This window comes from Olsenella absiana (genome assembly GCF_036408855.1).
Taxonomy (GTDB): domain Bacteria; phylum Actinomycetota; class Coriobacteriia; order Coriobacteriales; family Atopobiaceae; genus Olsenella_K; species Olsenella_K absiana.
In genome coordinates this window covers 1-55881 of the sequence record NZ_JAZGJQ010000014.1, presented here as the reverse complement: position 1 = coordinate 55881, position 55881 = coordinate 1, and the positions used below count along the sequence as shown (strand labels likewise).

Below are 55881 nucleotides of genomic sequence, written 5' to 3'. Positions count from 1 at the left end.
TACTGCGGGGATAGCCCGTGGGAGAGCAGGGCGTCGCCGGCCGGCGGCGGGCGTTTGGTCCTGGAGGGGGTCCCGGAGCCTGGAGTCAGGCGCCGGGGCCCCCTTCCCTATGCCGCGCCTCCCTATATCGGTCTTTATTCCAGCTTCAATGGCAACCTTAAAGTATGGGTCGATGGTTATAGACGACTTTTAAAGACGTTTCGTCTGTTGGCGCTTCCATTGATATCAGTCCTTATGGCAAGCCCCAAGGCGGGTCAGGCCTCGGATCTCATGACATGAGACCCTCCGCATATCACCCCTTCTGCAGCGGAAGCATATTTACCCTGGTCACCGGGTGTGTAGCCAGGTTACATTTGCACTTTACGATAACTGTGTGGCATGCATGCTCCTTAAGCGGCCGCGCGGCCGGGTGGCGACGCGATTGCAAGTGACCGAACTCTGTGCCCAGTCCGGGCCTGCCGAGTAGCGGTGGATGCCCGCCAGGGTGAGGACGCCCTGCTTGTTGCACTTCCTCTGCTCCCACCTCACGCAGGAGAGCTCCTGTGGAGGGAGTGCCTGCAAGGCCGTCCTGTCACCCTCGAAGAGCGAGAGCTCCTCCTCTCCCAGTCTCCAGTGGGGCTTTCCCTGGATAGCTCCAGACACGACTGCATTAGCCTTCGGCTGTAGCCCCTCACGTCTGAGAGGGCAGGCATCGGCACGAAGGGGTTGTGACGGGCTTAGCCGACCTTGGCCTCGACGTCCCCCTTCTCGTTACCAAGATAGGGGTTCGTGAGCGAGTAGGCGAAGCCGTAGTGGTCGCTGAAGAGCCTGAGGAGCTCGCTCGTGCGGATGACCGTGCCGAAGCGCCTGACCACCTCGGTGGCTTTGTCGAAGGCAGCCTCCGGGGCACGCCCCCATGGACGCGAAAACGTCCTTCAGGCCCTCGCAGACGCACTCCGAGGTCTCGCCCCAGAAGACCTGCGAGATTCCCACGTTGGAATGCGGGAAGCTCACCGCGGGGTACTTTCCGCGGGTGACGGCGCCCCTCACCCTGAAGTCGGCCTCCCCGAAGCCCGCCTGGCACTCGCCGGTCGTCCACTAGAGCTCGAAGGTCCTCATATCCTCCGTTGACAGACCAGCTCTCCCGGGACCCTCTGGCTACCCTCGACCGGCGTCGCGATTGACCCGGGACTGGCCCCTGCGTGCTTGTCGCCTCGGCAACTCGAATCATGCCGTGATGGGTCGCGCCTTCATTGCCGCCGTCGCAAATGGAGTGCGCCCCTGGCCGAGAGGGAGTTCGCTCACGAGCACGGATCCCTCGGAAGCTGAAGAAGGCAAGGGCCCTCTACGAACGTGAGGAATTCTCGCTCTCGGAGGGACGTTCGAACCGCGGAGGGATTGAAGCGAAGATGGGCTGACGGCCGAACCGTGGCTTGAATTTTCAGAGCAAGTGCAACGCCTGCTGGTGGTAGGCCTCCCACGGGCACTTCCAGCCCAGGCGCTTGCGTGGCCTGTGGTTCAGGTCATCATACGCCGCCGCGACGTCCGCGTCGCTGACGGCGGCCAGGTCCGTGCCCTTCGGGAAGTACTCCCTGAGCAGCCCGTTGGTGTTCTCGTTGGTGCCCCTCTGCCAGGGGTGGTGCGGCAGGCAGAAGTAGACGGGGGCGCCGATCGCCTCCTGCAGCGCCGAGGCCGCCGCGAACTCCGAGCCCCGGTCCAGCGTGACCGTCCTCACGACCTCGCCCGAGAGCGCGCGCTCCGTTGCCTCGTTGACCGCGGCGCTGCTCCTGGCGGCGGCCCTGCCGCCCACCAGGTAGCCCGTCTTCCGGTCGACCTGCGTGACCAGGCAGGGGCCGCCGGCCCTGCCGACGACCGTGTCGCCCTCCCAGTCGCCCACGCGCGAGCGGTCGGACGCCTCGGGAGGGCGCTCGCAGAGCTCGTGGGTGGCCCTGATCTTGCCCCTGGAGTCGCCGGTCCCCTTCGGGTGGCGGCGCTTCCCGCGGTGCCTGAGCCTCCTGCGCACCCTCTGCCTGCCAGGCAGCTCGCAGTCCAGGTCCCCGTCGTTGACGGCGCGGTAGATGGTGCTGGCGCTAACGGCGTCGGCGGGGCGCTCCACGCGCAGCCTGCCCGCCACCTGCTCCGGCGACCAGTGCCTGCCGAGGATGAGCGAGGCCACCAGCGAGCGCTCGGCCGGCCGCCTGAGGGCCCTGGGGCGCCTGCAGGCGAGCCTGCGCTCGTCCGCCCTCGCCTGGGCGGTCGACGCCCTGTAGCGCACCCTGCAGCCGGCGCGCTGCACCCAGCCGTTCCTCGCGATCTCCCTCGACACCGTCGACTTGTCGCGCCCGATCTCCCGGGCTATCTGGCTCACGCCCTCGCGCGCGAGCCAGCGGACCATGATGTCCTCGCGCTCCCCGATGCTAAGATGGCTGTAGCGGCCCATGCCGGTCCCCTCCAATGAACGTCGTCGCAAGCGCCATTGTAGGTCCCCATGGGCCGCTACCTCGTGTTTTGCCGTTGCACTAGCAATGGGAATTCAAGGGCCCATTCGAGGAGAACGGGCGAATCTGCCGCGCGCCAGACGATCCGTTGCCGCGTGGGCTCCCTTGAAGAGAAAAGTAAGAATTAATTAACAAAAAAGTTATAAGAAGTAAACTTATATTAAAGCTGGCAGAATCCCAATACTGAAGAAAATATACGAAAACGTGAGAAATATTAGTTGAAAAAACAAGTTGACGGAATCTTTATGAGACTGTGAAAATGCATAATGTACTAGAGACAAAATATACAATATCGATTAAATAGTGACGATATACTAGCCAATAACTGCAAAAAATGAAGAAAAATAATCAACAATCAATCCAGAAACTCTTGAAGGAAGTGCTAAGTTATTGAATGTGGAAAGCGGAGGTAGCTTTCACTAATATCCATCGCAAGGAAGAGGAAGAACAATGGGCAGGATGAGCGAGGAGTACTTGGAGGCGTTGGCGAACGCGGGCAATCGGGGCCGTCGTGGTACCTATCCTGGAGCGACGGTTCAATACGTGCCGAACGACGTCGCTGCGACGATAATGAACGCCTTCAACGCCCAGGCTGGGGAGGCGCCCGACACGTTCCTCGTCTGCGCCGAGCCGGGCATGGATGCAGACGAGACGCTCGACTACATAGCGAGCGTCACGCGTTCGTCATCGGTCAGGGTCTGTAGCCTCGACCTTCGTGGCTGCTCTGACGGTGATGCAGTCCACAAGTTCGTGAACTTTGCGCGAGTCGCCGTCAAGGGTTCTGGCACGAAGAGGGTAATGGCGGTGTGCAAGGGGCTTCCTCCCGCTGACGAGAGCGAACTGCAGAGGGAGCTGTCTGCGATTCGGCGAATGCGGGAGGCCGGCTGCTTCATCGTGCTCGGCATGCGTCCAGAGGCCTTGCAGCTGTCGGAGGAGCTTCCCGATGCGCCCTGCTATGGCACCCGCGACCTGATGATGGGACTTCCGAAGAGGCTTAGGAGGACGAGCGGGCTCGCGCGTGACATGATGGCTGCGACGCACGGCATACCGCTCCTCGTGAGGACGGTCTCGAAGATTAAGAGCCGTAACCTCGGACGTGTTATGTCCGACCCGGGATATTGCGAGAACCTCGGGTTGATCGTCTCCGAGACGCTCCGCGAGACCCTGATGAACGAGGAGAGGGAGGCGAGGTGCGCAACCCTCCTCCTTGGGGACGGCACGATCGAAGACCTGAGGAGGGTTCTCAGGCGTTGCGATGACGACATTCTTGCCTCAATATCGTCCAACTGCCCGGTGTGTGGCCTGAGGTTGGCGGAGGGCGAGTTCCGCTGCGTCGGCACCGACACCTACGAGGGGCTGAGCATGGTCTACGGGAGCCTTTCGCCCGTTGCCTCGGAGTTCCCCGATACCGTGGCTGCGGTGGCCGAGGTGCTGGCGGAAAGGGGGGAGTGGAACCGCGCCGCAATCGTGTGCAACATGGCGCCGGACGGCCTGCGGCAGACGACCCTCGCAATCATGAACGCCCTGGACTTCATCGACGTGGGTGAGGCTCCCCTGGTGGCCGATGCCGTGGAGAGGGCCTCGCGGTTCGGACTGGGGATTGCGACGCAGACGAGGGAGGCGAGAAGGGCCCTGTGCCTCATGCGACAGGACTGCGGGGACGTCGGGTGCCCGGCCGAAGGGGTCGTCGAGCGTGGGGTCGCGACTGGTCTGAGCTGGCCAGACTATATCGAAGAGATCCGCGCGCTCTGCCGGGGTATCGGAGTCGCGACGCCAATACCCCCCCTTGCAGGGCCGACGTGGCGCCGAGGCCGCCCTCTCTCACATGGCGGAGTCGCTTCGTCTCCTTCTCTGCGGTAGCTTTTCGGACTCCTTCGGGGAGGCGCTCAAGGCGCGGGGCCTCTTGGCGGACAGGGACGGCTCGCTCCTCTCGGCGCTCCTTTCCGACGTCTACTTCCTGTCGACGGGCCTTTCTGGTGCGATGCCCACCCAGGAGGAATGCGCCTGGCACGAGGCCTCCGCTCGGACTCTCGACGCGGGCAAACCGCCCCTGCACTCGGGCATCCACAAGGCCGTCCCGACGGCGGTCGGCATCATGATGGGGAGGGACGTCGACAACGGCGACGTCGAGGCTCTGACACGTCTCCTGGACCGCAGCGGGGACACCATGTTGAAGGCTGTCGCCGAGGTCGTGCTGACCGTCTCAGACCTCAGGAGGGGTGCTGCGGTGCGTGCTGGAGTCAGACTCAATCGGGCCCGGGAGCTCCTCGTCGAGCTTGGCAACCCCTCCCCCTACCTCTGGGAGTCGTGCAGGATCCTCTCTGCCCTCATCGACGCAGGGGAGGGCGGGCCTATGGGGGTGGACCTCAAGGAATGCGAGGGCGGGTCTCGCGAGCTCGACCAGATTTGCGAGATTCTGATAGACGCCGTCGGCGCGCGCTCGGTGAACCGAACCCCTGCTGAGGCGATCCCGCCGCGCGTTCCGAGCGGTGCCGCTTGGCTTGTAAACCTGCTCCTGAACGACTTCGGAAGGCTGTCGGAGCGCTTCTCGGAAGCCGTTCCTCCCGCCTGGAGCCGTGAGCTCGCACAGATGGGAGCGGTTGCGACCGTCGTGAGCGACCAGTCGGAGAGGGGCGTCGACGAGGCCATGGAGGGCCTACTCGACCAGCTCGACGACGCGTGCGAGGTGGACGAGGAGCACGTGCTGAGGATCTCGGTCCTGGGTGGCCTGTCCGTCTCCGTTGCGGGCGAGCGCGTCCCCGCGTCGTCGTTTGAGAGGAGGAGGGCGAAGGAGCTCCTGGCGCTTCTCGCCGCCGCTCCCCGGCACCAGGTGAAGCGGTACAAGATCATGGAGTCGGTGTGGCCCGACGCGGACTACGTAGCGGGCCAGCAGCGCGTCTACGAGGCGACGAGCGTGTTGAGGCACGTGATGGGCGGCAGGGTCGGGACGCGAGGGGACGGGGCGTTGCTCTCGAACCGCACTGAGAGAACCCTCTCCCTGAACCCCAAGTGCGTTGTCGTGGACGTCGACGGCTTCGAACGGGTCGCCCGCAAGGCGCTCGACGGAGAGGGGGACAACAGGCTGGTGCTGGTCGCGGCGCGCCGGGCTGAGACGATTTATCGAGGGGACCTCTTCGTGCCGGCCAACGACGGCATCGGCCTGGTCGAGCAGAGGAGACGGGACCTGAGACGCCTGTACGCCGACGTCATGGTCGCGGGCACCCTCGCGGCGCTGAGGGTCGGCCGTACGCTCACGGCCGCGAGGTTCGCCCGGAACGCCTACGAGGCGGACGGGATGAGGGAGGACGCGATCAAGCTGCTCGTGGCCACCCTCGTGGCGACCGGGCGAGCTTCGGAGGCGGAGAAGGAGTACAAGGTGTTCTGCAACCGCGTCGTGGAGCGCACGCGCAGGCCGCCCTCGCGAGATCTCCGCGACTCGGTGTCGAAGCTCCTGAAGGGAGGCAGGGCGAGCATCCTGGGGATCGTGGAGCCGGAGACGGAGGTCCCGGACGGTGCGGGGGACGAGAAGGCGCCTGCCGGCGCCGCCGAGCCCGAGGCGACGGCAGAGGGGCCCGAGGCGACGGCCGAAGAACCCGAGGCCATGCCAGAAGGAGTCGATGCCGAGGCGCGTGGAGACGCGGGCGGCCCCGAGACGGCTGATGGGGTGGGTGGCGTGCCGGGCGAAGGGGCCGAGGGCTAGATTGGGCATTCGATGTGGGCGCACGGCGCATGCCGAAACCCAGGTCGATGGTGGTACAATCATAAGTTGCACTGTTGTAGCCTCCGTGCGAACCAGCACACTGTATAAGGATAGAAGCTAATGCCAAAACTCTTTTCGAGGCTGCTCTCGCTGGGCTCCGACAAGCCCGTGAAGGAGTTCGAGCGGATAGCCTCCCACATCGACGACCTCGAGCCTGACTACCAGAAGATGGGAGACGCGGAGCTCAAGGGACAGACCGCCCTCTTTAGGGAGCGCTACGCGAACGGCGAGAGCCTCGACGACATGCTTCCCGAGGCGTTCGCGGTCGTGAGGGAGGCGTCCAAGCGCACGACTGGCCTGCGTCACTTCGACGTGCAGCTCATCGGCGGCATAGCCCTGCATCGTGGCACCATCGCCGAGATGAAGACGGGCGAGGGCAAGACGCTCGTCTCGACCCTCGCGGGCTACCTCAACGCCATTCCAGGCGAGGGCGTCCACGTGGTCACCGTCAACGACTACCTCGCCAAACGAGACAGCGAATGGATGGGCCAGATATACCGCTTCCTCGGCATGGATGTCGGCATCCTGCAGAACGGCATGGGGCTCGGGGCCAAGAAGCCGGCCTACCGCGCAGACGTCACCTACGGCACGAACTCCGAGTTCGGCTTCGACTACCTGCGCGACAACATGGTCACGCGCGCCGAGCAGCGCGTGCAGCGCGGCCATCACTACGCGATCGTGGACGAGGTCGACTCGATCCTCATCGACGAGGCCCGCACGCCGCTGATCATCTCCGGTGCTGGCACCAAGTCCCAGAGCACCTACAAGGACTTCGCGCGTGCGGTCCGTGGGCTCGTCGCAGATGTCGACTACGAGATGGACGAGGCCAAGCATACGATCGCCGCGACGGAGGCGGGGCTCGAGAAGATCGAGCGGGCCCTCGGCATCGAGGACATCTACGCCGACATGTCCGGCCAGCTCGTCAACCACCTCCAACAGGCGCTGAAGGCCGAGTACATGTTCCATCGCGACCAGCAGTACGTCGTCCTGGACGGCGAGGTGAAGATCGTCGACGAGTTCACCGGCCGCATCATGGAGGGCAGGCGCTACTCCGAGGGCCTCCACCAGGCCATCGAGGCCAAGGAGGGCGTGCTCATCCGCGAGGAGAACCAGACGCTCGCCACGATCACGCTGCAGAACTACTTCAGGCTCTACGACAAGCTCTCGGGCATGACCGGCACGGCCATGACCGAGGACGCGGAGTTCCGCGAGATCTACAACCTGCCCGTCACGGTCATCCCGCCCAACAAGCCCGTCATCCGCAAGGACCATGACGACCTCGTCTACCGTGACATCAGGAGCAAGTTCAACGCCGTGGTCGACGACATCGAGGCGCGCCACGCCAAGGGGCAGCCCTGCCTGGTGGGCACCGTCTCGATCGAGAACTCCGAGCGCCTCTCGCGGCTCCTCTCCAAGAGGGGCATCAAGCACAGCGTCCTCAACGCCAAGTACCATGAGCGCGAGGCGCAGATCGTGGCCCAGGCGGGTCGCGAGGGAGCGGTCACCATCGCGACGAACATGGCCGGCCGAGGAACGGACATCCTGCTTGGCGGCAACCCTGACTTCATGGCCGACGACATGCTGAGGGAGCAGAACATCGAGCCTGCGGAGGCCCCCGCGGAGGTGCGGGCGGCCGCGCTCGAGAGGGCGAGGCGGATCTGCTCGGAGGAGCGCGAGCGCGTGAGGGCCGCCGGCGGCCTCGCCGTGATCGGCACCGAGCGCCACGAGAGCCGGCGCATCGACAACCAGCTGCGCGGCCGCTCCGGCCGCCAGGGAGACCCCGGCGAGACCCAGTTCTACCTCTCGCTCGAGGATGACCTCATGAGGCTGTTCGCGGGGGACAGGATGGACCGCATCGCGGCCATGATGGAGCGCTACGACATGCCCGATGACATGCCGATCCAGGCGAAGATGGTGACGAAGGCCGTGGAGGGCGCCCAGCGCAAGGTCGAGGAGATCAACTTCTCCATGCGCAAGAACGTCCTCGACTACGATGACGTCATGAACAAGCAGCGCCAGGTCATCTACGAGGAACGGAACAAGATCCTGGACGGCAAGGACCTTACCGAGCACGTGAGCGAGGTCACCCGGGAGACCGTCCAGCGCGAGGTCGAGACCTACTGCCCGGCCGAGGGCGACCCGGAGGCGTGGGACGTCAAGGGGCTCCTCAAGTGGCTCGGCGGCCTCACGGGCAAGCCGGCCGACCTCGTGGAGGTAGACCGCGACGACGACCCGGAGGACGTCGTGGACAAGGTCGACGAGTTCGTCGAGGAGTGCTACGCGGAGAAGACCGGGCGCCTCGGTGACAAGCTCATGCACGAGCTCTCGACCCAGGTCATGCTACGCGTGATCGACACCAGGTGGATGGCCTACCTGCAGGAGATGGACTACCTCAAGACCGGCATCGGGCTGCGCGGCTTCGGCCAGCGCGACCCGCTCGTGGAGTACAAGAGCGAGGCGTACGCCGCCTTCACCACGCTCGTCGACACGATGTACGAAGACTTCCTGCGCACGATCCTGCGCATCGAGGTCGTGGTCAAGGAGCCGAGGCCGCAGGCGGGCGCAGACGAGGAGTCCGAGGAGCTCAGGGGCGCCCGTTACTCGGGCCCCTCCGAGGTCGACGGCGACCGGGGCGCCGAGCGTGCGGGCAGGCGCGTCCCCGCTGGCGGCAAGGGTGCCGGCCAGGCGGGCGCAGGCAAGCCCATGACCTATCGCAAGGCGGACCACGACCCGTATGCGGGCGTCGGCAGGAACGACCCCTGCCCGTGCGGGAGCGGCAAGAAGTTCAAGAACTGTCACGGCAGGAACCGATAGCATGGCGGATGTCACGACAGAGGCGCTCGGAGCGCTTTCGAACAGGCTCAAGGAGGTGGAGGGCTACCTCCACGCGGACGACCTTCGCTCGGACGTCGAGGCGCTCGAGCGGCAGAGCGCCCTGCCGGGGTTCTGGGACGACGCGGAGAGCGCCAGCAAGACCATGGCGGACATCACGCGCATGAAGGAGGACCTCGCGAGCATCGAGCGTGCCCGCGCACTGCTCGGCGACGCCGAGGCGGCCTTCGAGCTCGGCAGCGAGACGGAGGACGCCGACCTCCTCGGTGAGGCGGACTCCTGCGTGGCAAAGCTCGAGGCGAGCCTGGCTGAGCTTGAGCTGTCGAGCTGGTTCACGGGGGAGTTCGACCACGGCGACGCCATCGTGAACATCACGCCCGGCCAGGGCGGGCTCGAGGCCCAGGACTGGTGCGCGATGCTACTTCACATGTACCTGCGCTACTGCGAGCGGAGGGGCTGGAAGGTAACGGTCAACGACGCCCCCACCGCCGAGATCATCGGAATAGACAGGGCGACCTTCACGGTCTCCGGCAAGAACGCCTACGGCATGCTCCGTGCCGAGCAAGGTGTCCATCGTCTCGTCCGCATCTCGCCGACCGACGAGAAGAAGCGCCGTCAGACCACCTTCGCCGGCGTCGAGGTGCTGCCGGTCCTCCCGGATGACGTCGAGGTGGACGTGGACCCGAAGGACCTGAGGGTCGACGTGTACCATGCGACGGGCCATGGCGGCCAGGGCGTCAACACCACGGACTCCGCGGTGCGCATCACGCACCTTCCCACGGGCATAGTGGTCACCTGCCAGAACGAGCGCAGCCAGCTCCAGAACAAGGAGATTGCGATGGGCATCCTGCGCAGCCGCCTCTACGAGCTGGAGCTCCAGAAGAGGGAGGCGGCCCTCGACGAGCTCAGGGGGCCCAAGCAGGACATAGGCTTCGGCAGCCAAATCAGAAGCTACGTGCTCTATCCCTACCAGATGGTGAAGGACCTGCGCACGGGTGTGGAGACGGGCAACGTGGAGGCGGTGCTCGAGGACGGAGACCTCGACCAGTTCGTGATCGGCTACCACCGCTGGATGGTCAACGCCGACCGCTCCGCCCCCGTCACGGGCTGACGGCGGCGGGGCCGTCGACAGGCCCCGGGAGAGGCTGGTCGGGCTTTGCAGTATATGTAGGGATGCATCTCCGTCGCGACCGGGCGGCGGAGAATTCTACTATGCTTTTCGTCCGTACCGCTCCCGAAAGAGAAAAGGAGCTTTCGTGGCAACCCATTTCCGCAGCAACGAGCAGGCGGGGGAGGATGCGACCCAGGCCGCCGAGGCCGAGGGCGTCGAGGCTCCTACCGCCGCTGGCGAGGGGACGAGCGCGTCCGCCGCGCCTGGCGCCGCCGATGCAGGCGCGGGCGAGGGACCGGATCCCGTGCACGTCGTGACGGCCAAGACCGACATCACGCCCGTGGACGCCCCGAGCGCCAACCCCGCGCCGAGCGTCTACGACCCCCTGCGCGGCGACGACGTGGCGGTGGTGCCGCACACCGGGACTCCCACCATATCGTTCCGCAACGTTACCCTCATCTACCCGGCACAGCCCAACAAGCCGGCCCTCGACGACATCTCCCTGGACATCTATCCGGGCGAGTTCGTCTTCGTCGTCGGACACTCCGGCTCGGGCAAGTCGACCTTCCTGCGCCTCCTTACCCGAGAGATCCGCGCGACCAAGGGCCAGGTCCTCGTCGCTGGCCAGGACCTCACGAAGATGCGCAACTGGAAGGTTCCCTACCTGCGCCGCCAGATCGGCACCGTGTTCCAGGACTTCAAGCTCTTGCCCGACAAGACGGTCTACGGCAACGTGGCCTTCGCGCTCGAGTGCATCGGCAAACCAAAGTCCGTGGTGAAGGCCCAGGTTCCCGAGGTGCTGCGTCTCGTGGGCCTCGCGGAGAAGATGGACAACTACCCCGACCAGCTGTCTGGTGGCGAGCAGCAGCGCGTCTCCGTCGCTAGGGCCATGGTCAATCGTCCGCCGCTTCTGGTGTGCGACGAGCCCACGGGCAACCTCGATCCCGCCATCTCGCTCGGCATCATGAAGCTGCTCGACCGCATCAATCGAACCGGGACCACCGTCGTCATGGCGACGCACGACCGCGAGATGGTCGACTCGATGCGCAGGCGCGTCATAGCGCTCGAGGCAGGTCACGTGGTTCGCGACCAGGAGAGAGGTGGGTACGGCTTCTATGGTTCCCTCTAACTTTGGCTATTCTGTCCGCGAGGCGACCCATCACATCCACAGGAACTGGTCGACGTGCCTTGGCGCCATCGTCACCATCTTTCTCTCGCTGTTTGTGATCGGCGTCTTCGTGCTCGGCAGCGTCCTCATTGGCAACATGGTGGGCGACGTCGAGGATCGCGTCACCATCCAGGCGTTCCTCTCCGACTCCGCCGACCAGGCTGCCGTTGACGCCTTCCAGTCGAAGGTATCTTCCTGGGACAACGTCCAGTCCGTCACCTACAAGAGCAAGGACGAGGCGCTCCAGGAGTACCGCGAGACCATGTCAAACCGCAACGCTGAGGACGCGGTGGCGGCCCTCGACGGCGAGAACCCCGTCCCCGCCTCGCTCGTCATCAAGATGACCGAGCCCGAGCAGGTGGAGTCCGTCGCGAGCAGGATTATCGACGACCCCGACTTCGCGAGCATCGCCGACGACCCCGGCAACACCTCCGCCTCCGTGCAGTACGGGCGAGAGACGGTAGAGCGCCTCTTCAGCGTCACCGCCTGGGTGCGCGTGGCCGCGGTCGTCCTCGTCCTCCTGCTCACGTTCGTCGCCTTCGTCTTCATCAACAACACGATCAGGCTGGCCATCTCCGCCCGCAGGCGCGAGATTGCGATCGAGCGTCTGGTCGGCGCTTCGAACGGCTTCATCAGGGGGCCGTTCATCGCCGAAGGAGCGCTTGAGGCGATCATCGGCTCGGTCCTCGCGATTATCGTGCTGCACCTCGGTGCGAGCTACCTGCTGCCGCAGCTATCGAACAGCCTCCAGTTCCTGAGCTTCGAGCTCTCGCCGTCCGTCATGTTCCAGACCTACGGCATACTGTTCGTGATCGGTGTCGTCATCGGCCTGTTCGGTTCCGCCATCGCCATGAGGCGCTACCTCAAGGTGTAGGCTCGCCGGGGGCGAAACCGTAGTGACTTGGGGCGGCGCGGCCTTGCTGCGTCGCCCCTTCTGCTAAGGAGGGCGCATGGGACGCAAGAGGCCACATCACGGGAGCAGGCGCCACGGTAACCATCCCGCAGCGCGCAAGCCGCGCAAGCTGCTGACGGGCATCCTGCGCGTCACGAGCCCCGGGCGTGCCAGCGTCGAGACGCCCGAGGGTACCTTCGTCGTGGCGCGTTCCGGGATCCGCGAGGGGATGGACGGTGACGAGGTGCAGGTGAGCCTCGTCGCACCGCATGGGGGAGGGCCCGAGAGGCTCGCCTACGTGCAGGCCGTCCTCGAGCGCGCGACCTCCTCGTTCGTGGGGACCTACTCCCGCCTCGACCCGCTCGGGGCCGTCGTGCCCCTCGACGCGCGCATCAAGCGCGACTTCTTCGTGGTCCCCGAGGACGACTCCGCGAATAGGCTCGGCGTCGCGTCCGGGGACGTCGTGGTCGCCCGCATCCTCGAGTACCCCACGAGGAGGAGCGCAGGGGTCGTGACGGTAGATCGCAGGCTGGGCTCGGCAGAGGAGCTCGACCTCGGGGTGGAGTCCGTCATAGCCTCCTTCGGCCTCGAGACCCAGTTCTCGCCCGCCGCGCTCGCGGAGGCGGGAGGGGTCCGGGCGGACGTGGAGGGCGCCCTCGCGGCGGACCCGGACCGGCTCGACCTGCGCCGCTTGCTCTGCTTCACCGTCGACCCCGCCGACGCGCGCGACTTCGACGACGCGGTCGGGGCGCGGCGCCTCGACGGGGGCGGCTTCGAGGTCTGGGTGCACATAGCCGACGTGACCCACTACCTCCCCTGGGGCTCCTCGCTCGACATCGAGGCGCGTCAGAGGACCTGCTCGGCCTACCTCGTCGACCGCGTCGTGCCCATGCTGCCCGAGCAGCTCTCCTGCGACGTCTGCTCGCTTAGGCCGGGGGAGGACCGCCTCTCCATGAGCGTCCGGCTCATCCTCGGCCCCGACGGCGAGGTCGTCGGCGCCGAGGCCTCGAAGGCGGCGATCCGTTCGAGCGCGCGCCTCGACTACCCGACGGTCGACCGGCTTCTCCTAGGGGAGCTGCAGCCCGCGGACCTCGGCGCCGGCGCCATGGGCGAGGGGATCGCCCGTGCCCTGGCCACGCTCGACGAGGTGGCGCGCCTGAGGGAGGGCGTCAGGCGACGGCGCGGCTCCGTCGACTTCGAGACGAGGGAGGCCCGGGTCATCCTCGACGACGAGGGGTGCCCCGTGGGCGTCGACGTCAGGTCGAAGACGAGGGCGACCTCGCTCATCGAGGAGGCGATGCTCATGGCCAACGAGGCGGTGGCGCGCATGCTCTCCGACCGCGACGTCCCGTGCGCCTACCGCGTGCACGAGCGTCCCGCACCGGACGACCTCAGGGCGTGCCTCGTCCCCCTGCGCGAGCTCGGGCTCGTGCGGGGCGACGAGGCCGAGTCCCTCGTGGCCGGCGTCCCCGGAGTCCTCCAGGGCGTCCTCGCGCGCGCGAGGGGCACGAGCGGGGAGTACCTGGCGAACGCCCTGCTCCTGAGGGCGCAGCGCCGTGCCGTCTACTTGCCCCACAACGAGGGCCACTACGCGCTCGGAGCGAGTGCGTACTGCCACTTCACGTCACCCATCAGGCGCTACCCCGACGTGATCGTGCACCGGGCCCTCAAGGCGCTGCTCGCCGGCGACGTCGCCTCCCCGGAGCAGCACAGCGTCGAGAGGCAGCTCCCCCAGCTCTGCCGGGACTGCTCGGAGCGCGAGCGCGTCGCGGACGCAGCGGCTCGCGCGACCCAGCGCCTCAAGATGGCCGAGCTCTTCCGCGGCCGCGTCGGCGAGAGCTTCTCCGGCATCGTCACGGGTTGCGAGCGCTACGGGCTCTTCGTCATGCTCGACGACACCCTGGCCGAGGGGCTTCTGCCCACGCGCGCGCTCGGCGAGGAGTGGTTCTCCTACGACGAGGAGCGCCTGACGCTCACGGGGGAGTCGACCGGTCGCGTCTGGGGGCTCGGGAGGCGGGTGGCCGTCGAGGTCGCGGGGGCGGACCCCTCCCGTGGGAGGATAGACTTCAGGCTCGCCGGCCCGCGCGGGTGCGCCTCGGACGCATCGGCGGGCGGGGATTAGGGTACCTACCAATCTGACGTTCGATTCGCACAGGCGAGAGGCCCGGGGCGTCCGGGCGCACGAAGGAGCACACGTGGAACAGACGATGCTAGAGGAAGAAATCGAGGGGGCCGAGGGGCTCCTCCTGCAGGGGGAGGCGGAGCTCGCTCGCGACCGACTCGCGAGGCTCGCGGACGACGCCGAGGAGTACGTCGACCGGAACTGCCAGACGACCGAGGAGCAGCAGTTCTTCAGCTTCCCCTCGGCCTTCGAGTACCTCGCGTACGTGCGGGTCGAGCAGGACCCCCGCACGCTCTACGACGTCGGGGAGCCGCTCGGCAGGCTCTACGCCGACCTCGCGCACGCCGACGTCGTCCTCGACGACCGCGAGGGCGCGATGGCGTCCCTCAGGCAGGCGGTCCGCTGGAACCCCATGGACTGCGCCTCGAGGCTCAACCTTGCCGAGCTCTACCGCGCCGAGGGCGACGTGAACGAGTTCCTAGCACTCAGCTACAGCGTCTTCGAGCGCGCGAGCGACCCGGCCCACCTCGTGAGGGCCTACCTCAACTTCTCGAGGTGGTTCTCCGCGCAGGGCAAGGGGCGCGCGTCGGCCGCGGCGCTCAAGGCGGCGCAGTCGCTCGGAGCCGCCGACGCGGGGCTTGCAGAGGAGGTCGAGCGCGCCCGCGCGGACGGCCGCGATCCGGACGCGCTCGACGAGCAGGAGGCCACGGACGTCCTCTCGGAGGAGGGCCTGCCCTTCGGGGCGAGCGCCGAGATCGCGATCTGCCTGCTCGAGTGCGGACTCGACGCCGCGCGCGCAGGCGAGGCGCGCGAGGCCACCTCGTTCGTCGTGCGCGCCCGCGACCTCGTGGGGGAGCCCGCGGCGATGACGCTGCTCGAGGCCCTGCGCGAGGCGGACGCGGACGCCACCGACGGGAGGGGGGGCAGTCGGGATGCCTAGGCGCGAGAAGAAGACCATCGCCCGCAACAAGGCCGCCTACCACGCGTACTTCATAGACGAGACCTTCGAGGCCGGCCTCGTCCTGACGGGCACCGAGGTCCGCAGCCTCCGCGAGAGGGGCTGCCAGATAACCGACTCCTTCTGCCAGATCCGTGGTGGCGAGGCCTGGCTGGTGGGCGTGCACGTCCACCCCTACTCGAACGGCAGCATCTGGAACGTCGACCCGGACAGGAGGCGCAAGCTCCTCCTCCACCGGCGCCAGATCCGCTACCTCGAGCAGAAGCTCCAGGCCAAGGGCCTCGCGCTCGTCCCGATCGAGCTCTACTTCGACGAGGCCAGCCGCGTTAAGCTCGCGATCGGCCTCGGCCGCGGCAAGAAGCTCTACGACAAGCGCCAGGACCTGGCGGCGCGTCAGGCGGACCGCGACATCCAGCGCGCCCTCAAGGAGCGCAGCAGGTAGGGCGCAATCGCGCGTCGGCCCGGGCGCCCATGGGGTACCATGGACCGAGAGGGGTCCCTGCCTGGCCCCCCAAACCTCACCAAGGCAGAGGCGCGCCCCAGGGGTGCGCGCCGCGAAGAGAGAGGCTACCGTCATGGCCGAAGAGAAGAAGACCTACACGTTCCGCTGCACCGTCTGCGGCTTCGAGGTCACCGTGGACACGCCCGAGCTCCCCGAGGACTACGTCTGCCCCGTCTGCGGCGTCGGTCCCGACATGTTCGAGCTGGTCGAGGAGTAGCGCTCGCGGCCGTTCGGCGCGCCTGCGCCAAGGGCTGCGGCCCGGCCGTGCCGTCTGCTGCCATAGGTTGGCATAGGTAGAAAAGAGGGCGTCCCGCCTTTCGCAGCGGGGCGCCCTCGTGCATCTGGCGGGCGCAGGCGCCCGCGCTCTTCTCGTATGGTGGAGGCGCGGAGAATCGAACTCCGGTCCAAGGCAGGTCCCTGACGGGTTTCTCCAAGCTCAGTCACCGGTTGGGTCTAGGACGCCTCGCACCCGGTGACCCGCGTTCGGCGTCCGAGCCGGTTCGATCTTGGCGTGCGGCATACCGGCTACGTCCGCACGCGCATCCCCCTGAGATGACGCCGCACCGCCGGCAGGGGAGACCGACGGATTGACGTGCTGGTTAGGTTAACTAAGCAGCAAGAGCCAGAGGCTCGTAAGAATCAGTGTTGTCAATTAAATTTGACGGTGTCCCTGATTAGCGTGGAGAGGCGACCACGGCTTGCTTCCCATCTCAGACCTACCCTGTCGAAACCAGTCGCCCCCATTGAGATGGCGATGGGACTGGCCACCATGCGAATGTCAAGCTACGCGCCGCCCCCGGCTCCTCGCCGGCGCGACCCTCTCAGTATACCCGACGTGCGGGCCCCTAGACGCCGGCGCGTCGGATCGGGCGCAACGACTAGACTTGCCGGAAACTGGGAAATGAAACGCTACCCCGGCAGTTCCTGGGCTGGGGGCGAGCGATCGAAGGGGGAGCCATGGGCGAGAAGGACATGGCGCGCGCGGGCGCGCACGGGAGCCTCTCGGAGGGGTCCGAGGCGCCGGCCGGCCGGGAGGTTCCCGCCGGTTCGCCGGAAAACGCCCTCGTACTCGAGGGCGGCGGCTACCGCGGCGTCTTCACGGCGGGCGTGCTCGACGTCCTCATGGAGAATGGCGTCTACGACTTCGGCAGCGTCTGGGGGACGTCGGCCGGCGCGCTCAACGCGGCGAGCTACAAGTCGCGCCAGATCGGGCGGACGATTCGCATCATGCTGGCCTTTCGCGACGACAAGCGCATGATGTCGCTGCGCTCGTTCGCCCGCACGGGCAACCTCACGGGCGACCGGTTCCTCTACCACGAGGTGCAGGAGCGGATCGACCCCTGCGACGTGCGGACGTTCAACGCCAACCGGCTGAGGATGCTCTGCGTCGCCACGGACGTCGTGTTCGGCAGTCCCGTCTACCTCGAGTGCAAAAGGCTCCCCGACGACGTGGACATGGTGCGGGCCTCGGCCTCGCTCCCGCTCTTCTCGCGTCCGGTCGAGGTCGCGGGCAGGCGCCTGCTCGACGGCGGGACGACGGACTCGGTCCCGGTCGAGATGGCCCTGGGCGAGGGCGCGTCATCCATGCCCGCGGGGCTCGCGCCCGCCAGCCGCGCCGTGGTGGTCCTCACGCAGCACGAGAGCTATCGGAAGGACGGCTCGACCGAGTCCCTCGTGGTGAGGTCGCACCGCTACGACGAGTACCCCTACTACACCCACGCGCTCGAGACCCGTGCCGAGCGGTACAACGCGCAGTACGCACGCGTCCGCGAGCTCGAGGCCGAGGGGCGCGCGTTCGTGTTCTCGCCCTCCGCGCCCGTCGGCGTCGCCACGGCGGAGAAGGAAGGGGAGCCCCTGCTCGAGCTGTACGTGGACGGACGCACCCAGGCGACCAGGCGCCTGGGTGCGCTCAGGGAGTTCCTGCGCGGGGGCGAGGGCGACCCCGCCTAGAGAACCTGCTCGATGACGACGTCCGAGACGAGCGAGTCCACGAGGTCGCGCGGGGCCGCCTGGGTGCCGGACTGCATGGCGTTGGCCGCGCCGCAGGCCATGGAGAGCCGCATGGTGCCCTCCTCGGCCAGACCCACCTGCTCGGAGTAGGCTACTGCGGCGACGACCGAGTCGCCGGAGCCGACCGTGGAGCCGACCGTGACCTTGGGCGCACGCGCGAGCCAGGCGCCGGCCTCGCTGACGAACAGGGCCCCCTCGCTGCCGAGGCTCACGACGACGCGCGAGATGCCGTCGGCCACGAGGTCCCTGGCCGTCCGGGCGACGTCGGCGTTGTCCTGGAAGCGCCGTCCGCACAGCTCGGAGAGCTCGGGGAGGTTGGGCTTGATGAAGCTCGGCCTGGCCTCGACTCCGAGCCGCAGGGCCTCGCCGTCGGCGTCGAGGTAGGTCCGGCACCCGCGCCTGCCGAGCTCGTCGATCCAGCTCGCGTAGAGGGCGGGCGAGACGCCGACCGGCAGGCTGCCCGCCAGCACGACGACGTCGTCGCCCGTGACCTTGGAGACGAGCGCCGAGAGCACCTCGGCGAGCGCCTCGCGCGGGACCGTCGGGCCGGGCTCGTTGATGTCGGTGTGGGTGCCGCGGATGGGGTCCACGAGCTTGAGGTTGGTACGCGTCTCGCCCGCCACCTCGAAGGGGTCGCAGGCGATCCGCATCGACCCGAGCTGCCCCTGGATCCAGCGTCCCGCGTTGCCGGCGAGCAGGCACAGCGCCTCGGTCTCGCCGCCGAGCGCGGCGACGACCTTCGAGACGTTGATGCCCTTGCCGCCCGCGTCCTGGCGCAGCTCCTCGATGCGGTTGACGGCGTCTATCGAGAAGTTCGGCACCTGGGCGGTCTTGTCGACCGCGGGGTTGAGCGTCACGGTGTAGATCATGGTCTGCCTCCCGGGCTAGCCGGCTACGCGCCGGGGACGAACGACGAGGCCTTCGGCGGCGTCTTGCCCTTGAGCGTCGAGTGGTAGTAGGCGTAGGTCATGGGCGCCGCGGACGAGAGCACCTCGGCGTCGACCACCTCGCCGACGAAGACCACGTGCGTGCCGACGTCGAGGGTGCAGACGACCTTGCAGGCGAGGACCGCCGCGGAGGCGACCGGCGTGAAGGGGTCGCCCAGGACGGTCGTGCGCCTCTCGATGCCTGCGAACTTGTCGAACTCCGTGGAGGTGCGGAAGCCGAAGCGGCCGACGTAGGGCATGTCCGCCTCCTCGGTGATGGGGCAGAGGGCGAAGTGGCCGGCCCGCTCGATCACCCCCTCGGTGTGGTTCTGCTTGTTGACCACCACCTCGACCTGCAGTGGGCTGCTCGTGAGCTGCAACCCGGTGTTGATGAGGCAGGCGCCCCAGTCGTCGTCCGTCGCCGCGGAGACGACGTAGAGGCCTGAAGAGAACTTGTAGAGGGCTTTTGCGTCCATGAGAACCCCTTCTCCCGCGCTTCCCACCACGCCTGCGGGCGCGCCCGAGGCGCCGCCCGCGACGGCGTGCGTGGCACATATCCCCAGCTTACGGCAATCGGGGCGACATGGGTGCCCACGTGGGAAAAGTTTGTGGACGAGCCGTGTTCCCCTGGACTTGAGCGGTTGGCATGCTATTATCTAAAGGCTTTTGCAACAGAGCCCCGTAATCTCTGACATTAAAAGCGCGACAGCTCGTCCAGGAGCCGTCGAGACCGCAGGTACGTAGGAGGAGTCAAGTGAACAAGTCGACTCATTTCGCCAAGCCCGGCGAGGTCGAGCGCAAGTGGGTGCTCATCGACGCTGACGGCGCCACCCTCGGCCGCCTTGCGACCAAGGCCGCTATGATCCTTCGCGGCAAGGACAAGCCCCAGTACACGCCCAACACCGACACCGGCGACTTCGTGATCGTCATCAACGCCGACAAGGTCAAGCTCACGGGCAACAAGGCCAACACCAAGTCCTACTGGCGCTACTCCGGCTGGCTCGGCGGCCTCAAGACCGAGTCCTTCAAGGAGGCCATGGCCAAGCACCCCGAGCGCGTCATCGAGCACGCCGTCAAGGGCATGCTCCCCAAGACGACCCTCGGCCGTCAGCAGGGCATGAAGCTCAAGGTCTACGCTGGCCCGGAGCACCCGCACATGGCTCAGAACCCCGTCAAGATCGATCTGGAGGCTTAACCGATGGCTGACAACTCCGCTGTTTACACCGGCACCGGCCGTCGCAAGGAGGCCACCGCGCGCGTGCGCCTCGTCCCCGGCACTGGCAAGGTTATCGTCAACGGCCGCGACGCGTCCGAGTACTTCGGCCGCCAGCAGCTCGTGGACAACGCGACCGCTCCCTTCCGCGTGACCGACACGGTCGACCACTTCGACGTCTACGCCAACTGCGCCGGCGGCGGCATCAACGGCCAGTCGGGCGCCATGCGCCTTGGCATCGCCCGCGCCCTGCTCGAGGCCGGCGACTACCGCGCCGAGCTCAAGAAGGCCGGCTTCCTGACCCGCGACGCCCGCGCCGTCGAGCGCAAGAAGTACGGCCTCAAGAAGGCCCGCAAGCGCCCGCAGTTCTCCAAGCGCTAAGGCCGCGTCACAGGCTACGCCGCTCCAAGGGGGCCCGCACGTGCGGGTCCCCTTTTCTTATGCCGTCTGTCCGGGGAGGGCGCCCATGCGCCCCACGGTTGGTACCATGTCATCTCGGGCCGCGCGGCGCGTGGCCACGCCTAGACGCATCCGGGTCGCCCGGGGAGGAGACGCGATGAAATACTTCGGCACCGATGGCTTCAGGGGTCGGGCAAACGAGGGCCTTACGGTGGAGCACGCCTACAGGATCGGTCGGTTCGTCGGCTGGTACTACGGCATCCATCGTGGTCGCAAGGCGCGCGTCGTCCTGGGCAAGGACACCCGGCGCTCCAGCTACATGTTCGAGAGCGCCCTCGTCGCCGGCCTGGTGGCCTCGGGCGCGGACGCCTACATGCTGCACGTGATTCCCACGCCCGGCCTCTCCTACGAGGTCGTGGACGGCAGCTTCGACTGCGGCATCATGGTCACGGCCTCGCACAACCCCTACTCGGACAACGGCATCAAGCTCGTCAACCGCGAGGGCTACAAGATGGAGGAGGACGTCCTCCAGAAGATCGAGGACTACATCGACGGCCTCGTAGACGTGCCGCTCGCCACGGGCGACAAGATTGGCTGCACCGTCGACTACATGCAGGGCCGCAATCGCTACATCGCGAGCCTCATCGCCAGCGCCAACTTCTCGCTCCAGGGCGTCAAGGTGGGCCTGGACTGCGCGAACGGCGCCGCCTCCTCGGTCGCCAAGCCGGTCTTCGACGCCCTCGGCGCGGACGTGCGCGTCATCAACAACGCACCCAACGGCTTCAACATCAACGTCGACTGCGGCAGCACCCACATCGAGCGCTTGCAGCGCCACGTGGTCGAGAACGCCCTCGACGTGGGCTTCGCCTTCGACGGCGACGCGGACCGCTGCATCGCCGTGGACGAGCGCGGCCACGTGGTGGACGGCGACCTGATCCTGTACGTGTGCGGCAAGTACCTCAACAAGCACGGCAGGCTGGCCAAGGGCACGGTCGTCCCCACGGTCATGTCCAACTTCGGCCTCTTCCGCGCCCTCGACGAGGCGCACCTCTCCTACGAGACGACCGCCGTGGGCGACAAGAACGTCTACGCCCGCATGCGCGAGATGGGCTACTCGCTCGGCGGCGAGCAGTCCGGCCACATCATCTTCGGCGACATCGAGAAGACCGGTGACGGCATCATGACCGCCCTGCGCGTCTGCGAGGTGATCCGCGCCGAGCGCGAGCCCCTTTCCGAGCTCACGCGCCCCGTGGTGCTCTACCCGCAGGTTCTCATCAACGTGCTCGTGGGCGACAAGGACGCCGCCATGGCCTCCGAGGCGGTCCAGGCGGCGACGAAGGAGGCGGCGGAGCTCCTCGGCGGCGACGGGCGAGTGCTCGTGCGCGCGAGCGGCACCGAGCCCCTGGTGAGGGTCCTCGCCGAGGCCCCGACCGCCGAGCAGTGCAGGCAGGCGGACGAGGTCATCGTCCGCGCCCTCAAGCCGTTCGAGGCCTAGGGGGCGGGCGTGGCTCAGGCGGGCGTCGGCGTCGACATGCTCGAGATCTCGCGCGTGAGGCGGGCGCGGGCGCGACGTCCGCGGCTCGCGGAGCGGGGCTTCTCGGCCGAGGAGCGCGCCTGGTGCGAGAGGGGCGCGCGCCCGGAGGAGCGCTACGCCGCCTGCTTCGCGGCGCACGGCGCGGTGGCTCGCGCGCTCGGGCTCACGGGGCGGGGCTCCTGCGGCCTCGACGACGTGAGCGTCGGCCACGAGGGGGGCCAGGTGCGCGTGACGCTCTCGGGACGCGCCCTCGAGGCCGCCGAGGCCGCTGGCGTACGCGAGGTCGCGCTCTCGCTCTCCTACACCCGCGAGGTCGCCGTGGCCAACGCGGTCGCGGTGACGGCGGAGGTGCGCCCGGAGGAGAAGCGCGAGCCGGACGCGGGCGAGGAGCTCAGGCGGTCGTTCAGGCGGGCGCGCTCCGTCATAGACGAGCTCGAGCGGATACAGGAAACCGGTCTTGCGGGGGCTGTTGGGGCCGCGTCCGGGCAGGACGCCCCCGACGCGCGCGGGGCCTCCCCTGAGGAGTGATCTGAATGCAGCCAGTTCTCAACGTAGAGGACGTCAGGGCCGTGGAGCAGGCCCTCACGGGCGAGGGCGTGAGCCTCGCGGAGCTCATGCGCCGCGCGGGCAACGCCTGCGCCCAGGAGGTCGAGCGGATGGAGGACGTGCACCAGGTCCTCGTGCTCGCAGGCTTCGGCAACAACGGTGGTGACGGCTGGGTCGCGGCGGAGGCCCTGCGCGGCAAGGGCGAGGACGTCACGGTCGTCTCGCCCGTCTCCCCCGACGACATCGAGAGCAACCTCGCCCACGTCGTGGCGACGAGCGCTCGGGCCGCGGGCGTCCCCATCGAGGTGGCGCCCCCGCGCGAGCGCCTCGAGGCCCTGCTCGACGAGGCGGACGTCGTGGTCGACGCCATGCTCGGCACGGGCTTCCACGGCGAGCCCAAGGCGCCCTTCGACATCTGGATCGACTGCCTCAACCGCTCCGGGGCGCGCGTGGTCTCCGTCGACGTGCCGAGCGGGCTGTCCGCGCAGACCGGCCACGCCCCCGCCGGCGGCGTCATGGCCGACGTCACGGTGACCATGCTCTGCCTCAAGCCGGGCCTGCTCTCCGACGACGGTCGGGACCTCGCGGGCGCCATCGTCGTGGCGCCTCTGGCCGAGCAGACCGAGCGCCTGCTCGTCGAGGCGGACCCCGTCGCGTGGCGCGTCGAGGCGGGCGACTACCTCGACGTCCTTGTCCCACCCTCCTCCGCGGTCGACAAGTACGCGCGCGGGTCCGTCCTCGTGGTCGGCGGCTCCGAGCGCTACGTGGGCGCGCCCGTCATGGCGGCCCGCGCGGCGGCGCGCGCCGGCGCCGGCTACGTGACGCTCGCCGTCCCCGACGCGATCGCGGCCCAGGTGCAGGCCCACCTCCTCGAGATCCCCGTCGTGGGCCTGCCGACAGACCCGGAGAGCGGCACCTTCGCGGCCGACGCCCGGGACGGGCTCCGCAGGCTGGCCGAGAGGAGCGCGGCGGTCGTGTGCGGGTGCGGCATGGGTGTGAACCCCTCGACCATGTCGGTCGTCTCGGGGCTGCTGGAGTGCGACGTGCCCCTCGTGCTCGACGCCGACGCCCTGAACTGCCTCTCGCGCCTGACCTCCGGCCGCCTCGACAGCTTCCCGGAGCTCCTGCGCCGCAACGCGCCGGTCGTGCTCACCCCGCACCGCCGCGAGCTCGGCAGGCTCGTCGGCCAGCCGGACAACCCGCCCGACTCCCTGACGGCTGCCATGGACGCGGCGCGCCGCGTGGTCTGGGCCGAGGGCGGCAGCGAGATCTGCGTCGTCTCTAAGGGCACGGCGACCGCGTGCGTGGGCGTCGAGGTGGCCCTGCTGCCCAAGCCCGGCCCCGCCTCGCTCGCGACGGCCGGCTCGGGCGACGTGCTCTCCGGCGTCATGGGCGCCTCGCTCGCGAGGCGGCGCGGCGCGGGCGAGGAGGGCGAGGAGGCGCTGCCGCTCGTGTGCGCGATGGCCTGCGAGGTCCACGGCGAGGCGGCACGGCTCGCCTCCAAGCGCTACGGGTCTCGCGGCGTGATGGCGGGCGACGTCATCGAGGAGCTCGGGCTCGCGACGGACGCCGTGGAGGAGCGGGCCTCCTTCCCCGTCGAGGAGCAGCAGGGCTAGGTCCAAAGGAGCGTTGGCCGGGAGGCCGGCCGGGAGGGTAGGACATGGAGTACCCGAAGAACCGTTGGGCGTGGGTGGAGGTAGACCTCGGCGCAGTGAGGCGCAACACCCGCCTCTTCAAGGCCATGTGCGAGCCCGACGCCCAGCTCATGTGCGTCGTGAAGGCCGACGCCTACGGGCACGGCGCCGTGGAGTGCGCTCGCGCGATGCTGGCCGGCGGCGCCGACCAGTTCGCCGTCTCGACGGTCGACGAGGGCGTGGAGCTGCGGCGGGCGGGCGTGGAGCAGCCCATCCTGCTGCTGAGCGAGCCGCCGGTCGACTCGGTGCGTACGCTCGTCCGCAACGACATCATGCCCGCGGTCTACACCGCCGAGTTCGCCCTCGCCCTCGGCGAGTGCGCCGCCTCGATGGGCCGGGTGGCCCGCTACCACCTCGCCGTCGACACGGGCATGACCCGCATCGGCGTCAGGTGGAGCGAGGCCGCGCTCTTCCGCCACGAGATCGACTTCCACCGCGGCCTCGAGTGCGCGGGCACGTTCACGCACTTCGCGACGGCGGACGTCCCGGGCGACTGGGACTTCGAGATGCAGAAGAAGCGCTTTGCGGAGGCGGTCCGGAGCGTGCGCGAGGCGGGCATGGAGTGCGGCCTCGTCCACTGCGACAACACCCCGGGCACGATCCTGCACCCCGAGGTCCACTACGACATGTGCCGCGCCGGCATCGGCCTCTACGGCCTGCAGCCGGCCGACTCGACGCGCCCCAAGGTTGACCTCACGCCGGCGATGAGCGTCCGCGCGCGGGTCACCCGCGTCGTGGAGCCGGAGGTCGGGACCGGCGTGGGCTACGGCCTCACCTACCGCGTGCCGAGGCCGCACACCCAGGTCGCTACGGTGCCGGTCGGCTACGCCGACGGGCTCTCCCGCACGCTCTCCAACCGCATGGAGGTGCTCGTGCGGGGCGAGAGGTGCCGGCAGGTCGGCAGGATCTGCATGGACCAGTTCATGTTCGCGGTCGAGGTCAATCCCACGCGCGCGTTCAGGCCCTCGCGTCCCGTCGAGTACGGAGACGTCGTCACCATCGTGGGCGAGGACGGCGGCGAGCGCATCACCATGGATGACATGGCGGAGCTCCGCGATACGATCAACTACGAGGTGACCTGCGACTTCGGCCTCAGGCTGCAGAGGGTCTATGCCTAGGCGCCGCGCCCGGCGCTCGTACCTGGTGGATGAGGAGGGTGCCATGTCCGTGATGCACATCCCGGGCCACGACCACCAGCGGCCCCAGGAGGTGACGCTCGAGGAGGTCCGCGCCGTCCTGGGGGACTGCCGCCTCTGCCCCCTCTGCGAGACGCGCCACAACATCGTCTTCGGGGTCGGCAACCCCAACGCGCGCGTGATGTTCGTCGGCGAGGGGCCCGGCAAGAACGAGGACCTCAAGGGCGAGCCGTTCGTGGGCGCGGCAGGCCACAACCTCGACGACCTTCTCGCCCTGGCCGGCCTCAGGCGCGAGGACGTCTACATCGCCAACGTCGTCAAGTGCCGACCGCCCTCGAACCGGAACCCCCGCCCGGAGGAGATCGAGGCCTGCTCGCCCTTCCTGCGCGAGCAGATCCGCTCGATCTGGCCGGACGTGATCGTGTGCCTGGGCAACTTCGCCACGCACTTCGTCCTCCGGACGGAGGCGGGCATCACGGGCCTGAGGGGCAGGATGCACCAGACGGGCCACTTCGTCGTCATGCCCACCTTCCACCCTGCGGCGGCCCTCTACCACCGCGAGTGGCAGAGCTACCTCGACGACGACTTCCGCATGCTGGGGCGCTGGCTCGAGGAGCACCCCGCCTCGGCGAACAAGCGATAGCCCGCCCGGCCGGAGGGCGGGCTGGGCCCCTGGCCGGGGCGCCGCGCGCTTGCCGCACGTACGGACGACGAGAGGGGAGACATGGGAGAAGGACGGGGAGGCGCCCGGCTCGGGCGCATGGGCGCGGGGACCTTCGTCTCCGCGTCGACGGAGGGGACCATCGAGCTCGGGCGGCTCCTGGGGACGCTTCTCGCCGACGGCGACGTGCTCGTGCTGACGGGCGACCTCGGCGCCGGGAAGACGCAGCTCACCAAGGGCATCGCCTGCGGCCTGGGCGTCGGGGGCGACGTGACGAGCCCCACCTTCACGATCGAGATGGTCTACGACGACGGGCGCGTCCCGCTCTACCACTTCGACCTCTACCGGCTGCAGGACCCCTCCGAGCTCGAGGACACAGGCCTCTTCGACGTGCTCGGCCAGGAGGGCGCCTGCGTGATCGAGTGGGGCGAGCAGTTCGCGGACCAGATCGGCCCCGAGCGGCTCGACGTCTTCCTCACGCGCCTCGACGACGAGGCGCCGGCCGGCGTCGAGCCGCCGCGCGAGGTCCGTCTCGTCCCCCATGACGCGAGGGGCGAGGAGATCGTCTCTGCCCTGGACGCGGCCGTCGACGCCGCGGCGTGCGCGTAGGCGCCGGACCGACGGGCGCCGCCAGGAGTGCCCTCCGGCGGTCGCGCCAAGCGATAGGATGGGGACGGGGCGGGGGCCTTCGGCGCCCGACGCCCGTACCTTGTGACCACGAGTCGCGGGCGCGCGCCCGCACGAGGTGAGAATCCATGCACTCAGAAAGCCAGGCCCCCTCGGAGGGCGCCCGCCGCGTCCGCGGGACCGTTCTCTCCATCGACACCTCCACCGACCAGCTCGCCTGCTCGGTCGTCCGCATCGGCGACGACGGCGTGGAGGAGCTCGCGTCGCGCGACCACCCCTGCCGCCGTCACGCCAACGAGCAGCTCGCCGACAGCGCCCTCGCGGCGCTCGCCGAGGCGGGCCTCTCGATGGCCGACCTCGACGCCGTCGTGGTGGGCAGGGGTCCTGGCTCCTTCACCGGCGTGAGGATCGGCGTGGCCTGCGCCAAGGGCGTCGCCTGCGCGCTCGGAAGGCCCCTGCACGGCGGCTCGACGCTCGACGCCGTCGCCTGGCGGGCGTGGGAGGCGGGCGTGCGCGGGCTCGTCGGCGTCGTGGACGACGCCATGCGCGGCGAGGTCTACCCGGGCGTCTACCGCGTGGACGACGAGGGTGCCCACAGGACCTTCGAGGCCGAGACGGTCATGAAGGCCGACGAGTGCGTCGAGCTTCTCGCCTCCGGCTCCGACGCCGGCGAGCTCCAGCTCACGGGCAACGGCCTCGTCAAGTACCGCGACCGCTTCGAGATGGCGGGCCTCCGCCGGATCCTCGACGAGGGCCTCTGGCTCCCGACGGGCACCGCCCTCGCGCGCTCGGTGGCGGCCCCCGACTGGCGGCCGGCCGCAGGCGACGGCGACCCGGCGCTGGTGCTGCCCATCTACACGCGGCTCTCCGACGCCGAGGAGACGGAGCGCCTGAGGCTCGGGCTCAAGGAACCGGCGAGCGTCGCCTACACCGGCGTCGACGACACCCTGGCCGGCGCCCACCTGCAGCTCAGGCCGATGTCCGTCAACGACCTCGACCAGGTGGCCGACCTCGAGCGGCGCGCCTTCGAGGGCTCGTCGCACACGCCCTGGACGCGCCAGATGTTCTACGAGGAGCTCTCGCAGCCGGCCCGCAGCTGGTGGGTCGCCCACGACCAGGGCAGCATCGTCGGGTTCGCCGGCGGCATGCTCGCGGGCGCGGACTTCGAGGTGGCCGACGTCGCCGTGGACCCCGCCCGCCGCAGGCAGGGGATAGCCTCGCGCCTCGTCGCCCGCGTCGCCTACGACGGCCAGATGCTCAACGCGTCGAGCGTCTCCCTCGAGGTGGACGAGGGCAACCGGCCGGCGCGCGCCGCCTACGCGCGCCTCGGCTTCGAGGAGGTGGGCCGCCGCCCCGACTACTACGCCCCCGGCGTCGCCGCCCTCATCATGCGTGCGAGCCTCCCACTCGCGGCCGACGCCGAGCTCGTGGGGGAGCGTCCCGAGCCCAGGGCCTCCATCCGCCCGTGGCCGATCGTGGCCGGCGAGCGCGGTGCGGACGTCACGCGCGCGCTCGAGGAGGCGCGCCCTCTGGTCCTCTCGGTCGAGTCCTCCTGCGACGAGACGGCCATGGCGCTCATCGACGGGCACGGCCGCATCTGCGCGAACGTGGTCGCCACCTCGATCGACTTCCACGCCCGCTTCGGCGGCGTCGTGCCCGAGATCGCGTCGCGCAAGCACGTGGAGGCCATCGTCGGCGTCTTCGAGGAGACCATGGCGCAGGCGGGGCGCCACTTCGGCTGCGACACCCTGACCGCGGACGACCTCGACGCCGTGGGCGTGACCGCGGGCCCGGGCCTCGTGGGCGCCCTCGTGGTGGGCGTCGCCTTCGCCAAGGGGCTCAGCGCCGCCGCGGACCTGCCGCTCGTGCCCGTCAACCACCTCGAGGGCCACATGCTCGCCAACCTCTTCGCTGCCCCCGACCTGCGCCCGCCCTTCGTGGCGAGCCTCGTCTCGGGCGGCAACACCATGCTCGTGCACGTGCGTGCCTGGGGCGACTACCAGATCCTTGGCGCCACCATCGACGACGCCGTCGGCGAGGCCTTTGACAAGGTCGCCAAGGCCCTCGGCCTGGGCTATCCCGGCGGCCCGGTCATCTCGCGCTTGGCGGCGCGCGGCAACAGGAAGGCCATCCACTTCCCGCGCGCCATGATGCACTCCGGCGACTACCGCTTCTCGCTCTCCGGCCTCAAGACCGCCGTCATCACCTACATCGAGGGCGAGATGCGCGCGGGCAGGCCGATCGACCTGCCGGATCTCGCGGCGTCCTTCGAGGCCGCCGTCATCGACGTGCAGGTGGCCAAGGCCCTCGCCGCCGTCGAGGAGACCGGCGTGGGCGACTTCTGCGTGGGCGGCGGCGTCGCCGCCAACCCGCAGCTGCGCGAGGCCTACGTCCGCAAGTTCTCCCGCAGGGGCGTGCGCGTGAGCGTGCCGCCGATGGCCGTGTGCGGCGACAACGGCGCCATGATCGCCGTGTGCGCGCTCAGGAGCCTGAGGGCGGACGCCGACTTCGTGGAGCGGCCCGAGACGGGCCTCCCCCTGGACGCGCGCCCCAACGCGCAGCTCTCGGAGTGGACCTCGCCGGCCGAGCCCGTCGTGGACGCGAGCGAGTGGCCGCCCCGCGGCAGGTAGCCGCGATTGACGCCGCGATTCGCGCGTATGTATCGCCCAGAATATTCATTCCGATTTCAGCGTGGTAAACCGGTGCCCGGCGGGGTGGGAGAAGCCCGTCGGGCGCTGTACACTAGGCGGGCGTCGTAACTTTCTCGCATTAGGTTGCAAGGGGGAGGGGAATGGGTCCCCTCCGGTTGCGCGCGCGGAAGGGGTACGTACTCACATCTCTCAAGGGGGAACCGCAATGGCAAGCAACGTATCAAACACGAACCAGACGTCAGGACTCGACGCGAGCAGGCTCTCGCGCCGTGGATTCCTCAAGCTGTCGGGCCTCGGCGCGGCGGCCGTGGCCGGCACCTCCCTCCTTACGGCATGCGGACCCTCCACGCAGACCGCAGGCAGCGCCTCCGGCGCCTCGTCGAGCGCCTCTTCCAGCTTCGGCGACAACGGCACCATGCGAGTGGGCATGGAGGTCGCCTACCCCCCGTACAACTTCCAGGTCTCGCAGGAGTCTGAGAACACGATTCCCGTCCAGGGCCAGGACGGCGCCTACGCCGACGGGTATGACATCGTGTTCGCCAAGAAGATCGGCGAGGCCCTCGGCCTCACCCCCGTCGCGGTGAAGATGGACTTCTCCGGCCTCGTCGAGGGCCTGACCAGCGGCACCATCGACATCATCTGCGGCGGCATGACCGCCACCGACGAGCGTCGCCAGTCCATCGACTTCTCCGACCCCTACTGGGACGGCCACTACGGCCTCCTGGTCAAGAAGGGCTCGCCGCTCGCGAGCGCCACGAGCTTCGCCGACTTCGCCGGCGCCGCCGTCCTCGGCCAGCGCGACACGCTGCTGGACGACGTCATCGACGAGATCCCCAACGTCAACCACCTCGAGCCCGTGGACTCGGTGCCCGCGCAGCTCTCCGCCATCAGCAACGGCGCCTGTGACGCCGTCACCTACGACGTCGAGAACGCCAAGGGGCTCCTCGCGTCCAACCCCGACCTCGTACAGGTCGAGTTCAACGGCAGCCCCATCCTGTTCAGCGAGGACGCGCCCATCAACGCGGGCATCGCCAAGGGGCAGGACGACGTCCTCAAGAAGATCAACGACTGCATCAACGCAGTCTCGCAGGATGACCGCCAGGCGTACTGGGACGCCGTCCAGCAGCGCCTGCCGGAGTAGTCGCCCATATTCGTTCGCCCGAAGGGGCGTCTCGTAGCGAGGGCCCGTCGGGGGCTCGGCGCCGCGCCGTCGCGGACGCGACCCCGACGCGCGCTACGAGGCGCCCGTCTTGATGATGGAGGCTAGGAGAGTACGTCATGAGCACGGAACCTGAGATGGAAGGGACGCGGCCCAAGGACCCGCCCAGCAGCAGCAAGACGAAGGGGCGCGGGGGCCTCGTGGGGTTCGTCGCCAGCGACCACCGCTACGTGTTCCTGGGCACGAGCGCCCTGGCCCTCGTCGGCCTCGCGCTCGCCAACCAGCCACACTCGGCCTCGAGCTTCCTCGCCCGCTCCTACGCGGTCGAGGTCGTCCTGTACTACGTGCTCGTGGCGTGGATCGTGGTGTCGCTCGTCGCCCTCGTGAACAAGCTGGCGAAGTGGAGGGGCGACGAGTACGCCAAGACGTCGCCCTTCAAGCGGCCCCAGGCGGTCAGGGCCGAGCGCATCTGCTCGTACGTGGTGTGGGCCATCGTCGCCGCGTTCGTCGTCGACCGCGTGGTGGTGGGCGCCGCCGACCTCGTCTCCTCGAGCATCGCGCAGTCCAAGAACCCCACCGACTTCTTCTCGTCGGCCGTGTACATGATCTACAGCATGCGCGACGAGTTCGCCACGGGCATCGTGAATACGGTCATCCTGGCCGTCGTCGGCACGGTCATCGCGTTCTTCCTCGCCATCCTCCTGGTGTTCCTGCGCCTGCAGACCATCGAGCGCACCGACGACGACTTCGTGCGCTTCCTCAAGACCGTCGGCTCGGGCTTCGCGCGCGTGTACTCCGCCGTGGTGCGCGGCACGCCGATGATGGTCCAGGGCCTCATCATCTACTACGGTGGCACCTCGCTGCTCACCGCCCGCGGCATGTCCGCCACGCAGATCCTGGGCGTGTGGCCCCCGTTCACGGCGGCCATGGTCACCATCGCGCTCAACTCCACGGCCTACATGATGGAGGTGCTGCGCTCGGGCATCGGCGCCGTCGACCCCGGCCAGGCGGAGGCCGCGCGCTCGCTGGGGCTCTCGCAGTGGCAGGCCATGCGCTCCGTCGTGTTCCCGCAGGGCATCCTGAACGCCGTCCCCGCGCTCTCCAACGAGCTCGTCATCAACATCAAGGACTCGTCGGTCCTCATGGTCATTGGCGTGGTGGAGCTCATGTTCGCCTCGCGCACCATCACCGGCGTGTACTACAAGCAGCTCCCCGTGTACGTCGTGACGGCCGTCTGCTACCTCGTCCTCACCATGCTCGCCACCAAGCTGCTGAACGTCCTGGCCGTGCGCCTGGGCGCCAAGCCCTCTGACGGCGTCAAGAGCTCTAACTAGGGAGGTCCCCAAATGGCTGAAAACGAGAGCGCGCGGGGCGCTGCGAGCGGGGAGCCGCTCGTCCGCGTCGAGGGCCTCCGCAAGTCCTTCGGCTCGCTCGAGGTGCTCAAGGGAATCAACTTCGAGGTGAACCGGGGGGAGGTCGTCACCATCATCGGCGCGTCCGGCTCCGGCAAGTCGACGCTCCTGCGCTGCATCAACCTGCTCGAGACGCCGGACTCCGGCCACGTGTGGTTCCACGGCGAGGACCTCGCCAACTCGCGCGCCAACGTGAACAAGCTGCGCGAGAGCATCGGCATGGTGTTCCAGACCTTCAACCTGTTCAACAACAAGAATGTGCTGGACAACTGCACGCTCGCGCCCGTGATGCTGCACAAGTGCGACAAGGCGGAGGCGGAGAGGCGCGCCCGCGAGAACCTCGCGGCCGTCGGGCTCGCCGACTTCGTCGACGCGCCGTCCACCTCGCTCTCCGGCGGCCAGAAGCAGCGCGTCGCCATCGCGCGCGCCCTGTGCATGCAGCCCGACCTCATGCTCTTCGACGAGCCGACCTCCGCGCTCGACCCCGAGATCGTCGGGGAGGTCCTGAACGTCATGCGCGACCTCGCGTCCGGGGGCATGACCATGGTCGTCGTCACGCACGAGATGGACTTCGCCAAGAACGTCTCGGACAAGGTCGTCTTCATGGACAAGGGCGTCATCGCCGAGGAGGGCGACCCCAAGCAGCTCTTCACCAACCCCCGGCAGCCCCGCGCGCGCGCCTTCCTCTCGCGCTACCTGGAGGACGTGGGCGTCGAGTAGCGCCCGCACACGCCCGCGTCGCCTGCGGGCGCCCGTGCGATAAGCTATACCCCGAGGTCGACCCCGGCGGCCGGACGTGCGCGCCCGGACGCCGGGGTCCGTCGTCGACGAGACGCGAGGCGCGGGCGCGGCGAGCCCGCGCCCGTCGGGGAGGGGTCATCATGCGGGACGGTTTCATCAAGGTCTCGGCGCGCTCGCCGAGGGTCGTGGTCGCGGACGTCGAGGCAAACGTCAGCGCCATCGTCGCCGAGGTCACGGACGCCTGCGAGCGGGAGCGCGCCAAGCTCGTCGTCCTCCCGGAGCTCTGCGTCACGGGCTACACCTGCGAGGACCTCTTCTGGCAGGACGAGCTCCTGCGCGCGGCCGAGGCGGGGGTCGCGGACGTGCGCGACGCCACGGCACACCTCGACGCCCTCGTCCTCATCGGGGCGCCGCTGCGCGTGGGCTCCAAGCTCTACAACTGCGCCGTCGCCCTCGCCCACGGCCGCGTCCTGGGCGTCGTCCCCAAGCGGAACCTCCCCAACTACAACGAGTTCTACGAGGTGCGCCACTTCGTGTCCGGGCCCCTCGAGGTCACGCGCACGGACGCCTTCGGCGAGCGCGACGTGCCGTTCGGCTGCTCGCAGGTCTTCTCGTGCTCGAGCGTGCCGGCGCTCAGGGTCGCGGTCGAGATATGCGAGGACCTCTGGGTCCCCGACCCGCCCTCGATCGCCCACGCCAAGGCCGGCGCGACCGTCGTCTGCAACCTCTCGGCCTCCAACGCGATTGTCGGCAAGGCGGACTACCGCCGCTCTTTGGTCTCGGGCCAGAGCGCGCGACTCGTGGCGGCCTACGTCTACGCGAGCGCGGGCTGGGGGGAGTCAACGCAGGACCTGGTCTTCTCGGCCCATGACCTCGTGGCCGAGAACGGCGCGCTGCTCGCGGAGGCGCGCCCCTTCGGCGAGGGGCGCGCCACGACGGAGGTGGACGTGTGCGCGCTCGAGGCCGAGCGCCGGCGCACCTCGACCTTCCGCGAGGACGCGACCTGCCCCTCCTACCTGCGCGTGCCCTTCGACCTCGCCCTCGAGGAGACCGCGCTCACGCGCCGGGTGGACCCCCATCCCTTCGTGCCGGCCGATCCCGCCCGCCGCTCCGAGCGCTGCGAGGACGTCCTCTCGATCCAGGCGTTCGGCCTGGCGAAGCGCCTCTCCCACATCCATGCGCGCGCCGCCGTCATCGGCGTCTCGGGTGGGCTGGACTCCACCCTCGCCCTGCTCGTGATCGCCCGCGCCTACGACCTGCTCGGCCTTCCCCGCGACGGCGTCGTCGCCGTGACGATGCCCGGCTTCGGCACGACCACGCGCACCCACGGCAACGCCGTCGACCTGGCGCGCGCCCTGGGCTGCACGCTGCGCGAGGTGAGCATCGCCAAGGCCGTGCGCCAGCACTTCGCGGACATCGGCCACGACGAGGCCGACCACTCCGTGACCTACGAGAACGCCCAGGCCCGCGAGCGCACGCAGGTGCTCATGGACATCGCCAACCAGGTGGGCGGCATCGTCGTGGGCACGGGCGACCTCTCCGAGCTCGCGCTCGGCTGGGCGACCTACAACGCCGACCACATGTCCATGTACGGTGTCAACGCGGGCGTCCCCAAGACGCTCGTGCGCCACCTCGTCCGCTACGTCGCGGACACCTGTGAGGACGCCGACGTCTCCCGCGTGCTCGACGACGTGCTGGCGACCCCCGTCTCGCCGGAGCTTTTGCCCGCGAGCGGAGACGGCACCATCTCCCAGCGGACCGAGGACCTCGTCGGCCCCTACGAGCTGCACGACTTCTTCCTCTACCAGGTGTTGCGCCGCGGGTTCGCGCCGCGCAAGGTCCTGAGGCTCGCCCGCTACGCGCTGGGCGAGGGGACGGAGGCGGGGCATGCAGACGAGGAGATCCTGAGGTGGCTCGAGGTCTTCTACCGCAGGTTCTTCTCGCAGCAGTTCAAGCGCAGCTGCCTGCCGGACGGCCCGAAGGTGGGCACGGTCGCCGTCTCGCCGAGGGGCGACCTTCGCATGCCCTCCGACGCCTCGGCGCGCCTCTGGCTGGCCGAGCTCGAGGGCCTGCGCCCCTCCGAGGCCTAGGTGGAGACTTAGGTAGCGCGGAGTAGAAAATCTAAGTCGCAGGAAGGAAGGTTTTTTCCATCCCGAGGTTTAAACCTAGAGATATGGGTATCATCCTCACTGTTGGAAACGCGCGGGTGCCAGTCGGGCCCGCGTCAAGGCATTGCGCCGGACGGCGCGCAAGAAGGAGGTACTTCTAAATGACACTCAAGCCTCTGGGTGATCGCGTTCTCGTCAAGCCTGCCCCCAAGGAGGAGAAGACTTCCACGGGCCTCTACATCTCGAGCGGTGCCCAGGAGAAGCCGCAGCGCGGTGAGGTCATCGCCGTCGGCGCCGGCAAGTTCGACGAGAAGGGCGAGCGCATCGCCCTCGACGTGAAGGCCGGGGACCAGGTCTTCTACGGCAAGTTCGGCGGCAACGAGGTCAAGATCGACGGCGAGGACTACCTGCTGCTCCGCTCCGACGACATCTACGCCATCATCGAGGACTAGCGCCTCGCCGGCGCGTGCGGGAGCCGGCCGGCCCCCGCGTCTCAGGTCAGAACCAGCAACTTGGAGGACATAGAACATGGCAAAGGACATTGTCTTCGGCACCGACGCTCGTGCCAAGCTCGCCAAGGGCGTCAACACCCTCGCTGACGCCGTCACCACCACCCTCGGGCCCAAGGGCCGCTACGTGGCGCTCCAGCGCTCCTACGGCGCCCCCACCATCACCAACGACGGCGTCTCCGTCGCCAAGGAGATCGAGCTCAAGGACCCCGTCGAGAACATGGGCGCCCAGCTCGTGAAGGAGGTCGCCACCAAGACCAACGACACCGTCGGTGATGGCACCACCACCGCGACCCTGCTCGCCCAGGTCATCGTGAACGAGGGCCTGCGCAACGTCGCCGCCGGCGCCAACCCCATCGCCATCCGTCGCGGCGTGGACAAGGCCGTCAACGCCGCCGTCGAGCAGATGAAGGGCGCCTCCACCGAGGTCTCCACCAAGGATCAGATCGCCGCGGTCGGCACCATCTCCGCCGGCGACCCGGAGATCGGCGAGAAGATCTCCGACGCCATGGAGGTCGTGGGCAAGGACGGCGTCATCACCGTCGACGAGTCCCAGACCTTCGGCATCGACATCGAGACCGTCGAGGGCATGCAGTTCGACAAGGGCTACATCTCCCCGTACTTCGCCACCAACAACGACACCATGACGGCCGAGATGCAGTCGCCCTACATCCTCATGACCGACCAGAAGATCTCCAACATCCAGGACATCCTGCCGATCCTCGAGGCCGTCCAGAAGCAGAGCGCGCCGCTGCTCATCATCGCCGAGGACGTCGACGGCGAGGCCCTGGCCACGCTGATCCTGAACAAGCTCCGCGGCGTCCTGAACGTCGCCGCCGTGAAGGCCCCCGGCTACGGCGACCGCCGCAAGCGCATGCTCGAGGACATCGCCATCCTCACCGGCGGCCAGGTTGCCATGAAGGAGCTCGGCATCAACCTCACCGACGTGACCGCCGAGATGCTCGGTCGCGCCAAGTCCGTCAAGATCACCAAGGACAACACGACCATCGTCGGTGGCGCCGGCACCAAGGAGGCCATCGAGGAGCGCATCGCCCAGATCAAGAACGAGTACGACAACTCCACCTCCGACTTCGACAAGGAGAAGCTGCAGGAGCGCGCCGCCAAGCTCTCCGGTGGCGTCGCGGTCATCAAGGTCGGCGCTGCCACCGAGTCCGAGCTCAAGGAGATCAAGCACCGCATCGAGGACGCCCTGCAGGCGACCCGCGCGGCCGTCGAGGAGGGCATCGTCGCCGGTGGCGGCGTCGCGTTCCTGGCCGCTGCCAAGGCGCTGGACTCCGTCGAGTGCGCCGACGCCGACGAGAAGATCGGCGTGGACATCGTCCGCAAGGCGCTGCAGGCCCCGGTGAAGACCATCGCCTCCAACGCCGGCTTCGAGGGCTCCGTCGTGGTCGAGAAGATCAAGGGCCTGCCCGAGGGCGAGGGCCTCAACTCCGCCAACGGCCAGTGGGGCAACATGATCGAGATGGGCGTGCTCGACCCGGTCAAGGTCACCCGCACCACGCTGCAGAACGCGGCCTCGATCGCCTCGCTGATCCTCATCACCGAGGCCACCGTCTCCGACGAGCCGAAGGACACCACCATCGAGGAGGCCATCTCCGCGGCTGCCGCCCAGGGCGGCCAGGGCGGCGCCTACTAGGCGACACCGCTTCCAGCCCCGCCCGCGGCGACTGCGGGCGGGAGTCGCGGGCGGCTGCCCGCGCGGCTGGCCCCGACGCCCGGCTGGGGCGGGGGCCGGCAAGAAGAGCTTCGCAAGGGACGGCCAGGTGCCACGGCGCCTGGCCGTCCCCTTGTGTCGCAGCCGCGGGCGCGCGTCCTTCTCCGCCCGGCCGGCCGCGGGTGGGATAGAATGGGAGCTTGCACGTTCCTACAGGAAGGGGAGGGCATGGCCGAGAAGCGCGACCTGCTCGATGACATCATCGACATCCAGGACAACTGGGGAGCGATCCAGAACCCGCTCGGTGACGTCGCCAGCACGCTCATTCAGGACCCCGCTACGGTCAAGGTCTACGACCCCTCCGACTACAAGGTCAAGCCGCGCGTCAACTCGATCTTCTGCGTGACCTGCTCCACGCGCGACCCCAAGGCGTGCACGCGCTGCCTCGACGTGTGCCCGGTGGACGCGATCACCATCAAGGGCTCCTCGGTCAAGGTGGACGACAGGTGCCGCAAGTGCGGCCTGTGCGCCACGGTCTGCCCCACGGAGGTCTTCATCTGCGGCAGCCAGGCGCCGCTGCAGCTCTACAAGCAGGTCGCCGAGGTGGCCTCGAAGTACGAGGACTGCTACGTCACCTGCACGCGGGCGCTGGGGCGCCTTCCCAAGGAGAACGAGGTCCTCCTGCCGTGCGTGGGAGCCATCTCCGAGGAGCTGTGGTTCGCGCTGCTGTGCGAGTACCCCAACCTCTCCGTCTACCTGCCCGTCGGCATCTGCGACCGGTGCCGCACCACCACGGGCGAGGAGCGCTACGGCGACGCCATTGCCGCCGCCGAGGAGCTGAGCGGCGAGTCCGTGGGCCTCGAGGTGGACGAGAGGCGCCTCAACCACGAGCAGTCCCGCGCGTACCGGCGCAGCCAGTTCGTCAGCAGCATGGCCACCTCCGCCACGAGGCTCGTCTCGCGCGGCAACCCGGCGCTGGCCGGCGCGCAGGCCGTGGCCCAGCGCATCCAGCAGCACACCAAGCAGCTCACGGAGCTGCAGCGCACGCTCGAGAAGGCCGTGGGCGCGCAGACCTCCCAGAACCGCCGCCACATCCTCACGCAGCGTCGCAAGCTCGTGATGGCGGCGCTGCAGAAGTACCCCGACCTCGCGGAGGGCTTCAAGCTCGAGATCCCCGCCTGCGACTCCTCCAGGTGCACCAAGTGCGGCGACTGCGTCAAGGCCTGCCCCGTCCACGCCAACGATCTCGACCGCGAGGGGCACTTCTCGGTCGAGCCGGCGTTCTGCGTCAACTGCGGCGCCTGCGCCGTCGCCTGCCCCGAGGACGCGCTAGCCATGGTGCCCTGCGACCCCCAGGAGCTCGTCGTCCCCGACGAGGACGCGGAGCGGCGCAGGCGCATGGCGGCGGAGAGCCGCGCCCGCGCGGAGGAGCTCAAGGAGAAGGGCAAGCTGCTGCTCGACAAGGGCATGGACGCCCTCGAGAACCTCGAGAAGGACGGCAAGTAGGCGACCCGGTGCGGCGGCCCGGCCCCGCGCGGCAGCCCGGCCCGGTGCGGCTGCGGGCAGGTTGCGGCCAGCGCCGGCGCAGACGGCGCCCGGCGAACTAACGAAGACGCAGCGACATGCGAGTGACGAACAAAGGAGAATGACGTGTCCCTCTCTATCGGAATCGTGGGGCTGCCCAACGTGGGCAAGTCCACGCTGTTCACGGCCCTCACCAAGAAGGGCGGGCTTGCGGCGAACTACCCCTTCGCGACCATCGACCCCAACGTCGGCATCGTCGACGTCCCCGACCCGCGGCTGCAGAAGCTCGCCGACATCGTGAACCCCGCCAGGGTCGTGCCGGCCACGGTCGAGTTCGTCGACATCGCCGGCCTGGTGAAGGGCGCCAACGAGGGCGAGGGCCTCGGCAACCAGTTCTTGGCCAACATCCGCAACTGCGACGCGATCTGCGAGGTCGTCCGCTACTTCGCCGACCCCGACGTGGTGCACGTCGACGGGCGCGTGGACCCCGCCGCCGACGCCGACACGATCCAGACCGAGCTCGTGCTCGCGGACTACGGGACCGTGGAGCGCGCCCTTCCCAAGCTCGAGAAGGAGGCCAAGCGCGACAAGGACCTGAAGCCCAGGCTCGAGGTCGCAAAGCGCCTCTACGAGTGGCTCGGCGCCGGGAACCGTGCGGCCGACCTCGACATGACCGACGACGAGCGCGCTGCCGCGCACGACCTCTTCCTGCTCACCATGAAGCCGATCCTCTACGTCGCCAACTGCGACGAGGACCAGCTCGCAGATGACTTCGCGCCCATCGCCGGCCAGGCGCCCATCCCCATCTGCGCCGAGGTGGAGGCCGAGCTCTCAGAGCTTGAGCCCGAGGAGGCGGCGGAGTACCTCGCCTCGCTCGGCCTCGAGGAGCCGGGCCTCGCGGTGCTCGCCCGCGCGGCCTACCGCCTGCTCGGGCTGCAGAGCTTCTTCACCGCGGGCCCCAAGGAGGTCCGTGCGTGGACGGTGCGCATCGGCGCCAAGGCGCCGGAGGCGGCCGGCGTCATCCACTCCGACTTCGAGCGCGGCTTCATCAAGGCGGAGACGATCTCCTACGACGACTACGTCACGCTCGGCGGCGAGGCGGGGGCCCGAGAGGCGGGCAGGCTGCGCATGGAGGGCAAGGACTACGTCGTCCAGGATGGCGACGTGATGGTCTTCCGCTTCAACGTGTAGCGCCGGGCACCGCGACAGCGGCGGGGGCGCAGGCGTTCCTGGTGCCGTGGACGCCGTGGACGCCGTGGGCGCCGCGTGCGCTGGGCCATCGCGATGGGCGAAAGCGCGGCCATGCGTAGCGCAAGGGCGCGAAGCGTGGGAGCGATTATAAAAAGCCATCCCTACAATAGATAAGCTAGCAACTTACAGGCCCCCGCCCGTCGGGGGCCTTTTTGGGGGAGTCGATGGACGGACAAGAACCTGCGCCCGAGGGACGGGGCGCGCTGCCTGCGGGCACCCTCAGGCGCCACAGGCGCTCCGCGGTGGTGGGGGCGGCGATTGCGGTCGCGGCCGTCGCGCTCGTGCTGCTGTTCTCCGTCGCCCCCGTCCTCTCGCTGCTCTCGAAGGGGGTGGGCAGCGACCTCGCGGGCGAGCTCGCGAGCCGGGGTGCCCTCATCCGCGACAGCGTCCTGGCCGGCATGGCGTCGGCCGTCATCTCGACCGCGCTCGCGCTCGCTATCTCGCTGCGGGTCGCCTACTCGAGGTCGAGGGCGCGCGACGTCGTGGTGGCGCTCGTCTTCGCGAGCATCATTTCGCCGCCGTTCGTCTCCTCGCTTGCCTACGTCGAGCTCTTCGGCAGGCGCGGCCTCATCACCCACGAGCTTCTCGGCCTCTCGGTGAGTCCGTACGGCCCCGTCGGCGTCGTGGTCATGCAGTCGGTCTTCTTCTGCGCGATCAACGTCCTTCTCATCCTGAGCACGATACGCAACATCGACCCGTCGGTGATTGACGCGGCGCGGGACCTCGGCGCCTCGCCCTCGACCGTCGCCCGCCGTGTCGTGGTGCCGCTCGCGCTGCCGTCGGTGGGGGCGTGCCTCCTGCTCACCTTCGTGCGCTCGCTGGCAGACTACGGCACGCCCGTCGTGATCGGCGGGAGCTTCGAGACGATCTCGACCGCCATCTACGAGCAGGTCGTCGGCTACTCCGACCTCGCCGGCGCCGCTGTGCTCGGCATCCTGCTGTGCGCCATCGCCGTGGTCGTCTACGCCTGCTACACCGCCCTCATCGCGCGGTCGCGCAGGCGCGTGGCGGGGACGGCCACCTCGGCGTTCGAGATGGTCGGCGACCGCCGCGCGGCGCAGATGACCCTGGATGGCCCCCTCGGCGTCGTGTGCTCGGTGGTGTCGTGGGCGTTCGTCGCGTTCATGGTCATGCAGTACGCCACGATCGTGCACGCCTCGCTCACGCAGGGCATCAGCTGGACGGCGCCGCTTACCGACGCGAACTTCCGGCACCTCGCCGAGTACGAGGCGCTGCCGCTCGCGAGGAGCCTCTGGTTCGCTCTAGCGTCGGCCGCCATCTCGTGCGTGCTGGGATTCGTCTGCGCCTACCTCCTTCAGCGGGGTCGTGCGGGCGCGGGCGCTGCCGGCCACGCCGCCCGCCGCGGCGGGCGCGCCGGTCGCGCGCGGGCCGGCGTGTCGCGCAAGGCCCAGGCCCTTCTCGGCTTCGCCATCACCATGCCCTACATGCTGCCCGGGACCTGCGTGGGCCTGGGCTACATCCTCGCGTTCAACAGGCCGCCGCTCAAGCTCACCGGGACCGCCGTTATCGTGGTGCTGGTGCTCGCATTCAAGCAGCTGTCCATCTCGCAGCAGGCGTTCTCCAACGAGCTCGCGCAGCTGGACCCTCACCTCGAGGAGGCCGCTCGCGACGTCGGTGCGACGCGGCTGGCGAGCGCGCTCGCCGTGGTGGTGCCGAGCGTGCGCCGCGCAGCGGCGGTGAGCTTCATGAACGCGTTCTCCTCGGCGATGGTCGCCTACAGCGCGGTCCTGTTCCTCATCGCGCCGGGCAACAAGACCGCTATCTTCGAGCTGTTCGACCAGCTGTCGGGCGGCAAGTACGGCCAGGCCGCCGCGACCTCCCTCGTGATCGTCGCGATCACGCTCGTGGTCGACGCGGCTCTGGCTTGGCTCTTCTTGGGAAGGAGGCGCCGTCAGCATGCCGATGCTTGATCTGCGCGACCTCAGGGTCGGATACGGCGGGACCTCGGTCCTGGACGGGCTCAGCCTCACGGTCGAGAGGGGGGAGCTCGTCTGCCTCCTCGGGCCCTCAGGCTGCGGCAAGACCACGGCGCTCCGGGCCGTCGGAGGCTACCTGCTGCCGGATTCCGGCCAGGTGCTCATCGATGGCGAGGAGATGGGCAGCCGCCCGCCGGAGCTCCGCCCGGTGGCGACGGTGTTCCAGTCCTACGCGCTGTTCCCGCACATGACGGTCCTCGACAACGTCACCTTCGGCCTGCGTCTGCAGGGCATGGGTCGAGAAGAGCGCGAGGCCAGCGCCCGGGAGATGCTCGAGACGGTGGGCATGGCGGAGCGTGCGGGGGCGTACCCCTCCGAGCTCTCGGGCGGCCAGCAGCAGCGCGTCGCGCTCGCGCGGGCCCTCGTCCTCAAGCCCAAGGCGCTCCTCCTGGACGAGCCGCTCTCGAACCTGGACGCCGGGCTGCGGGTGCGCATGCGCGAGGAGGTCAGGGCGGTCCAGCGCCGCTTCGACATCGCCATGCTGTTCGTCACGCACGACCAGGAGGAGGCCATGGCGATCGGCGACCGCATCGCCCTTCTCCATCACGGGAAGGTGGTGCAGCAGGGCGCGCCGCTCGACGTCTACGACCACCCGTGCGACGCCTACTGCGCGCGCTTCCTGGGCAGCGTGAACGAGCTGCGGCTCGGAGACGGCCGCACCGTGGCCTTCCGCAAGGAGGGCGTGCGGCTCACGCCAGACGGGGCGTTTTCGGGCAGGGTCGTGCAGGCGATGTTCCTCGGCTCCCAGTGGGAGTACGCGATCGATGTCGACGGGCAGGTGGTCAGGGTAAGGCAGGACCGCTCGCTCGTGTTGAAGGTGGGGGATTCCGTGCGCTTCGACGTGGCGCGCCCCCTCGAATGGAAGGAAGGTGCCTAATGGCTAAGAAGGTTCTGTCCAGACGCTCGTTCATCCTCGGCTCCGCGTCCGCGGTCGCGCTCTCCGCGCTCGCCGTGACCGGCTGCTCGGGTTCCGGCTCGAGCGCGACGGACGGTGGGTCGTCCGCAAGCCAGGCCCAGTCGTCGAGCTCGAACCAGACGAACCTCAAGTCCACCTCGGGCAAGACGATGAAGGTCATCTGCACGAGCGAGTCGTACCAGAAGCTCTTCGACCGCTTCACGCAGGACGTGGGCTGCGAGGTCGAGTTCGTGTCCATGTCCTCGGGCGAGGCGCTCTCCAAGCTCAAGGCCGAGGGCGGCACGCCGGCGGCCGACCTGTGGTTCGGCGGCGGCATCGACTCGTTCATGTCCGCCAAGGACTCCGGCCTGCTCGAGCAGGTCAACTTCGACGCGGCGTCTCGGTTCGCGGACACGTTCAAGGACCCGGACAACTACTGGTTCAGCAAGGGCGCCACGGTCGTGGGCTTCATCGTGAACAACGACATCCTCGGAGAGGTCGGCGCGAACAAGCCCGCGAGCTGGGCAGACCTGGTGAAGCCCGAGTACAAGGACGAGATCATCATGTCCACGCCGGCCGTGTCCGGCACCAACTACGCCGCGGTCGACGCCCTTCTCCAGAACATGGGCGAGGACGCCGGCTGGGAGTACCTGAGCCAGCTGAACCAGAACATCCCGTACTACACCAAGCGCGGCTCCGACCCGTCCACCCGCGTGAGCAGCGGCGAGGCGGGGGTCGGCATCACCTACATCGACGGCACGCTCGACGAGATCCTCTCGGGCGGCAACCTCGAGCTCGTGTACCCGAGCGAGGGCATGCCCTACATGCCCGACGGCGTCGCGGTGTTCAAGAACGCGGATGACGTCGACGACGCCAAGCTGTTCGTAGAGTGGCTCTTCAGCAACGACGAGAACCTCGCGTACCTGGCCAGCATCGACAAGAAGAGCACCATCCTCATGTGCATCCCGGACGTCCAGGGCGTCGACGGCACCTTCGACACGTCGCAGCTCATGAAGGAGGATACGACCAAGTTCGGCCCGGACCGCGAGGCGGTGCTCGCCAAGTGGAAGGAGATGACGGCCGACAAGGAGGTCGTCAGCAGCAAGTAAGCGCACCGACGTCGACTGACGCTCCGGGCGATGCCGAAGCCTCCGGCGGCGCGTCCGGCTGGCGCTGCGGCGGCGCCATGGGCGCTGCGGTGGTGCCGCGGGCGTCCAGATAGATGGACCCGGCTGGCGCGGGATCTTCTCCCGTGCTGGTCGGGCCCGTTGCCGTTCTGCGTCCGCCCGTCTAGGCCTAGATGGGTAGGATGAGAATGGATGGCTCGAGTGAGACGATAGGCCATCCGGCGTGGCGCGGGAATCCAAGGTGAGAATTCGGTCGTATCTGCGACAGATGGACAGGAGAATCCGACCGGATTCTCAACTTGGATGTAAGCAAGCAGATGTCAGGGCTGGGGGGGCGTGTCCAGCGTCTCCGGTACCTCCGACGTGAAACGCTGCTGAGGGCGGACTACGAGACGCTCGTCGCCGGGCTAGAGGGCGCTGCCGAGCTAGACAGGACCGCCGACGCGGAGAACGCCCCGACGCAGCATAGCGCCGGTGCGGAGAACGCCCCGACGCAGCATAGCGCCGGTGCGGAGAACGCCCCGACGCAGCGTAGCGCCGGCGCTACGCGCGCCACTGGGGAATCGTGTGGCTTGTGGATGTGGGATGCTCTGCTCGGCATGGCCCCAGTCGACACTGGGATGCGAGGGATGTCACGCCGTGATGGCGGCCCGCCGCGTAGACTGCCGTGTGGTCGGCCTTTCGCGTCGCGAACTCGGTCGCAAGTCGAGCGAGACGGGCCTTCTGTCACGAGGAATGCCAAAGCCATCAAGCAATCTTGCCAACCGCGCAGGGGAGCGCAGGTCCGCATAGCAGAACCGCATAACGCGACCCGTCGCGCTGAGGCGTGACTCCCGAAGCCGCTCGTCGGCCATCACGCTGGCGGCGCTCGCTCCGTGCGTCATGGCGGGATCGACGTACTTCTCCCTTCCGTCGAACTCTCCGTATACGATTCCGCTTGGCAGCCTCCACATGAAGTCAGGCCGATAGAAATGGCCGTCGCCTAGGGTGCTCCGCACGGTTACCTGGAGCTCAGGCAGACGAAACCCGAATTCTATCATGAGCGCACGGGCCAACGACTCGCCCCCGCTCTCGCTTCTCGGGTCTGCGTGCGACAAGGTCGAGAGAGCGTGTCGAATGCCGTGCAGGCCCCTGCCGAGTCGCCTGAGGGTCCCCTCGAAGGATGTGGCGGTGGCGCCGCTCATACGGAGGGCGGAGTCAGCGATGACGAGCCCCTCGGCGAAGCTTCTCCCGCGCAGGCAGTCGAGAACCGTGCGCGGGAGCGATGTGACCTTGATGCCGCCGACCTGCACGACGGGGCAGCTTCCGGTCGAATGACGGATGACCTTGGTGGTGCTTCTCCCATGGCGTGACTTGGGCACGGCGATATGGAGCTGTCCGAGCAGATGGAACGACACGGCGAGACCATGAACGACCGCGGCGCTCACGTCGCAGAACACCCAGTCCGGATGCATGGCAGACATCGAGCGGATGATCATGAGCGCACGCGCGCGCGAGTTTAGGGACCTCCAGTCCTCGGCGCGGACGAACAGACCGCGTGAAGGCGAGCAGACGAGCCCGTTTCTGACCAGGCGACGCAGGCTCTGCCGTTCGGCGTCGGTCTTGGCATGAAGGCATTTGCCTCCGTGGAAGGCCTGGCTGAGGCGCTGCATCGCTAGGCCCCGCGTACTCATGTATCACCTCCTACCAAGAGGAAAGTGGACAGAAGAATACGCCAGATGATGGGCTGAGAGGGGAGGGGCGGAGTCTTATCGGCGAACGGTTGTTCGAACAAAGCTAGCTCAGCGACGCGCGTCCGACGCATTCGATTCCAGTCCGACGCGCTCGATTGCGGCGCCCCTCGTGTCCGCCGGTCATTCGAGCCATGGAATGGTCGCGGCCCAAGGCACGGGCCGTTCGGGACGGCTCGGCGACTCGGCGGCAGGTATGGCCCGGGACCCGGCCTGGTGCCGCAGTGACCTGGCTGTCCTTGGCGTCCTTGATCAAGGGATCGCCCAAGGTGAGAAAGCGTTCGAAACCAGGCGTCTCAGGCCAAGAAAAACGACCGGTTCCTCACCTTGAGCCAAGCGCGAGACGGAGGTGCCGCGCGGGCCAGCCACTACTTGCGACGGCTTGCGTCGCGTCCCTATCGGTCGGCCAGGTCTGCCTGAGCTTCTCCGACAACCACCACGACGTCAGTCGAGGTGGTGACCGACCCGTCGTTCGCGGCAACGGTGATGCCGTTGCCAAGCGAGCTGGCGATGGCCTCCGCACGCTGCTTGTTGTCGGCCCCGTTGTAGTAGACCTCGGTCTTCGTGTAGCTGAAGCTCGCCGCGTTCCGCGACTGCGTGTCGTAGCCGAGCGCGGAGAGGCGGTTCGCGACGGAGGTTCCCAGCCCGGGGGCGCCCGCACCGTTGAGCACCGTCACGGTGCCGGAGCCCGTCGCGTTGCCCGAAGAGCCGCCCGCGGAGGCGCCGGAGGAGCCCGAGGCGCCGCCCGTGGAGCCCGTTGAGCCGCCATCCGACGACTCGGACTGCGACGTGCCGTCGCCTGATCCCGAGCCAGCCTCGGCGTCCGAGATCGAGCCGGCGACGCCACGCGTCTTGTCCTGGCTGCTGTCCTCGTACGGCGGCAACCCCTCGTCCACGCGCTGCATGAGCGTCTTCCAGGCGGTCGTGTCGAGCTTCTCGTACCACGCGCCGTTGTAGTAGAAGCCCTCAGTCGGGGTCATGGCGGTGTAGACGTCTTCGTCGAAGTCGATGCCCTTCATCTGGTTCGCGAGGCCGAAGATGTCGCCGAGAGACATGTCGGTGGTGATGCTGTCGGCCATGGAGGAGATGGCGCCCATCTTGGTGGCGGCGTCGCTCGCGAGCACCTTCTTCACGATGGCGGCGATCACCATGCGCTGGTTGGCCGCGCGGTAGGTGTCGCCGTCGCCGTACGCGTCGTAGGCGTGCCGGCAGCGGCACAGCAGCAGCGCCGTGTTGCCGTCGAGGGTCTGCTTGCCCGCCTTGAGGTCGAGGCCCGTGTAATCGGGGTCGTAGACGTCGGTGGGGAGGTCGACCGTGATGCCGCCGATCGAGTCCACGATGCTGGTGAACGAGTCGAAGTCCACCTCGGCGTAGTGCGAGATGTCGACGCCCGAAAGCTTGTTCACCGTCTTGACCGCAAGGCTCCTGCCACCGTAGGCATAGGCCGAGTTCAGCTTCCCCTCGCCGTGTCCCTCGATGCTCACCAGCGTGTCGCGATGCAGCGAGACCATCGTGACCTTCACGTTCACGGGGTCGATCCGAACGAGCATCATCGAGTCCGAGCGCCCCGTGTCGCCCTCCGCGAGGCGCTCCTCGCCCGTGTCCACGCCCATCAGCAGCATGTAGAAGGGCTGGTCGTAGGAGGTGGAGGAGAGGCTGGCGAGAAGATCCTGGTCGTTCGTGCCGATGCGGTACCCGAGGCTGTATAGGTAGCCGCCGACGCCCAGGACGGCGGCCAGGACGACCGCGAGGGCGGTGAGAAGCGCGACCTTGAGGCCGTGGTGCCGGGAGCGCTCGCGCCGCTTCTTGGCGTACCTCTCGGAGGAGCTCTCCCTGGAGAGGACGCGCGCCGTGTAGTGCGGCACGGGCGTGGGCTCGCTGGAAGGCTGCGTACCCTGGTCTTTGTCTTTGCGGCGAAGCAAGCGGACTCCTCGGGTTACTCTCTGCGCCAAGGCGGCGCGGCGGCAGTTGCAGTCCATCCAGTTTAGTAGCCGCGGGAGGGCCGGGCCTCTTCTCCCGGAAGTCCACAAAGACCGGGGCCCGTCAACGGCGGGCCCCGGTGATGCCTTGCGCTCTGTTGTTTCTCAGGTGGCGGCGCGAGATCTCTACGAGCTGGGCGCTAGTTGCGACGTCGGCTGCCGGAGGAGCTCGACCCGGAGCCGGAGGAGCTCGACCCAGAGCTCGACCCGGATCCGGAGGAGCTCGACCCGGAGCCCGTGGGCTCCACGGCGTTGGCGCCGGCCGTCGAGGTCACCTCCGTCGTGGTGGTCTCGGAGGCGTCCGCGCCAGCATCGCTGGAGGTCGGGTCCTCGCTCGTATCGTCCTGGTCGCTGCCATTGCCGATGGAGCCGGCCACGCCGACCGTGGCGTCCTGGGAGTTGTCCTCGTAGGGCGACAGCCCCTGGTCGACGCGGGTCATCATCTTCTGCCAGGAGCTCACGTTGCAGATCTCGTACCAGGTGGAGTTGAAGTAGCTCGAGGTCGTGGGCTCCATGCCGGTCATGATGTCGGTGTCGACGTTGAGCGTCTTCATCTGGTTCGCCAGGTCGAGGATGTCTGCGACGGTCATGTCGGTCGTGACGCTGTCGGCCATGGTGGTGATGGTGCTCGCGATGGTCGCGGGGTCGCTCTGCAGGACCTTCTGCACGACCGCGGCGATCACCATGCGCTGGTTGGCGGCGCGATACAGGTCACCGTCGCCGTATGCGTCGTAGCCGTGGCGGCAGCGGCACAGGAGGGCTGCCGTGTGGCCATCGAGCGTCTGCTCGCCCGCCTCGAGCTCGAGCCCGGTGTAGTTGGGGTCGTGGACCGGCGTGGGGAGGTTGACGGTGACGCCGCCGACCTGGTCCACGACCGAGGCGAACGAGTCGAGGTTGGCCTCGGCGTAGTGCGAGATGTCGACCCCGGCGAACTCGGACACCACCTGCGTGGCGTATGACGCCCCGCCGATCGAGTAGGCGGCGTTGATCTTCTGCTGTCCGTGCTCGCCGAGGTCGACGAGGGTGTCTCGGTGAATCGAGACCATGGTCACCTTGACGTTCTTCGGGTCGATGCGCACGAGCATGATCGAGTCGGAGCGGTAGGCGCTGTCATCCGAGCCGTACTCGGAGCTCTCCGCGCGCTCCTCGTCGCGGTCCGTGCCTAGCAGAAGCATGTAGAAGGGATCTCCGGGCTCGGTGGCGGTGAGCTCGGAGACGAGGTTCTTGTCCACGTTCTTGGTGAGCTTGGTGTTGATGTTGTGCACGTATGCGGCGACTGCGCCGACGCCCGCCAGGAGAACGATCGCGATTCCGATCAGTACGCCGATAAGGACGCGGTGCTTGCGCTTGGCCTTCTTGCCGGTGGGGTCGAGGTCGTAGGGGTTCGGCTTTTCCTTGGGGGCGTCCTTGGCGTTGCGGGTGCCCTCGCCCACCTGTGCGAGCGGCTTGAAGCCGGCGGGGGAGCCAGCCGCGTCGGCAGCGCCGAGGGCGCCGTCGGCCGTGGTGCCCGTGTCCGAGGCGGCGCGTGCGGCGATGTCGTCGCCGTCCAGGACCGCGGTCGGCTCGTCGTCCTCGTAGTCGCCCGTCGCGTCGGCACCGTCGGGCGCACCGTCCGCTGCTCCGGCCGAGCCGGGCGTGGCGGGGGCGGCAGAGGCATCGGGGAAGACGGGGGAGTCCGCGCCGTCGCCCATGCCGGACATGATCCTGTCGATGTCCGCCTCGGCGGCGGCGTCCGCGTGCGCTGCGTGCGATGCGCGGTGCCTCGCAGCCTCCAGGTACACTGCTGTGGAATCGGGGTCCGCATGCGAGAAGGCCGCCTGCCACGCGGGCGTCTCGTCGGCTGCGCCGCCAGGCTGCTGCTCGTGCGCCGCGTGCTTGGCGTGGGCCGGCGCGCCCTGAGCGCCGGAACCGCTGGCCCCCGCGCTCGTACGGAAGTGGGCGCCCGGGCCCCTGCGAGCGCCGGGCTGGGGGAACGTGTCGTCTGCCTCGGAGCCGTTCTCCCTGGGCGTGTCGTAGCCATCGAATTCGGACACGGGGTCTCCGATCGTGTGAGTGTGTCCCCTTGGGACGCATTGTCTTGATAGACTGAGGGGCACTCCCCTGGGGACATTCCCGCGCCGATTTCATGCAGCGGATTGCCAAGGCTTGCCAACGCGGGAGGCTTATGATTAGTGTCGGTACAGACGAATGATACACCTAACTGCGGTTTTGTGAGAAACCACACAATTGGAGGATGCATGCAGACGAGAACGCCCGGCCAGTTTGTCGCGGTTCTGGATTTCGGCGCCCAGTATGGGCAGCTCATCGCCCGCAGGGTGCGTGACCTGCACGTCTACTCCGAGATCTTCCCCTGTGACATCCCCGCGGCCGAGCTCGCGGAGAAGGGTCCGTCCGCGGTGATCCTCTCCGGCGGCCCCGCCTCGGTGTACGCCGACGACGCGCCCGACATGGACGCGGGCGTCTTCGAGCTCGGCGTACCGGTTCTGGGCTTCTGCTACGGCCAGCAGATCATGGCCGTCAAGCTCGGCGGCGAGGTCGGCCACACCGAGAAGGGCGAGTACGGCCCGGCCCGCCTCGCTCGCCAGGGCGAGAGCCGCATCCTGGACGGCACGCCCGCGGAGCAGACCGTGTGGATGAGCCACCGCGACGCGGTGAGCTCGGTGCCGGCGGGCTTCTCGGTCACCTCGGCCACGCAGACCTGCCCCGTCGCCTCCATGGAGGACGCGAGCCGCAACCTCTTCGCCACGCAGTTCCATCCCGAGGTGCGCCACACCGAGTGCGGCCGCAAGATCCTGCAGAACTTCCTGTTCGGCGTGTGCGGGCTCGAGCCCGACTGGACCATGGACAACATCATCGACGAGAAGGTCGCGGAAATCCGCGAGCAGGTGGGCGAGAAGAAGGTCATCCTCGCGCTGTCTGGCGGCGTGGACTCCTCCGTCACGGCCGCGCTCGTGCATCGCGCAATCGGCGACCAGCTGACCTGCGTCTTCGTGAACCATGGCATGCTGCGCAAGGGCGAGCCGGAGATGGTCGAGGAGGTCTTCCGCAAGCAGTTCAACGTGCCCCTGATCCACGTGCACGCGGAGGAGCGCTACTCCCGGATGCTCGCCGGCGTCAGCGACCCCGAGCAGAAGCGCCGGCTCATCGGCACGCAGTTCTGGAAGGAGTTCTTCTCGGTCGCGCAGGAGCTCGACGGCATCGAGTACCTGGCGCAGGGCACCATCTACCCCGACATCATCGAGTCCGGCGCGCGCAAGACGGGCGGCAAGGCCTCGACCATCAAGAGCCACCACAACCTCATCCCGTTCCCCGACGGCGTGCACTTCGACCTCATCGAGCCGCTCGACCACTTCTTCAAAGACGAGGTCCGCGAGCTGGGCATCGCGCTCGGCCTGCCGGACAAGCTCGTATGGCGCCAGCCGTTCCCCGGCCCCGGCCTGGCCATCCGCATCATCGGCGAGGTCACGCCCGAGAAGCTCGCGATCCTGAAGGAGGCCGACGCCGTCGTGCGCGAGGAGCTCGACGCGTACAACCAGCGGCTCTTCGAGGAGACGGGCGACCGCAACTCCGAGCACGCCTGCTGGCAGTACTTCGCCGTGCTGCCCGACATCAGGTCCGTGGGCGTCATGGGCGACGAGCGCACCTACCAGCGCCCGGTTATCGTGCGCGCGGTGGAGTCCTCCGACGCCATGACCGCCGACTGGGCGAAGCTTCCCTACGACGTAATCGGCCGCATCTCCAGCCGCATCGTGGACGAGGTCGATGGCGTGAACCGTGTGGTGTACGACGTCACTCCCAAGCCGCCTGCGACGATCGAGTGGGAATAACGGGAACTGGCTTCTGAACTCGTGTTTTGGTGCTGCTGAGTACCGCCTGATGCCGTTTCGGCGTCGCCATAGAGCAAAGCCACCAGCGAAATAACGGGAATAATAGCCTTCGGACCCTCTGGTTCGGAGGCTTTCTTTTTTTCATGCTTACCTGGAAAAACGGCTCAATTGTTCCCGCATACCCCTACTGGGCGGTACGGCGGAATACTCGGCGGCACGGGAATAATAGTGCCCTGCGGGAATAATTCACAATTCGTGTCCCCCGAGGGCCGATTTCGAACGGCCGAAACTGAGTTGAAACTGCGGGGCGGATTCAAGCCCTCTTCGGTTGCATCTGCCCAGGTCAACAAACGGGAATAAAGAAACACGAAAATCGGTTTCCGCAGTTTCGGTGACCCCGAATGCCGCCGAATGACGCCGTGTATCTTGCTGTATTTTGGCGCGCGATTATTCCTCGAACGGGGCTTCCGGGGCGCCGATTCCACGCGGGAATAACGGAACAGCCCCGGAGAACCGGAGGCTGTTCGCAAGGAAGTATCAATTCACCTGGGAAGATGTCAGAAAGAGGCCTTCCAGTCGGCGTAAGCGTCCTCGTCGAGCTCGCCGCACTCGAGCTCGACGCGCTTTTCCGCCCAGGCCTTGATCGACTGCGCGAGCTGTAAGCGCCAAAATGACCGCGTCTTAACAACCCACTGGGCTTGAGGCAGAACCATCGCATCGACTTATCCTGGAAGAGGAGGCTGCGGTGACGCAGGCGAGCATAGATCGCAGGAACATGTGGGCGGAGCGCATCGAGTGGCGCCTCTCGTCGAGCATGAGAATAGAGCGCTGGTGCAAGTTAAACCATGTGGGCAGGTCAAGTCTGTATGCATGGTTGGCCAGGTTCAGGGAAGAAGAGCCGGGCCGCCCCCCCCGAAGAAACGCAGCCGCCTTGAACTGGATCGAACTCACCAGGGGCGGTCTGGCGGATTCCAAGCTTCGTCGTAGGGCGCAAGAACTGGCTCTTCAGCGATGGCCGCGCGGCGCGCGGGCGTCTGCGGCGATATACAGCGTCACCACCACGGCCAAGGCCAACGGGCTCAATCCCAGGCTTTACGTCGAGTGGCTGCTGACCGAGATGCCCAACACCGGCGAGCTCACCGATGAGGTTGTGGACTCGTTCCTGCCGTGGTCGGATAGGGTGCCTGAGTCCTGAAAGCTCGACCCAGCCGCTGCCGAGAAGGCCAAAGAGATGCCTGACGACTTCTTAATTAACATCGACCCCGATGCGTTCGACGACGAGATGGCGAACAACGCCGAGGAGGGCCTGTAGCGACATGGCGGCCTAAGGCATACCATAACGCAAAGATGGAAACGTCCAGGACTTTTCCATCCGTATGCCGGAATGGTCCTGGACGTTTCCTGCTACGCGGTCATTTTGACGCTAACGCTCTAATGCCTCCACCGCTTGTCGCGGGCGGGGTAGACGATCCAGGCGGATGCGTAGCTTGCGATAAGGCAGACAATGACGCAGACGATGCTTGTCTGGAACCCGAATGAGTCATTGATAACGCCCCAGATTACGCTTGCGAAGCCAATGCCGAGGTCATTGGCGAGCAGGTACAGGGCGTTTGCGGCGCCCCAGCGCTCTGGCGGGGTGTTCTTTACCGCTACGCTTTGATTAAGTGGCATGCTTATGCCAGTGACGAGACCATAGAAGATTCCGGACGCCAGGAAGACAGGTTCCCCGTACGGTGCGGCAAGTAACATAAGGCAGCAGAGGATGCCACACGCGACGGCTCCGGTCATTGTTTTGATTGCAGGTACGGTGTCCATGAAATGCTTCGAAATCATGCGAATGATAATCATGCTTACCGCGCTGATGGTGTAGAAGAGACCGGCATGGGTATAGCCGAGAGTAGTACCGTACAGACCAGCAAAGAAAACGCCAAAGCCAAAAGTGGGGCATATGATCATCTGTGGGATGGCGCCAGGCAATGCGCGCGGCTCGAAGATGTTGAATGAGTCACGCAGGGTTCTCTTGGACACCTGGTCGCCTTCAGGATACTTTTCACTGTGATTTGTTTCGGATGTAGTTACCGTGGTGGGGCTGGGCGCCTGCCCGTCTTTTGAGTCGAGTTCGAGCCGGGTTTCCATTTTGATTCGGTATGCGCTGGAGCTTGGCAGAGTTTGCCATTTACTTTCATAGCGTGCGTTGAGGGCGATTACAAGCCCTGCAAACCCAACCAGGGCAAGGCCGACATAGAGGTTCGTTGAGGGATCGGTTCCTACTAGGTAAAGTGCGAAGGCTGGGCCGATGCTCATGGCGATAGCCTGTCCGAGGCCGTGGTATCCAATGCCTTCGCCAAGCCGTTCTTGCGGTAAGACGCTTGCTGCGGCGGTCGCGGCTGCTGTTGTTGCTACGCCAAAGCCCACACCTTGCAGCAAACGGCTGATTGTGAAGAGGGGGATGCCTTGAACGACAGCGGACAGTGCTGTTCCTGCTGTGAGGATAGCGATGCCGGCGATGATAACGAGTGAGCACTTGCCGTTGTCGATAACAGGGCCGATGAACAGTCGTGCTAACGCGGCGGCAATGGAGAAGACGAGTGCAAGTACGCCGGCAAGGCTCGCACCGTAACCTTGGCCTGCCAGGAAGACGCTGGTTCCACTGTTGAGCCCTTGGCCCATGGCGAAGCAACAGAAGGTTAGCGCGATGATAAGCACGAAAATAAGCGACCACAGCTTCGGATGGTCGTCCTTACCGATATTTCGCATGAGAATCCCCCTTTGATTCCAATACTCGTATTCTACGTCTGCAAAAAGTGAGATGTATGCGCCAAAATGACCGCAACGCAAAGATGAAAACGTCCAGGACTTTTACATCCGTATGCCGGAATGGTCCTGGACGTTTCCTGCTACGCGGTCATTTTGACGCTTACCAATTATTTCTCGATTTGAGAGACGAGAGTAATAAATGCGTCTTGATCCTTGAGGTCAGGAAGGAAGACCTCGGCCGAACCTACAATTTTGGCGTTGAGATCCTTCATTGTTACATCGATCGCGTTGGCCTCAAGCGCATGGCTGAAGGAAGGAAAAGAAACAACCCGCTGCAAGTAATCGCTTCTAACCTTCTGGCCAGGCCGGATAATCATGCTGCCAGTGCCACAAATCAATCCGTCCGTTTTAACTACGGCGCAGCGTCCGATTTCGCCTCGACGTCCTAATATAACATCACCGGGAAGTAAATGATACGACGCTAAACTTTCGTATTTGCCATCATCAATAGTCAAATTCTCATCAGGTCTAATTGCGCCACCAATAATATGCGAAGGATTGACTAAAGGGCGCCCGCCCGTTATGTAGTCCTCTTTGTGAAAACGCTACCAAAAGGACCAATTCGAAGCTCACAGAACGAATCGATTCCGTTTTTCGCGCTGCTGCTTCCAGGATCGCAAGGATCCCCGAACATCTCGACAAACCGGGATTTGACGAGGTCGTCGAGGAGGGCGAGTTGGCGGTTAGCCGAATCAAGAAGCTCGCATGCTGAATGAAGCAGACTGCAAATCCATCCAGTATTCGAACCGTAGCCCTTAATGGAGAGGTTGGTTAAGTCGTTCGCTTTCAAATTGTTGATATTACTGCCGGTAGAGGTTTCTTCGATTGCCTTCCTATAAGCATTGCTTTGAAAGTAATAGGAGAGATACTCGGCGTTGATTCCACAAGGCCTCATCACACAGCAGAACGCTCCGAACGTTACATCCATATCCTCAGGTACAAAAGCAGCCTTGCCCACGAGCCTCTTGCTCCCGCTCGAAGCGCAAATCAGGATGTCACCCTTCTTGAGCAGTTGGCGTGGCTTGACCTTCGCGCGGTCAACGTACTGGACGTCGTCGAGAACCAGCTTCCCGTTCTGGATGTTGTTCGCTCGAAGCAAGGTAACGTATCCTTTGCCCAGTTCGGCGCTCAGGTCCTCCCCGGCCTTATACGTAACTCCTCGAACGTATTCGGCAACTTTCCCTAGCCGCACCCGCTCCCCGCCAAATTGGGGTTTGCTCAGTTTGCGGCAATCTTTTAGATGGCTTTGTCTGCTTCTGGCTCTCTGAGGCACGCATGCATCTCAAATGCGATGATGAGGCTCAGGCATTCCTTGCTTTCAGTTCGCCTAACACTGAGGTCTCTGGAAGATGATTATCTTTCTGTAGCGTTTAATAAGGATAACTTTAGCGGCATGGATTCAACGTTGCAAACAAAGCCGCCTGCGACGATTCTTTCAGTCATCTCTCTTGCGTATCCCATCTGACCTGCGGAAATGCAAGACGATAAAGCCGCTGGCTACGATTCACTTCGCTAGACAGGTGCTAAAGAGGAAGACCACCCGTTTTGGCATCCATTTCGGGCTGTTCCGAGCCTCAAAACCAGCTCATTTTTGTCCCGGGGACAAAAATGAAACTGCGGGCTCGCGGTTTCGAAATAGTTTGCGGTTTTGTCCCAGGATTTGTCTCAAACGCCTACGTGGAGATGCGCGGCGGGATTCGGCGACAAAGCGGTCGAAGCTGACGACCAAACTAGAACCAACTGGAATGACGCTACAGCAAACGTGCGTGAAAGAGTGGGAATAAAACTGGCTCTTCGGTGGTTTCTGTGGGAGAGATTCCGGCATAGGCCCAGCTCAGCGGGCGAAAACAACGATCTGGAACTGAAACGGCCCCGGGAGGGGCCGTTTCCGCGTCATCCGCCTATGATTGC

Annotated in this window: 43 protein-coding genes, 1 other RNA gene and 1 pseudogene; 34 read left to right on the top strand and 11 right to left on the bottom strand. The window is 67.3% G+C overall.

Translation table 11 applies throughout. The annotated features are described in order from the left end of the window. Nucleotides 1-716: 716 nt before the first annotated feature. Nucleotides 717-854 (bottom strand): hypothetical protein, encoded by a 138-nt coding sequence (locus tag VXJ25_RS09325; RefSeq protein ID WP_330958944.1) that lies wholly within the window; start codon nucleotides 852-854, stop codon nucleotides 717-719. 41 nt (nucleotides 855-895) lie between these two features. Between VXJ25_RS09325 and VXJ25_RS09320 the strand changes: the two genes are divergently transcribed. Then, nucleotides 896-1081 (top strand): hypothetical protein, encoded by a 186-nt coding sequence (locus VXJ25_RS09320; RefSeq protein ID WP_330958943.1) that lies wholly within the window; start codon nucleotides 896-898, stop codon nucleotides 1079-1081. Nucleotides 1082-1420: 339 nt separating this feature from the next. On the opposite strand, the gene VXJ25_RS09315 is transcribed toward VXJ25_RS09320, so the two are convergent. Further along, nucleotides 1421-2419: an IS30 family transposase gene (locus VXJ25_RS09315; protein ID WP_330958942.1), complete on the bottom strand. Its 999-nt coding sequence runs from the start codon at nucleotides 2417-2419 to the stop codon at nucleotides 1421-1423. 508 nt (nucleotides 2420-2927) lie between these two features. Between VXJ25_RS09315 and VXJ25_RS09310 the strand changes: the two genes are divergently transcribed. The 10 genes from VXJ25_RS09310 (at nucleotide 2928) to VXJ25_RS09265 (ending at nucleotide 16039) form a co-directional block, all read left to right on the top strand. Continuing rightward, a complete protein-coding gene (locus VXJ25_RS09310; RefSeq protein WP_330958941.1) occupies nucleotides 2928-4337 on the top strand; it encodes a hypothetical protein in 1410 nt (469 codons plus the stop codon). A 43-nt stretch (nucleotides 4338-4380) separates the two neighbouring features. Beyond that, nucleotides 4381-6177: an AfsR/SARP family transcriptional regulator gene (locus VXJ25_RS09305; protein ID WP_330958940.1), complete on the top strand. Its 1797-nt coding sequence runs from the start codon at nucleotides 4381-4383 to the stop codon at nucleotides 6175-6177. 120 nt (nucleotides 6178-6297) lie between these two features. Beyond that, entirely contained in the window at nucleotides 6298-9051 is a 2754-nt protein-coding gene (gene secA / locus VXJ25_RS09300; RefSeq protein WP_330958939.1) for a preprotein translocase subunit SecA, read from the top strand. Nucleotide 9052: 1 nt separating this feature from the next. Next, nucleotides 9053-10180, top strand: a complete 1128-nt coding sequence (gene prfB, locus VXJ25_RS09295) for a peptide chain release factor 2 (protein WP_330958938.1) — start codon at nucleotides 9053-9055, stop codon at nucleotides 10178-10180. Between the two features lie 145 nt (nucleotides 10181-10325). After that, nucleotides 10326-11309: a cell division ATP-binding protein FtsE gene (gene ftsE / locus VXJ25_RS09290; RefSeq protein WP_330958937.1), complete on the top strand. Its 984-nt coding sequence runs from the start codon at nucleotides 10326-10328 to the stop codon at nucleotides 11307-11309. Continuing rightward, complete coding sequence (ftsX, locus tag VXJ25_RS09285; RefSeq protein WP_330958936.1) at nucleotides 11296-12222, top strand: permease-like cell division protein FtsX; 927 nt, start codon at nucleotides 11296-11298, stop codon at nucleotides 12220-12222. Before ftsE ends, ftsX begins: the two co-directional genes overlap by 14 nt. 76 nt (nucleotides 12223-12298) lie before the next feature. Then, on the top strand, nucleotides 12299-14362 hold the full coding sequence (locus VXJ25_RS09280) for a ribonuclease R family protein (RefSeq protein ID WP_330958935.1): 2064 nt from the start codon (nucleotides 12299-12301) through the stop codon (nucleotides 14360-14362). Nucleotides 14363-14447: 85 nt separating this feature from the next. Next, nucleotides 14448-15302, top strand: a complete 855-nt coding sequence (locus tag VXJ25_RS09275; protein ID WP_330958934.1) for a tetratricopeptide repeat protein — start codon at nucleotides 14448-14450, stop codon at nucleotides 15300-15302. Next, nucleotides 15295-15762: an SsrA-binding protein SmpB gene (smpB, locus tag VXJ25_RS09270; protein ID WP_330958933.1), complete on the top strand. Its 468-nt coding sequence runs from the start codon at nucleotides 15295-15297 to the stop codon at nucleotides 15760-15762. Before VXJ25_RS09275 ends, smpB begins: the two co-directional genes overlap by 8 nt. A gap of 133 nt (nucleotides 15763-15895) precedes the next feature. Then, nucleotides 15896-16039: a rubredoxin-like domain-containing protein gene (locus tag VXJ25_RS09265; RefSeq protein ID WP_330958932.1), complete on the top strand. Its 144-nt coding sequence runs from the start codon at nucleotides 15896-15898 to the stop codon at nucleotides 16037-16039. 157 nt (nucleotides 16040-16196) lie between these two features. Here the strand turns inward: VXJ25_RS09265 and ssrA are convergent. Continuing rightward, nucleotides 16197-16564, bottom strand: a transfer-messenger RNA (tmRNA) gene (gene ssrA / locus VXJ25_RS09260). Nucleotides 16565-16779: 215 nt separating this feature from the next. Between ssrA and VXJ25_RS09255 the strand changes: the two genes are divergently transcribed. After that, nucleotides 16780-17772, top strand: a complete 993-nt coding sequence (locus tag VXJ25_RS09255; protein ID WP_330958931.1) for a patatin-like phospholipase family protein — start codon at nucleotides 16780-16782, stop codon at nucleotides 17770-17772. On the opposite strand, the gene pfkB is transcribed toward VXJ25_RS09255, so the two are convergent. Beyond that, nucleotides 17769-18701 carry a 1-phosphofructokinase gene (pfkB, locus tag VXJ25_RS09250; RefSeq protein WP_330958930.1) on the bottom strand — a complete coding sequence of 311 codons (933 nt, stop codon included), beginning with the start codon at nucleotides 18699-18701 and terminating at the stop codon, nucleotides 17769-17771. The genes VXJ25_RS09255 and pfkB overlap by 4 nt on opposite strands. 23 nt (nucleotides 18702-18724) lie before the next feature. After that, on the bottom strand, nucleotides 18725-19234 hold the full coding sequence (locus VXJ25_RS09245) for a flavin reductase family protein (protein ID WP_330958929.1): 510 nt from the start codon (nucleotides 19232-19234) through the stop codon (nucleotides 18725-18727). A 278-nt stretch (nucleotides 19235-19512) separates the two neighbouring features. Between VXJ25_RS09245 and rplM the strand changes: the two genes are divergently transcribed. The 20 genes from rplM (at nucleotide 19513) to VXJ25_RS09145 (ending at nucleotide 43599) form a co-directional block, all read left to right on the top strand. Further along, entirely contained in the window at nucleotides 19513-19953 is a 441-nt protein-coding gene (rplM, locus tag VXJ25_RS09240; protein WP_330958928.1) for a 50S ribosomal protein L13, read from the top strand. 3 nt (nucleotides 19954-19956) lie between these two features. Continuing rightward, complete coding sequence (rpsI, locus tag VXJ25_RS09235; RefSeq protein ID WP_330958927.1) at nucleotides 19957-20352, top strand: 30S ribosomal protein S9; 396 nt, start codon at nucleotides 19957-19959, stop codon at nucleotides 20350-20352. Between the two features lie 175 nt (nucleotides 20353-20527). Then, a complete protein-coding gene (gene glmM, locus VXJ25_RS09230; protein ID WP_330958926.1) occupies nucleotides 20528-21865 on the top strand; it encodes a phosphoglucosamine mutase in 1338 nt (445 codons plus the stop codon). A gap of 9 nt (nucleotides 21866-21874) precedes the next feature. Next, nucleotides 21875-22432, top strand: coding sequence for a holo-ACP synthase (locus tag VXJ25_RS09225; protein ID WP_330958925.1), 558 nt, complete (start codon nucleotides 21875-21877; stop codon nucleotides 22430-22432). 5 nt (nucleotides 22433-22437) lie between these two features. Further along, nucleotides 22438-24066 carry an NAD(P)H-hydrate dehydratase gene (locus VXJ25_RS09220; RefSeq protein ID WP_330958924.1) on the top strand — a complete coding sequence of 543 codons (1629 nt, stop codon included), beginning with the start codon at nucleotides 22438-22440 and terminating at the stop codon, nucleotides 24064-24066. Between the two features lie 44 nt (nucleotides 24067-24110). Then, on the top strand, nucleotides 24111-25262 hold the full coding sequence (gene alr / locus VXJ25_RS09215; RefSeq protein WP_330958923.1) for an alanine racemase: 1152 nt from the start codon (nucleotides 24111-24113) through the stop codon (nucleotides 25260-25262). A 43-nt stretch (nucleotides 25263-25305) separates the two neighbouring features. Beyond that, complete coding sequence (locus VXJ25_RS09210) at nucleotides 25306-25923, top strand: uracil-DNA glycosylase (RefSeq protein WP_330958922.1); 618 nt, start codon at nucleotides 25306-25308, stop codon at nucleotides 25921-25923. An 81-nt stretch (nucleotides 25924-26004) separates the two neighbouring features. Further along, nucleotides 26005-26550, top strand: coding sequence for a tRNA (adenosine(37)-N6)-threonylcarbamoyltransferase complex ATPase subunit type 1 TsaE (tsaE, locus tag VXJ25_RS09205; protein ID WP_330958921.1), 546 nt, complete (start codon nucleotides 26005-26007; stop codon nucleotides 26548-26550). Between the two features lie 146 nt (nucleotides 26551-26696). Continuing rightward, nucleotides 26697-29198, top strand: a complete 2502-nt coding sequence (tsaD, locus tag VXJ25_RS09200) for a tRNA (adenosine(37)-N6)-threonylcarbamoyltransferase complex transferase subunit TsaD (RefSeq protein ID WP_330958920.1) — start codon at nucleotides 26697-26699, stop codon at nucleotides 29196-29198. A 226-nt stretch (nucleotides 29199-29424) separates the two neighbouring features. After that, complete coding sequence (locus VXJ25_RS09195) at nucleotides 29425-30360, top strand: transporter substrate-binding domain-containing protein (protein WP_330958919.1); 936 nt, start codon at nucleotides 29425-29427, stop codon at nucleotides 30358-30360. Nucleotides 30361-30497: 137 nt separating this feature from the next. After that, nucleotides 30498-31712, top strand: a complete 1215-nt coding sequence (locus tag VXJ25_RS09190; RefSeq protein ID WP_330958918.1) for an amino acid ABC transporter permease — start codon at nucleotides 30498-30500, stop codon at nucleotides 31710-31712. A gap of 12 nt (nucleotides 31713-31724) precedes the next feature. Next, entirely contained in the window at nucleotides 31725-32510 is a 786-nt protein-coding gene (locus tag VXJ25_RS09185) for an amino acid ABC transporter ATP-binding protein (RefSeq protein ID WP_330958917.1), read from the top strand. A gap of 161 nt (nucleotides 32511-32671) precedes the next feature. Then, on the top strand, nucleotides 32672-34621 hold the full coding sequence (locus VXJ25_RS09180) for an NAD(+) synthase (protein WP_330958916.1): 1950 nt from the start codon (nucleotides 32672-32674) through the stop codon (nucleotides 34619-34621). 179 nt (nucleotides 34622-34800) lie between these two features. After that, entirely contained in the window at nucleotides 34801-35091 is a 291-nt protein-coding gene (groES, locus tag VXJ25_RS09175; protein WP_330958915.1) for a co-chaperone GroES, read from the top strand. Nucleotides 35092-35167: 76 nt separating this feature from the next. Then, nucleotides 35168-36805 carry a chaperonin GroEL gene (groL, locus tag VXJ25_RS09170; RefSeq protein ID WP_330958914.1) on the top strand — a complete coding sequence of 546 codons (1638 nt, stop codon included), beginning with the start codon at nucleotides 35168-35170 and terminating at the stop codon, nucleotides 36803-36805. A gap of 246 nt (nucleotides 36806-37051) precedes the next feature. Next, complete coding sequence (locus tag VXJ25_RS09165; protein ID WP_330958913.1) at nucleotides 37052-38329, top strand: 4Fe-4S binding protein; 1278 nt, start codon at nucleotides 37052-37054, stop codon at nucleotides 38327-38329. 144 nt (nucleotides 38330-38473) lie between these two features. Then, nucleotides 38474-39538, top strand: coding sequence for a redox-regulated ATPase YchF (ychF, locus tag VXJ25_RS09160; protein ID WP_330958912.1), 1065 nt, complete (start codon nucleotides 38474-38476; stop codon nucleotides 39536-39538). A 224-nt stretch (nucleotides 39539-39762) separates the two neighbouring features. Further along, the gene (locus VXJ25_RS09155) at nucleotides 39763-41529 is read left to right on the top strand and encodes an ABC transporter permease (RefSeq protein ID WP_330958911.1); all 1767 of its coding nucleotides are present in this window, start codon (nucleotides 39763-39765) and stop codon (nucleotides 41527-41529) included. After that, entirely contained in the window at nucleotides 41516-42472 is a 957-nt protein-coding gene (locus VXJ25_RS09150; RefSeq protein WP_330958910.1) for an ABC transporter ATP-binding protein, read from the top strand. Before VXJ25_RS09155 ends, VXJ25_RS09150 begins: the two co-directional genes overlap by 14 nt. Further along, complete coding sequence (locus tag VXJ25_RS09145) at nucleotides 42472-43599, top strand: ABC transporter substrate-binding protein (RefSeq protein ID WP_330958909.1); 1128 nt, start codon at nucleotides 42472-42474, stop codon at nucleotides 43597-43599. The genes VXJ25_RS09150 and VXJ25_RS09145 overlap by 1 nt, the downstream gene beginning before the upstream one ends. 650 nt (nucleotides 43600-44249) lie before the next feature. Here VXJ25_RS09145 and VXJ25_RS09140 read toward each other — a convergent pair. The 3 genes from VXJ25_RS09140 to VXJ25_RS09130 all read right to left on the bottom strand — a co-directional run bounded on the left by VXJ25_RS09140 (nucleotide 44250) and on the right by VXJ25_RS09130 (nucleotide 49359). Continuing rightward, nucleotides 44250-45269: a type IV toxin-antitoxin system AbiEi family antitoxin domain-containing protein gene (locus VXJ25_RS09140; protein ID WP_330958908.1), complete on the bottom strand. Its 1020-nt coding sequence runs from the start codon at nucleotides 45267-45269 to the stop codon at nucleotides 44250-44252. 473 nt (nucleotides 45270-45742) lie between these two features. Then, the gene (locus VXJ25_RS09135) at nucleotides 45743-47269 is read right to left on the bottom strand and encodes an LCP family protein (protein ID WP_330958907.1); all 1527 of its coding nucleotides are present in this window, start codon (nucleotides 47267-47269) and stop codon (nucleotides 45743-45745) included. A gap of 197 nt (nucleotides 47270-47466) precedes the next feature. Next, nucleotides 47467-49359 carry an LCP family protein gene (locus tag VXJ25_RS09130; protein ID WP_330958906.1) on the bottom strand — a complete coding sequence of 631 codons (1893 nt, stop codon included), beginning with the start codon at nucleotides 49357-49359 and terminating at the stop codon, nucleotides 47467-47469. 204 nt (nucleotides 49360-49563) lie between these two features. Here VXJ25_RS09130 and guaA point away from each other — a divergent pair, with 204 nt between their 5' ends. Then, a complete protein-coding gene (gene guaA, locus VXJ25_RS09125) occupies nucleotides 49564-51153 on the top strand; it encodes a glutamine-hydrolyzing GMP synthase (RefSeq protein ID WP_330958905.1) in 1590 nt (529 codons plus the stop codon). Nucleotides 51154-52255: 1102 nt separating this feature from the next. After that, nucleotides 52256-52348 (top strand): annotated as a pseudogene (locus tag VXJ25_RS09720) (hypothetical protein); the annotation flags it as partial. 236 nt (nucleotides 52349-52584) lie between these two features. Here the strand turns inward: VXJ25_RS09720 and VXJ25_RS09115 are convergent. The 3 genes from VXJ25_RS09115 to VXJ25_RS09105 form a co-directional block, all read right to left on the bottom strand. After that, nucleotides 52585-53910 (bottom strand): MFS transporter, encoded by a 1326-nt coding sequence (locus tag VXJ25_RS09115; protein ID WP_330958904.1) that lies wholly within the window; start codon nucleotides 53908-53910, stop codon nucleotides 52585-52587. A gap of 167 nt (nucleotides 53911-54077) precedes the next feature. Next, complete coding sequence (locus VXJ25_RS09110; protein ID WP_330958903.1) at nucleotides 54078-54425, bottom strand: restriction endonuclease subunit S; 348 nt, start codon at nucleotides 54423-54425, stop codon at nucleotides 54078-54080. 65 nt (nucleotides 54426-54490) lie between these two features. Next, nucleotides 54491-55162 carry a restriction endonuclease subunit S gene (locus tag VXJ25_RS09105; protein ID WP_330958902.1) on the bottom strand — a complete coding sequence of 224 codons (672 nt, stop codon included), beginning with the start codon at nucleotides 55160-55162 and terminating at the stop codon, nucleotides 54491-54493. Nucleotides 55163-55881 lie beyond the last annotated feature (719 nt).

What these genes read in the sequence shown, in the direction of transcription:
- tsaD (WP_330958920.1), top strand. Translation starts at nt 26,697, where the DNA reads ATGCACTCAGAAAGCCAGGCCCCCTCGGAGGGCGCCCGCCGCGTCCGC.
- VXJ25_RS09150 (WP_330958910.1), top strand. Translation starts at nt 41,516, where the DNA reads ATGCCGATGCTTGATCTGCGCGACCTCAGGGTCGGATACGGCGGGACC.
- VXJ25_RS09220 (WP_330958924.1), top strand. Translation starts at nt 22,438, where the DNA reads ATGCAGCCAGTTCTCAACGTAGAGGACGTCAGGGCCGTGGAGCAGGCC.
- VXJ25_RS09255 (WP_330958931.1), top strand. Translation starts at nt 16,780, where the DNA reads ATGGGCGAGAAGGACATGGCGCGCGCGGGCGCGCACGGGAGCCTCTCG.
- VXJ25_RS09180 (WP_330958916.1), top strand. Translation starts at nt 32,672, where the DNA reads ATGCGGGACGGTTTCATCAAGGTCTCGGCGCGCTCGCCGAGGGTCGTG.
- VXJ25_RS09145 (WP_330958909.1), top strand. Translation starts at nt 42,472, where the DNA reads ATGGCTAAGAAGGTTCTGTCCAGACGCTCGTTCATCCTCGGCTCCGCG.
- VXJ25_RS09190 (WP_330958918.1), top strand. Translation starts at nt 30,498, where the DNA reads ATGAGCACGGAACCTGAGATGGAAGGGACGCGGCCCAAGGACCCGCCC.
- VXJ25_RS09320 (WP_330958943.1), top strand. Translation starts at nt 896, where the DNA reads ATGGACGCGAAAACGTCCTTCAGGCCCTCGCAGACGCACTCCGAGGTC.
- tsaE (WP_330958921.1), top strand. Translation starts at nt 26,005, where the DNA reads ATGGGAGAAGGACGGGGAGGCGCCCGGCTCGGGCGCATGGGCGCGGGG.
- VXJ25_RS09195 (WP_330958919.1), top strand. Translation starts at nt 29,425, where the DNA reads ATGGCAAGCAACGTATCAAACACGAACCAGACGTCAGGACTCGACGCG.
- VXJ25_RS09280 (WP_330958935.1), top strand. Translation starts at nt 12,299, where the DNA reads ATGGGACGCAAGAGGCCACATCACGGGAGCAGGCGCCACGGTAACCAT.
- rpsI (WP_330958927.1), top strand. Translation starts at nt 19,957, where the DNA reads ATGGCTGACAACTCCGCTGTTTACACCGGCACCGGCCGTCGCAAGGAG.
- VXJ25_RS09155 (WP_330958911.1), top strand. Translation starts at nt 39,763, where the DNA reads ATGGACGGACAAGAACCTGCGCCCGAGGGACGGGGCGCGCTGCCTGCG.
- VXJ25_RS09310 (WP_330958941.1), top strand. Translation starts at nt 2,928, where the DNA reads ATGGGCAGGATGAGCGAGGAGTACTTGGAGGCGTTGGCGAACGCGGGC.
- glmM (WP_330958926.1), top strand. Translation starts at nt 20,528, where the DNA reads ATGAAATACTTCGGCACCGATGGCTTCAGGGGTCGGGCAAACGAGGGC.
- VXJ25_RS09275 (WP_330958934.1), top strand. Translation starts at nt 14,448, where the DNA reads ATGCTAGAGGAAGAAATCGAGGGGGCCGAGGGGCTCCTCCTGCAGGGG.
- prfB (WP_330958938.1), top strand. Translation starts at nt 9,053, where the DNA reads ATGGCGGATGTCACGACAGAGGCGCTCGGAGCGCTTTCGAACAGGCTC.
- groL (WP_330958914.1), top strand. Translation starts at nt 35,168, where the DNA reads ATGGCAAAGGACATTGTCTTCGGCACCGACGCTCGTGCCAAGCTCGCC.
- VXJ25_RS09115 (WP_330958904.1), bottom strand. Translation starts at nt 53,910, where the DNA reads ATGCGAAATATCGGTAAGGACGACCATCCGAAGCTGTGGTCGCTTATT.
- VXJ25_RS09210 (WP_330958922.1), top strand. Translation starts at nt 25,306, where the DNA reads ATGTCCGTGATGCACATCCCGGGCCACGACCACCAGCGGCCCCAGGAG.
- VXJ25_RS09315 (WP_330958942.1), bottom strand. Translation starts at nt 2,419, where the DNA reads ATGGGCCGCTACAGCCATCTTAGCATCGGGGAGCGCGAGGACATCATG.
- secA (WP_330958939.1), top strand. Translation starts at nt 6,298, where the DNA reads ATGCCAAAACTCTTTTCGAGGCTGCTCTCGCTGGGCTCCGACAAGCCC.
- groES (WP_330958915.1), top strand. Translation starts at nt 34,801, where the DNA reads ATGACACTCAAGCCTCTGGGTGATCGCGTTCTCGTCAAGCCTGCCCCC.
- smpB (WP_330958933.1), top strand. Translation starts at nt 15,295, where the DNA reads ATGCCTAGGCGCGAGAAGAAGACCATCGCCCGCAACAAGGCCGCCTAC.
- VXJ25_RS09165 (WP_330958913.1), top strand. Translation starts at nt 37,052, where the DNA reads ATGGCCGAGAAGCGCGACCTGCTCGATGACATCATCGACATCCAGGAC.
- VXJ25_RS09140 (WP_330958908.1), bottom strand. Translation starts at nt 45,269, where the DNA reads ATGCAGCGCCTCAGCCAGGCCTTCCACGGAGGCAAATGCCTTCATGCC.
- ftsX (WP_330958936.1), top strand. Translation starts at nt 11,296, where the DNA reads ATGGTTCCCTCTAACTTTGGCTATTCTGTCCGCGAGGCGACCCATCAC.
- pfkB (WP_330958930.1), bottom strand. Translation starts at nt 18,701, where the DNA reads ATGATCTACACCGTGACGCTCAACCCCGCGGTCGACAAGACCGCCCAG.
- alr (WP_330958923.1), top strand. Translation starts at nt 24,111, where the DNA reads ATGGAGTACCCGAAGAACCGTTGGGCGTGGGTGGAGGTAGACCTCGGC.
- VXJ25_RS09265 (WP_330958932.1), top strand. Translation starts at nt 15,896, where the DNA reads ATGGCCGAAGAGAAGAAGACCTACACGTTCCGCTGCACCGTCTGCGGC.
- guaA (WP_330958905.1), top strand. Translation starts at nt 49,564, where the DNA reads ATGCAGACGAGAACGCCCGGCCAGTTTGTCGCGGTTCTGGATTTCGGC.
- VXJ25_RS09185 (WP_330958917.1), top strand. Translation starts at nt 31,725, where the DNA reads ATGGCTGAAAACGAGAGCGCGCGGGGCGCTGCGAGCGGGGAGCCGCTC.
- VXJ25_RS09245 (WP_330958929.1), bottom strand. Translation starts at nt 19,234, where the DNA reads ATGGACGCAAAAGCCCTCTACAAGTTCTCTTCAGGCCTCTACGTCGTC.